Raw genomic sequence first — 52,799 nt, 5'->3', positions numbered from 1 at the left:
CGCCCTCACCGCCTACCGGGAAGCCTTCCTGGCCCTGGACCGGAACCTCCTGGAGGTGGCGAGGACCCTGGGGGTACCCAGGGGCAAGATCTGGCTGAAGGTGGTCCTGCCCCTCACCTGGCCCGGCCTCCTCTCCGGCACCCTCCTGGCCTTCGCCCACACCCTGGGGGAGTTCGGGGTGGTGCTCATGGTGGGGGGTTCCATTCCCGGGAAGACGCAGATGGTGAGCATCTACCTCTACGACTTGGTCCAGGCCCTCCGCTTTCGGGAGGCCGCCGAGGCTTCGGCGGTCCTCCTCCTTCTCAGCCTAGGGGTGCTGGTGGCGGTTCGCCTCTTGGAAGCAAGGGGACGTGCATGGAAGTCCACTACCGGATAAGGCGGCCGGTGGCCCTCGAGGCCCGCTTCCACATCCAGGGGTTCACCGTGCTCCTAGGGGAAAGCGGCGTGGGCAAGACCACGCTTCTCAAGGCCCTGGCGGGCCTGGTGCCCGCCGAGGGCAGGCCCTATGGAGGCCTTCCCCCCGAAAGACGGCCCGTGGGCTACCTGCCTCAGGACCTGGCCCTCTTCCCCCACATGACCGCTTGGGAAAACGTAGCCTTTCCCCTGGCGGGAGGAAACCGCAAGGCTAGGGCCCTGGCCTTCTTGGAACGGGTTGGCCTTGAGGAGCACGCCCACAAGCGCCCGAGCCAGCTTTCCGGCGGCCAGAAGCAGCGGGTAGCCCTCGCCCGGGCTTTGGCCAGGAACCCGGAGATTCTCCTTCTGGACGAACCCACCAGCGCCCTGGACCCCCTTACCAAGGACCAGGTTCTGGGGGAACTGGTGGACCTCATCCGCCGGGAAGGCATCCCCACCCTGGCGGTGAGCCACGACCCCACCCTGGCCCGGATGGCGGACTGGCTTGTGGTGATGGGTCCGGGAAGGATCCTGCAGGAGGGCCCACCCGAGGAGGTGTACTCCGCACCCAAGCAGCTCCTAGTGGCCAGGCTCCTGGGGTACGAAAACCTCCTCCCCGCCCGCGTTGCCCCTGGGGGGGTGGAGATCCAGGGGGTCCACCTCCGCCTTCCCTTACCCCCTTGGGCCCAGCCCGGGGAGATGGCCTGGGTGGGCATCCGGGCGGAGGAGGTGATCGTGGTGCGCCAGGACCGGCCTCCTCCCCCGGAAAACATCCTAGAGGGCGTGCTGGTAAGCCTTCACCCGGAAGGCCTCGCCTACCGGGGCGTGTTCCAGGGATCCATCCGATTGCAGATCCTGCTTCCCAGGCACGTCCAGGCCCGGCTGAACCTGCGCCCCGGGCAGAGGCTTCAGGTGGTCCTTAAACCCCATTACCTGCACCTGATGCCGGGCGAGGCGGACTAGGTCCTCCTCCCCCAGGCCAAACTTATTGACCACGCTCTTCAGAAAAAACCGGACCCGGTCCCGGGGAAGCCCGAGAGCCCGGGCCATAGGCCCCGCCTTCAGGGGAACCCCCCAACCCGCTGCCAGCAACACCGCCTGCTCCCCCGGGAGAAGCCTAAGGCCCACCCGCCCTTGGTACAGGGAAAGGGCCCGCGCCTCGAGGCCCAAGGCCAGGGTCTTGGGATCATCCCGACGGGTGAGGAAGACGGTGCCCTTCGGGTCATAGGCCCTAAGCCCCCAGGGAGTGGTCCAGACCAGAACTTCCCCCTTCTCCAGCCAATCCAACCCTGCCAGGGCTAGGCCCTGGCCCTCTTTCCAGTAAACCTTCCAACCCGCCCTGCTCAACGCCCTATGAACCTGGGCGTAAACGTTCAAGCTGTCCGTATACACCACCACTTCCAAGGCTTCCTCCTTCTGCCCAGAGACCTTTCGCCTTACCTAAGCGAAAACCCTCTGGGCAAAAGGAGGAGAGCGAGGAGAAAAAGCCCTTGCTGGGGGTTCAGGATAACCCGGCTCTGCCGCCACCCTGGCCCGCAATACCTGTAGCAGAGTGGGAGGGGACACCTCCTCTATAGGGGGCAGGCCAGGGGCCACCTGCAGGCCGCAGAAGAGGGAGTGGTCCACCTCCCTCTCCTCCCCAGGAGCCTGGCAGAGATCCGTCCGGAGGCCGGGGTTTTGCACCTGCATGAGGTACATCTGCAGGGCCACCCCGGTGGAGGCGGTGAGGGTGAGGAGGAGGTAGAGGAAGACCAGAAACCCCCGCACGGAACCCCTAAAGGGCATGGCTAAAGTATAGCCCCCCCTCTCGGGTAAAGTGAAGGGGTATGGCCGTGCGCGGCACCAAGGATCTCTTCGGCAAAGAGCTGAGGCTCCACCAGCACATCGTGGCCACCGCCCGCCGGGTGCTGGAGGCGGCGGGGGCCCTGGAACTCATCACCCCGGTGTTTGAGGAAACCCAGGTCTTCGAGAAGGGGGTGGGGATCTCCACTGACATCGTCAGGAAGGAGATGTTCACCTTTCAGGACCGGGGTGGGCGTTCCCTCACCCTGCGCCCCGAGGGCACCGCCGCCATGGTGCGGGCCTATCTGGAACACGGGATGAAGGTCTGGCCCCAGCCCGTGAGGCTCTGGATGGCCGGTCCCATGTTCCGGGCGGAGCGCCCCCAAAAGGGGCGCTACCGCCAGTTCCACCAGGTGAACTACGAGGCCCTGGGCTCGGAAAGCCCCATCCTGGACGCGGAAGCCGTGGCCTTGCTCCACGACTGCCTGCGGGAGCTCGGCCTGAGGCGCCTCACCGTCAAGCTCTCCTCCGTGGGGGACCCCGAGGACCGGGCCCGCTACAACGCCTATCTACGGGAGGTCCTCTCCCCCCACCGGGAGGCCCTTTCCCAGGATTCCCAGGAGCGCCTGGAGCTCAACCCCATGCGCATCCTGGACTCCAAGAGCGAGCAAGACCAGGCCCTCCTCAAGGAGCTCCGCATCCGGCCCATGCTGGACTTCCTGGGGGAGGAAGCCCGGGCCCACCTCAAGGCGGTGGAGCGCCATCTGGAAAGGCTCGCCGTGCCCTATGAGCTGGACCCAACCCTGGTGCGGGGCCTGGACTACTACGTGCGCACCGCCTTCGAGGTGCACCATGCGGAGATCGGGGCGCAGAGCGCCTTGGGGGGCGGGGGAAGGTACGACGGGCTTTCTGAGCTCCTGGGGGGGCCGAGGGTGCCCGGGGTGGGGTTCGCCTTCGGGGTGGAGCGGGTGGCCCTGGCCCTGGAGGCGGAGGGATTCGGCCTTCCCGAGGAGAAAGGACCCGACGTCTACCTGATCCCCCTCACGGAGGAAGCGGTGGCCGAAACCTTCTATCTGGCCGAGGTCTTAAGGCCCCGCATCCGGGCGGAGTACGCCCTCAGCCCCAAGAAGCCCGGCAAGGGGGTGGAGGAAGCCCTGAAGCGGAACGCGGCCTTCGCGGGCTTCCTGGGGGAGGATGAGCTAAAGACCGGTGAGGTCACCTTGAAGCGGCTCTCCACAGGGGAACAGGTACGCCTTCCCCAAGGGGAGGCCCTGGGCTTCCTCCTTTCCGCCCTGGCGTGAGAATCCGTTAAGATTTGGGGGATTATGCGCCGTTCCCACTTCGCCGGAAGCCTAAGGGAAGAACACGTGGGGAAGGAGGTGGTCCTCGAGGGGTGGATAAACCGCCGCCGGGACCTGGGGGGGCTCATCTTCCTGGACCTCCGCGACCGCGAGGGTTTGGTCCAGCTGGTGGCCCACCCGGAAAGCCCCGCCTACAGGGAAGCGGAACGCGTCCGCTCGGAGTGGGTGGTGCGGGCCAGGGGCACCGTGCGCCTGCGCCCTGAGCCCAACCCCCGCCTGGCCACTGGGAACGTGGAGGTGGAGCTCCACTCCTTGGAGGTCCTCTCCGAGGCCAAAACACCCCCCTTTCCCGTGGACGCCGGCTGGCGGGGAGAGGAGGAAAAGGAGGTTTCCGAAGACCTCAGGCTCAAGTACCGCTACCTGGACTTGCGCCGGAGGAAAATGCAGGAAAACCTGCGCCTCCGCCACCGGGTCATCAAGGCCATCTGGGACTTCCTGGACCGGGAGGGCTTCATCCAGGTGGAAACCCCCTTCCTGACCAAAAGCACCCCGGAAGGGGCCCGGGATTTCCTGGTACCCTACCGCCAGCAGCCTGGCCTTTTTTACGCCCTCCCCCAGTCGCCCCAGCTTTTCAAGCAGATGCTGATGGTGGCCGGGTTTGACCGCTACTTCCAGATCGCCCGCTGCTTCCGGGACGAGGACCTACGGGCCGACCGCCAGCCCGACTTCACCCAGATGGACCTGGAGATGAGCTTCGTGGAGGTGGAGGATATCCTAGAGCTTAATGAAAGGCTCATGGCCCACGTGTTCCGGGAAGCCCTGGGGGTGGAGCTTCCCCTCCCCTTCCCCCGCCTCACCTACCAGGAGGCCCTGGAGCGCTTTGGCTCGGACAAGCCCGATACCCGCTTTGGCCTGGAGCTAGTGGAGGTGGGGCACCTCTTCCGGGAAAGCGAGTTTCAGGTTTTCCGGGAGGCGGAAAGGGTAAAGTCCCTGGCGGTGCCCAAAGCCCTATCCCGCAAGGAGATCTCGGACTTGGAGGAGCTGGCCAAGCGCCACGGGGCCAAGGGCCTGGCCTTTGCCCGGGTGGAGGAGGGAGGTTTCGCAGGCGGGGTCGCCAGATTTCTGGAACCCGTGCGGCAAAGTCTCCTGGAGACCACGAAAGCCGCCCCGGAGGATACCCTTCTCTTCGTGGCCGGGCCGGCCAAGGTGGCGGCCACCGCCTTGGGGCAGGTGCGGCTTAAGCTGGCGGAGCTCTTAGACCTCCCTAGGGAGGGCTTCCGGTTCCTATGGGTGGTGGACTTCCCCCTTCTGGAGTGGGACGAGGAGCGGCAGGGCTGGACCTACATGCACCACCCTTTCACCAGCCCCCATCCCGAGGACCTACCCCTCTTGGACACCGATCCTGGGAAGGTGCGGGCTTTGGCCTACGACCTGGTGCTAAATGGCACCGAGGTGGGGGGCGGCTCCATTCGCATCCACGACCCTTCTCTTCAGGCCAAGATGTTCCAAGTGCTGGGCATCGGGGAGGAGGAGCAGAAGGAAAAGTTCGGGTTCTTCCTGGAGGCTCTCCAGTACGGGGCCCCGCCCCACGGGGGCATCGCCTGGGGCCTGGACCGCCTCCTGGCCCTCATGACGGCCAGCCCCTCCATCCGCGAGGTCATCGCCTTCCCCAAGAACAAGGAGGGCAAGGACCCCCTCACCGGGGCCCCAAGCCCGGTGTCCGAGGAACAGCTCCGGGAGCTCGGCCTCATGGTGGTCGCCCATGGCTAGGATTCCCTACGTGATCGTGGACGCCTTTGCCTCCACCCCGGGGGCTGGGAACCGGGTGGCCATCGTGCTGGATGCCCGGGGCATGGACCTGGAAGAAATGCGAGGCCTAGCCCGGCGCCTGGGCGAACCGGAAACCGCTTTCGTAACGGAAAAGCAAGGCACCCTGTTCGCCGTGCGCTTCTTCACCCCTTCGGGAGAGGTGGAGTTCTCCGGCCACGCCGCCATAGCCCTAGGCCTTACCCTGGTGCGCCTGGGCCTGGCTCCCGAGGGCACCAAGCGGCTTTTCCTGCACACCCCCACGGAGGCCCTGCCAGTGGAGATCCTGTACGAGGCCGGAGAACCCAAGAAGGCCCTGGTGAGGGGCCCCGCCCCGAGGTTCCGGGACCTACCCCCTTACCAGGTGCTCAAGGAGGTCCTCGAGGCCCTGGGCTCGAATGAGCGCTACCTGCACCGGGGCCTGCCTTACGGCATCGCCTACACCGGGCTTTGGAGCCTCTTCGTCCCCCTTGTCGCCCCCGGGGTGGTGGATGCCCTGGAGCCAGAGATGAAGACCCTGGCCGAACTTTCCCACCAGCTGGAGGTGGCCACCGTCCACGCCTACGCCCCCATGGGCCCGAGGAGCTTCTACGCCCGGGACTTTGCCCCCATCCTGGGGATACCCGAAGACCCGGTGACGGGCTCCGCCAACGCCGCCCTGGGGGCCCTTTTGGCCCGGGCAGGGGTGGTGCCCAGGCGGGAAGGCCAGGTGGCCCTCACCATCTACCAAGGCCACCGCCTGGGCAACCCAGGGGTGGTGGAGGTGGTGGTGGACTACAGCCCCACGGGCCAGCCCTACGGGGTGCAGATCGGGGGGGAGGCGGTCCAGGTATCCGCTGGGGAAGTTTGATGGTGCGGCTGGTCTTCGTGGACGTGGATGGCACCCTGGTGGGCAAGGAGGGGGTGCCCGAATGCGTGTGGCCAGCGGTGGAGGCCTTAAGGGCCAAGGGCATCCGCCTAAGCCTCATCACCGGCCGGCCGGGCCGGGGGCACGCCCTGGCCTACGCCCGCAGGCTCGCTCCGGCGGGCCTCCACGTGTTTGAGTCGGGGGCGGTGGTCCTCCGCCTCTCCCAAGACCCCCACGAGCCCCCGGCGGCACCGGTGCTGGTGGAGGCCCTGGCCCGGGAGGAGGTGGAGGAAGCGGTCCGCTTGGCCCGCAGGCTGGGGCTTCCCCTCGAGGGCTACACCGCCGAAGGGGGGTTCTACGTGGAAGGAGAAAGCCCCCTCTTCCTGGCCCACCAGGAGCTTTTGGGCCTATGGGCGGAAGGGGCCGACCTCCTCCACCTCCCAAGCCCCCTGGTGCGTCTCCAGGTGCTGGCCGGGCCCGAAGCGCCCCTGGGCGCTTTTCTGGACCGCCTGCCCCCGGGGCTTTCCCCCCACATGGCCGAAAGCCCCAAGATGCCTGGGGTGCGCTTTGTTTCCCTCACCAAGAAGGGGGTGAGCAAGCTCTCCGCGGCCCGCTTTGTGGCGGAGGCCTACGGCCTTGGCCTGGAGGCCTGCGCCATGGTGGGGGACGGGGAGAACGACCTGGAGCTCCTCCGGGCGGTGGGCCTGGGCGTGGCCATGGGGAACGCCCCGGAAAGCGTCCGGAAAGCGGCCCAGCGGGTGGTGGCCCCGGTGGAAGCCTGCGGCCTCGCCGAGGCCCTATTAGGCCTCCTGGGGTAGACTCCTTGAGGTATGCGGGTGTTCATTGACGAGATCCCCCGGCACGAGGGACAGGAGGTGGAGCTCCGCGGCTGGCTTTACCAAAAGCGCTCCAAGGGCAAGATCCACTTCCTGATCCTCCGGGATGGCACGGGCTTCCTTCAGGCCACGGTGTTCCATGGGGAGGTGCCGGAAGCGGTCTTCCAGCAGGCGGACCGCCTGCCCCAGGAGACTGCCCTCCGGGTGTGGGGCGTGGTGCGTAAGGACGAGCGGGCCCCCGGGGGGTACGAGCTCGCCGTGCGGGGCCTGGAGGTGGTGAGCCTCCCCCAAGGGGAGTACCCCATCGGCCCCAAGGAGCACGGCATCGACTTCCTCATGGACCACCGCCACCTTTGGCTCCGCCACCGCCGCCCCTTCGCGGTGATGCGCATCCGAGACGAAATCGAGCGGGGCATCCACGACTTCTTCGCCGAAAGGGGCTTCCTCCGCTTCGACGCCCCCATCCTCACCCCCAGCGCCGTGGAGGGCACCACCGACCTCTTTGAGGTGGACCTCTTTGACGGGGAGAAGGCCTACCTCTCCCAGTCGGGCCAGCTCTACGCCGAGGCCGGGGCCCTGGCCTACGGCAAAGTCTACACCTTCGGCCCCACCTTCCGCGCGGAAAGGAGCAAAACCCGCCGCCACCTCCTGGAGTTCTGGATGATAGAACCAGAGGTTGCCTTCATGACCCACGAGGAGAACATGGCTCTCCAGGAGGAGCTGGTGAGCTACCTGGTGGGCCGGGTGCTGGAGCGGCGGGCCAAGGAGCTGGAGATGTTGGAACGGGACCCCAAGGCCCTCGAGCCCGCCGCCCAAGGCCCCTACCCCCGGCTCACCTACCGGGAGGCCGTGGCCCTGGTGAACCGGCTGGCGGAAGAAGACCCCGAGGTGCCTCCCCTGCCCTACGGGGAGGACTTCGGCGCCCCCCACGAGGCGGCCATCAGCCGCCGGTTTGACCGCCCCGTCTTCATCGAGCGCTACCCCGCCCGGATCAAGGCCTTCTACATGGAGCCCGACCCCGAGGACCCCGAGCTGGTCCTCAACGACGACCTCCTGGCCCCCGAGGGCTACGGGGAGATCATCGGGGGAAGCCAGCGCATCCACGACCTGGACCTCCTCAAGCGCAAGATCCGCGAGTTCGGCCTCCCCGAGGAGGTCTACGGGTGGTACCTGGACCTCCGCCGCTATGGCAGCGTGCCCCACGCGGGCTTCGGCCTGGGGCTGGAGCGCACCGTGGCCTGGATCTGTGGGCTTAGCCACGTGCGGGAGGCCATACCCTTCCCGCGCATGTACACCAGAATGCGCCCCTAGGGATTAAAGGTCCGCAACCCCTCGGAGGTAGGAGAAGAGGCGCCACAGGAGGGCTTCCTTGGCGGCCTGCAGGGCCTCCTCCTTCAGGGCAAGCCAGCGAGGGTGGCGGAGGAGGCGCGCCCGCCAGGTGGGATCGTGCCGGTCCAGGCTTCCCCAAGGGTCGTCCCAGTCAAGCCATGAGGGTGTTTCCGGGTAGCCCAGGGCCTCCAGCACCCCGTCCCAGTCCCAGAAGCCCTGGGGAAACCGAGCGTCGAAGCCGGGAAGGAGCTCATCTAGGGCGAAGGTTGCCTCCCTCCAGCCCCCAGGGGCTTCCTCCCCTCCGGAGAGGAGGCGAACTCCCCTCGAGGACCAGGCCAGGCGCAGGCGGGCGGGGGGAGCCTCGAGGTCCACCCCCGCCAGGGCGGCCCTGAGGTGTTCAAGATACGGGCTACGCCCGTGACCCAAGAGCGCTTCCTCCCCTTCCCCATACCCAGCGGCCTCTCTCTCCCGGACCTCTTTCCCCACCGCCCGAAGGCCCCGTTCCAAGGAGGAGCGTAAGGGGAGAAAGCCCAGGAGGGCCAAGGCTCCTCCCCCCAGGGCCAGGCCCAGCACCCCCTCCAGGAGGCCGAGCCAAAGCAGAAAGACCCCGAGGGCCCAGGGCAGGGTGAGGAGGACCGCCCAGCGGAACCTGAGCCCCCACGAGGGGAGGCGAAGCGGGCTCCCCTCGAGAACCTCCCCGCCCAGGAAAAAGGCGAAAAGAGCGTGCAGGGCCGCTAGGGCTCCCCTCGTCCCGAGGCCCCCCCAAAGGAGGAGGAAGGAGAAGCCTAAAAGCAGGAGAAGGCTCAAGGTGGGCTTCCGCACGAGGAGAAGGAGCGGGGGGATTAGGGCCAGGAGAACCAGAGGTGGCCGCACGGGCTAAGCATACCTTAAAACCCCCCTCCCTTTGGACCCAGGCCCTCTTTCCCAAGTACAGGCAATCACCCGAGGCTGATCCCCCCGTTCCCCAGTCCCGTTTAAGAGATCCCTTCGTTTGCTACCTCAAAGCTCCACCCCCGCCATCTTCAGGAGGACCCGACTCCGGATGAGGTTGTGTGCCAAAAGGATGAGGTTCACCCTCGCCACCAAGCCCTAGTAGGACCGGGCCTCCATCCGGTGAAGCCCTAGGGAACGCACCATCACGCTGAAACGCGTCTCTATCCAGTTCCTCACCCTCCCCATCCATGCTCTCCAAGGGGTGCCTACCACCTTCCCTCCCCGGGTGCGGTAGGGCGGCGTGACCACCCCCTCCACCCAACGAAAGCCCCGGTCCCCTAGGACATGCTCCAAGCCCTCCAGAAGCTCCCTGGCCCAGGTCTCCCGGGCATTCCCGGGCAGAAGGGCCCAGCGGTGAAACAGCCCCCGGTCGTTGATGACCCCCACCAGGGCGTAGCCCGCAAAGCCCCCCAGAGGGCCGACCCCAACCCCGGAACCAGGCAGGGCGTAGCCCCGGATGCGGTGGCCGTGGGCCATGGGCAGGGGCTTCAAGTCCACCACGTGCAGGAGGCTGGGCCCCTGGGCCAGGCGGAGGGCCAGGTGGGCCAGGAGGGACTGGGCGTTTTGCAAGACGCGGAGGAAGCGGGAGAGGTGGGGTAGGGAGGGGAAGTAAGGGCGGAGGAGGGCTTGTACGAGGAGGTAGCCTTTGCTGAGGTCGAGGCCCAGGAAGGTCAGGAAGAGGGCGATGGTCAAGAGCTCGGGGAGGGTAGCTTTTTGGTGGCGCTGAGGTTTGGGGAGGCGGATGCCTTGGGCTTGGAGGGCCTTGAGGGCGTCGTCGACCCAGATGTAGGTAGCCACCAGGAGGGTTTCTGCGTCAAGATGGTAAAGGGGATGCTCGCGATCGGGTCGCATAGCATCCCCCTTTTCTCATACCCAAGGGGTGCAGATCAAGTAGCAAACGAAGGAATTACAGGTTGTTGACACGGCCCATGGATGTATGTATAGATGTGAGGAGGAGGTAAAGGCACCATGGCTAGGTTCTTTTGGGGTGCGGTACTGGTGGGCTTGATCATGTGGACCGGTTGTGCATGGCAGACCAGGGAAGAACCCCCCTCTCCAGATACCCTTTCGCTACTTTTCCAGCAGGCCAATATCCCTGTAGGGGCTGTAAGGGTTGTGAACCTACTTCCTACCAGCCAGCCGCTGGTTTTCACAAACGGTCTTGAGGCCCCTAGGGGGACTCTGCAGACTCTAAGCACAGCCTCCAACCTGGTGGGGAATCCCAACGGCTTCTACTCCGTCGTTAAAGCCTATCACGTTCCAAACAACGACCGGGACCCAATACGCCTCATGGGTGCGGCCCTGATCAAACCTGGCCAAACCGAGGTTGCCATCAGCGTTGAGAGCACAGCTCTCAGCATGGTCGCCTATTGGGACTGGGTGGACTGGATCACCCTTGGCCTCCCCTCTTTGGAGGCAATTGAGCCTCAGGTGCAACAGCACCCCCGCTACAGCGAGTTGGTGCGAAGGATCCGAGACGCGGTTGAGCGGGGCGAGAGCCCCTACGAGGATGATGGGATTGTCGCCCTCAGCGCCGAAATTGCGGGCGATCTTGTGGCTAACCTCATCGCCAGCCTCCCCAATACCATAGAGCCTCTTTCGCAATCGCCCACCGACACCCCGGATGTTCGCTTCGTGGGGGGAGCTCTTGAGGTAACCAACAATACGTCCATCACTTGGGCCGCGGGCTGGATGGGCTACGAGAGCGAGCAGATACTCTCTACGGGGAGAGAAGTGGTGATTCCCGAGGCGGACCTGTCCTTCCGCTGGCTCACGGGCCCTGCTACCAAAACCCTTAACCTGTCCGGCTCTCTAGATGGTCGGTACCTGGTGTGCCTCGTGCCTTCTGCGCTGGGTGGCTGGTCCAAAACAAACGGGGCCTTCCCCCTGCAAGACCTTCTGGTTGATCTAAACGGGATTGCTACCACAAGGGGTTGGATTGAGTTCGCGCTAACTTTATCTGGGTTTGTGGGACCAGGTGGAGACTTGGTCGATGCAGCTTTGGACGAAAGCGTGCTTTCAGCGATGGTTGCAATCGCTAACGCGGGGGTGAACGCTTACTTTAACGATGTGGAATACCAGATTGGGCGAGCAGAGTACGCGAGAAATTTACACAGGTTGAGAATAGTGATTTCTCAAGACCGGATCGCCCGGATAGAACGGGAAATTGCCGACCCCAATCTGAGGAGTAATCCGGGTGCCCAGTGGAAAGACCTGGCCCAAAAGTACAGAAGCGACATCGCGATCCTGGGTAGAAAGCGGGGCAAGAATTACTTCACCAAGAGTGGGGAAGTCGACCTCAGGTTCTCCAACCAGGTGGGCTTGTACGTCCTCAACCAAGAGAGGGCTCTCCTGCAGCAACAGCTTAATAGAGAACTGCGGGCGGCCCAGGAGGTAGAGCGGAGGTTGGGCCAGCTAAAGGGAGTCAAATCGTTCGGAAAGTTCCTGGTGGTGCCCACCATTGTAGACACCTTGGGGATGACCTACGATGTGGTGAAGTATAAGGACACCTACGCTTGCTACGATGTGCAGGTGGGCACCGCGGGAATACGCCCCACCTTGGGGCCCAACATGCAGGTTACCCCTCCCGAGATTTCCAACGGCAGAAAAGATGAGACCTACGTCTTCAACATCAAGGTTCTGCACCTCACGCAGCAGTCCGCCAACTTTTCCCTGTCTTGGAACTTTGGCGACGGAACCACGGGAAGCCGGAATGTGAGCGCTAGCCGAAGCCCGCACAATGAAAGTATTTCCCACGCCTATAGCAACCCGGGAGCCTACGGGCTGACTATCCAGCTCAGTGCTGGCACCACCCGGGCTAGCCAGGTGGTCCCCGTCTATATCGAGATGCCGGAGCAGAGCAACGATTACAACCTCAACATCTGCAACGTCTGGAAGGCAGCCAACAGCGGGGGTTACGGAATCACCCGGGACAACTGGGATATCAGCGTGATCCCCGACGGGGCTGTCTTTGACATCGCCTTTGACACGTACAGCATCCCTGACCGGATCTTCGTGGAATACCCCGTGGGCACCCAGGTTTTGGACACGGGTTGGCGAGGCAGTAGCCGATACGACGGTGATCCGAAATATCCTGGCGGCATCTCCGGGCCGGGCGCGGGGCAGTTTGACAACATCTTCCGCAAGCAACCAGGCCAGAATACATTCAGGGTAACGGTGGTTGGGCCCGACCCAGGTACAGCATGGAAATACAGCATCCGTTGCCGCACCGGTGTGTCTCCCCAGTCCGCGGGTCCCACTGAGGTATCCCCTGATCCCGAGGCTCAACGTCTTTTCCGAAACAATCCTGAAAGGTAGCCACGACGGCCACGTTCTTCGGGATACCCCCACCTGGGTTCCAACCCTGGTGGGGGTAATACCCTTTCACGCTAAACCCTTCGCCCCGGGCCACCAGTGGAAGAGGGTGTGCCTCCTGAGGAGCTCCCGGTCCCCCTGCAGCACCAACCACCGCCCCTCCACCGCCTGCAGCTCCGGGGAGTAGGGAGGCAAAAACACCGGCCGAACCCCCCCTCCCCAAGCCACCCCCGGAACTCCCGCAACACCCAGCTCATCACCCNCACCCAGCTCATCACCCCGGTGTCTATCCCATCCACCAGAAGGCTCAGGCTCTCCCCCGTCTCCGGCTCCACGAAGGTGCACAGGTAGAACCACCGGTACCGGTGCGCCACCACCGCCTTAGGCCTCTCCCCCCGCCGGGCCCACACCCGCCGGTACACCGGCTTCAGCCCCATCCGGTGCTCATCGTAGGCCAACACCCTCACCCTTCGCCCCGCTGCCCGGGCCGCCTCCACCTCTTGGCGGAGTTTTTTTGAACGCCTCCTGTGCCTCCCTCTCCGCCTTCCGGTGCACCGGGCGCGGTACCCGCAGGGCAAACCCCGCCTCGTGGAGTAGGCGGTAGATGGGGGTCAAGATACGAGCTCCGCTCGTGACGAGGGAAAGCCGCTTTCCCAAATGTTCCGCCACCCACCGCTGCAGCTTGGGCCCCGTCCACAAGCCCCCGTCCGGAGGGGGACCCTCCAGGGCCTCCAGCACCTTTAGGGTCTCCTCCGGGGTGAGCTTGGGCCGGGGTCCGGGGTTGTTGTGCCGCCCATCCCGCAGGGCTTCGGGGCCCAGGAGGTTGTACCGGCGCACGGTGGCGTGCACCCAGCGGGGGGTCTGCAGGGTGATGCGGGCGATCTCCCTGGCGGAGAGGCCCTTGGCCGCGTGGTAGACGGCTTGGAAGCGGGTCTTTTCCGCCGGGTCCTTGGCCTTTTTGTACCTCCGCTCCAGTTCCCTCAGGGTCAGGTGACGGGCTACCTGAGGCATGGAAGAAGGATACTACAGAAAAGGGTATCACCAGGGCCTCCACGGGGACGAAGTCCCCGTGGGGTGGTATTACAGGTGGCCTTGGCCCACCTCTGGCTGCTCCGCTTTCCCCAGGGGCCCCTGGAGTGGCTCTGGCGCCGCCTGGCCTACGGGGGCTAAAGCCCCGCCAGGTCCAGGAAGAGGCGGTGCAGACGGGTGTCAGGGGTGAGCTCGGGGTGGAAGGCGCTGGCGAGCACCTTCCCCTGGCGCACCAGGACGGGCAGGTCCCCTAGCTCCGCCAAGACCTCCACCCCCTCTCCCAACCGCCGGAAGGCGGGGGCGCGGATGAAGACCCCGCGGAAGGGTCCGAGGCCCTCGATCTCCACTTCCTCCTCAAAGCTCTCCACCTGGCGGCCGAAGGCGTTGCGCTCCACCGCCACATCCAGCACTCCCAACCGGGGCTGCTCCGGGTAGCCCAGGATCTCCTTGGCTAACCATATGGCCCCGGCGCAGGTGCCGAAGAGGGCCAGGGAATCCTCTTCCACCCGCCTGCGCACCTCGTCCTCGATTCCGTATTCCCGGGCCAGCTTGCCTATGGTGGTGGACTCCCCGCCAGGCACGATGAGGGCCTCCAGCCCCTCCAGGTGCTCCTTCTTTCGCACCTCCTTTGCCCCTATGCCCAGGCGCTTAAGCACCTCCTTGTGCTCGCGGAAATCCCCTTGCAGGGCTAGAACACCGACCACGCCCCTCATCCTGGACCTAGGCCCGGCCCCTGTCAAGGGAAGCCCGCACCAGGGTGAAGCCCAAAAGCCCGGCCAATAAGGAGGCGGCCATCACCCCCACCTTGGCCTGGTCCAGAAGGTCCCCTTCAAAGGCGAGGCCCGCAATAAAGAGGGCCATGGTAAAGCCGATGCCCGCAAGGAAACCTACCCCCAGGATACCCTTTAGGTCCACCCCTTCAGGCAAAACCCCAAGCCGGAGGCGCAGGGCGAGCCAGACCAAAAGGAGGATCCCCAGGGGTTTGCCCAGTAAAAGCCCCAGGGCCACCCCCAGGGCCACCACCCCAAACTCCAGGCCTGTCAAAGCCACCCCGGCATTGAAGAAGGCGAAGGTGGGAAGCACCCCATACGCCACCCAGGGATGTAGGGCGTGCTCCAGACGGTGCAGGGGGCTTTGGGCTTCCTCCACCTCCTCCTCGAGGCCCTCCAACTCCCCCTCCAAATCCTCTGGATCTTGGGCAGACGTAGCTCCTTGGAAGGGCCTAGCCCGCCGCAAAGGAATAGCCAAGGCTAGAAACACCCCAGCCAAGGTGGCGTGGAGGCCAGACTTGAGGACAAAGTACCACAGGGGCAATCCCAGGAGCATGTAGGGCCAGAGGTGCCAGACCCCCATGCGGTTTAGGAGCAGGCCTAACCCCAAGGTTAGGGCCGCCAAGCCCAGGGGTAGAGGTTCCAAGCCCCCTGTGTAAAAGATGGCGATCACCAACACGGCCCCCAGGTCGTCCACAATGGCCAAAGCGGTGAGAAAGAGCTTAAGTCCCAGGGGCACCCGGGGCACCAAGGCCAACACCCCAAGGGCAAAGGCGATATCGGTGGCCATGGGCACCCCCCAGCCCCGGGCCTCGGGCAAACCAGGGTTCACCCCCAGATAGAGGAGGGCAGGAACCGCCATACCCCCCAAAGCCCCAGCCAGTGCCAGGCCCGCCCGCCGGGGCTCCCTTAGCTCCCCTGAAAGAACCTCCCGCTTTAGCTCAAGCCCCACCAGAAGGAAGAAAAGAGCCATCAGGAGATCGTTGACCCAAAGGAGAAGGGGCTTTTCCAGGCCAAAAGCCCCCAGCCGAACACCCGCAGGCACCTCCCGCAGGGCAAAGTAGAGACTAGACCAGGGGGTATTGGCCAGGACAAAGGCCAAAAGGGCCGCTAGGAAAAGGAGCACACCCCCTTTGGCCTCACTCTGGAAAAACTGCTCCAGCAAACGCGGATAGACCTTTGGCATGGAGGCATTATAACCTACAAGCGGGTCCAGAGAAGGCGCAAGCTGTTCAGGGTCACCAAGATCAAGGCCCCGTTGTCCGCCAAAACCGCCGGCCAAAGCCCGGTCAAGCCCACCAAGGTGGTGAGAAGAAATAGCCCTTTGAGCCCCACCGCCAAGGCCACGTTCTGGCGGACCACGCCCAGGGCCAGACGGCTTAGCCGGAAGGCCTGGGGCAAGGCGGAAAGGCTTAGAAGCCCCACGTCTGCGCTCTGCAAGGCCATCCCCGTGCCCCCGGCCACGGCAAGCCCCACCCTGGCCCGGGCCAGGGCCGGGGCGTCGTTCACCCCGTCCCCCACCATGGCCACACCCCCCCTACCCTCCAACTCCCCCACCAGGCGAAGCTTATCCAAGGGAGAAAGACCTGCCCGGATCTCCCCGGGGGCCAAGCCCAGGGCTTGTGCCAAGGCCAAAGCAGAGGCCTCCCGGTCCCCCGTGAGCAATAGGAGCTTAAGGCCCAGTCGACGCAGTCCGGCCAAAGCTTCCCGGGCCTCGAGGCGGAGGGTATCCTGGAAGGCCAAGAGGGCCAGGGGAGCCCCCTCCTTAACCAAGAGGGAAAGGCTCAGGCCCTCCTCCGCCAGGGCCTTCACCTGGGCCTCTACTTCTGGGGGTAGGTCCCAGACCTCGGGCCGCACCAAACCCACCTCCTTCCCCTCCACCCGGGCGAAGGCCCCTAGGCCCGGCACCGCCCGATGCTCCTCTGAGGGCAAGGCCTTAGGGCCCAAAGCCTCCCGCACCGCCCGGGCCAAGGGGTGGGAGGAACCCTCCGCCACCCCCTTCGCCAAGGCCAAGGCCTCCTCCGCCGAAACCCCAAAGGGAACCACCCGCACCAGCCGGGGCCTTCCCAAAGTCAGGGTCCCCGTCTTGTCCAAAGCCACATAACGTACCCCAGCCAAACGCTCTAGGGCCGCCCCGCTCTTAAAGAGCACCCCTGCCCTAGCCCCCCGGGCCACCCCGGCGGCGATGGCGGCCGGCACCGATACCACCAGGGCACAAGGGCAAGCGATGAGGAGAAGGGCCAAAGCCTTGTACACATGTCCCAGGAAATCCCCTTGAAAAAGGGGAAGCACCAAGGCCACAAATCCAGCCAGGGCCAGGACCGCTGGGGTATAACGGCGGCTGAAGGCATCCACCACCCGCTCCACCTGGCTCTTCTTGAGAAGGGCCTCCTCCGCCAGGCGTTCCATCTCCGCCAGGAAGCCCTCCTTGGGGGGACGCTCCACCCGGAGGACCAGGCTGCCCTCCGCCACCAAGCTCCCCCCGTAGACCCTATCCCCCTGGGCCTTTGCCTGGGGCAAGGGCTCCCCGGTGAAGGCGGCCTCCTCCACCAGGGCCTCCCCGGAGAGGACCACCCCGTCCGCGGGCACCCGCTCCCCCGGGGGCACCCGCACCCGGTCCCCCACCCGGAGGGCCTCGAGGGGCACCTCCTCCACCCCGCCGTCCCCCAGCCGGTAGGCCCTCCGGGGGAGGAGCTCCCCCAGGACCCTAAGACCCCGGCGGGCCTGGGCCACGCTATAAGCCTCCAGCACCTCCCCCACGAGGAAGAGGAAGACCACCACCGCCGCCTCGGCCTCCGCCCCGATGAGCATGGCCCCTAGGGTGGCCACCGTGACCAAGGTTTGCATGCTGAAGGGATTTTGCCGGAACACAGCCACCGCACGACGAGCCAGGGGGAAAACCCCCACCAAGGCCGCCAGCCCATAGCCCCAAGAGGCTAATCCAGGAGGAAGAAGGAAAGAGGCTAAAAAGGCCAACAGGAGAAGCCCCCCGGAGGCCAAGGCCCAGCGCCAGGGTCCAAAAACACTCCTCCCCGCTTCCCCCTCAGGCCTCAGGCGATAGCCCAAGGCGGAAACCACCCTTTCCGCCTCCTTCTCCGCCCCAGGGACCTCGAGGTGCAGATACGCCTTACCGCTGGCAAAGCTGACCTGGGCCTGCACCACCCCAGGCACCCCGGAAAGGGCTTTCTCCACCTTTAAGGCGCAGTCAGCGCAGTCCAGACCCTCCACCCGGAACACACGGACCCTGGGAGCCTCCATGCCCCCAGGGTAGCATTACTTGAGTAGTTGTTCAAGTGTTCTCCAATGCGTGCTCTAGGGCTCCTTCCAGCAGCCTCTCCACGTGGTGGTCCGCCAGGTGGTAATAGACCTGCTTCCCCTCCCGACGAAAGGCCACCAGCCGGGCCTGACGCAAAAGCCTCAACTGGTGGCTCACCGCGGAAACGGAAACCCCCGCCAAAAGGGCCAGGTCGCAGACGCAAAGCTCCCCCGCCGCCTTTAAGGCCAAAAGAAGCCGCATCCGGGTGGGGTCGGCCAGGGCCTTGAGGAGGAGGACGGCCTCCTGGAGCACCCCCTCCTTGGGCAAGGCGGCCCGGGCCTTCTCCACCCGCTCGGGGTGAATCTCGTAGACCCCGCAGACCGCCTTGGCCATGCCCTCACCAGCCCCGCTTGGCCAGGCGCTCCTCTTCCTTCAGCTGGTCCAGGTTGATGCCCACCATGGGCTCGCCCAGGTCCTCGCTGACCTCGGCCAGCACCTCGGGGTCGTTGTAATGGGTCACCGCCCGCACGATGGCCCGGGCCCGCTTCCTGGGATCACCGGACTTGAAGATGCCGCTTCCCACGAAGACCCCATCCATGCCCAGGTGCATCATCAAGGCGGCGTCGGCCGGGGTGGCGATACCGCCAGCGGCGAAGTTCACCACGGGGAGGCGGCCGTGGTCGTGGACCCACCTCACCAGCTCCAAGGGGGCCCCAATCTCCTTGGCGTAGGCCACCAGCTCGTCCTCCCGGAGGGACTGGACGTAGCGGATCTGCTTCCACATGGTGCGGGCGTGGCGCACCGCCTCCACCACGTTGCCCGTGCCCGCCTCCCCCTTGGTGCGGATCATGGCCGCCCCCTCGGCGATGCGCCTTAAGGCCTCCCCCAGGTCCCGGGCCCCGTTCACGAAGGGCACCTTGAACTTCCACTTGTCGATGTGGTGCTCCTCATCCGCGGGGGTGAGGACCTCGGACTCGTCGATGAAGTCCACCCCGATGGCCTCGAGGATCATGGCCTCCACGAAGTGCCCGATGCGCACCTTGGCCATCACGGGAATGGACACCGCGGCCATGATCTCCTTGATCACCTTGGGGTCCGACATGCGGGCCACGCCCCCCTGGGCCCGGATGTCGGCGGGAACCCGCTCTAGGGCCATCACCGCCACCGCCCCCGCCTCCTCGGCAATCACCGCCTGCTCGGGGGTGGTCACGTCCATGATCACCCCGCCCTTGAACATCTCGGCAAAGCCGGTCTTGATCTGGAAGGTACCCTTCTCCATCCCGTCCTCCATCCTCCAGCTTACCGCCCGCCGGGTCAAGCCAAAAGAAGCCGGGGGCCCAAAGGCCCCCGGGGCACTAAAACTTACTCAAGGCAAATAGGCCAAGGGGTTGCGGGCCACCCCGTTCACCCGGACCTCGAAGTGCAGGTGGGGCCCCGTGGACCAGCCGGTGGAGCCCACGTAGCCAATCACCTCCCCAGCCTCCACCCACTGCCCGGGCCGCACGGCGATGCGGGACATGTGGGCGTAGAGGGTTTCCACCCCTCCGCCATGGTCCAGCACCACGTGGAAACCATAGCCCATGGAGCTCCAGCCCGCCACCTCCACCTGGCCCGCCTTGGCGGCCACGATGGGGGTGCCGTAGGGGGCGGCCAGATCGATCCCCGTGTGGAAACGCTGGAAAGCCCCCCGCTGGCCAAAGTAGGTGGTGATGCGGAAACCGGAAAGGGGCCAGCGCATGGCCCCTTCCTGGTAGCTCACCCGGCGCACCTGGGGCCGCTGGGTCTGAGCCTGTTGCACCTGCCGGGCACGTTGCTGGGCCAGGGCCTGCTGCTTCCTGCGTTCCTCCGCCAGGCGCCTTAGCTCCTCCTGGCGACGCCGCTCCGCCTCGAGGCGGGCTTGGCGCTCCGCCTCCTGTTTGGCCAGAAGGCGCTGGTACGTGGTTTTGGCCTGGATGCCGGGCAAGAGGACCAAGTCCCCTGGCTTCAAGTCCAAGGGATCCTTAACCCCATTGGCCCGGGCCACCGCCACTGGGGAGAGGCCGAAACGGGCCGCCAGGTCCACCAGGGTCTGCCCCTCGGGCAGGGATACCACCAAACCCTTAGCCTTTCTTGGAATGTAGAGGACGCTCCCCGCCACCAGCCGGTCCAGGCTCTCTAAGGAAGGGTTCGCAGAAACTAGGTCCAGAACGCTTATACCATAACGGCTCGCCACTCCCTGCAGGGTATCCCCCGGGCGCACCCGGTACACCTCCACCCCCGGGGGTACCCGGGGGGAACGGTCCTCCACGGCCGCCAAGGGGATAAGTAGCCTCTGCCCCACCTGCAAGCGGTCGCTTTGCAGGTTGCTGGACCACATGATGTGCCGGGGATCTACCCCATACCGGGCGGCAATTCCTGCCAAGGTATCCCCAGGCTTTACCTCATAGAGCACCCACCCTTTTTTGGCCACCCGGCCCACCTCCACCGTGTTCTCCGGGAGGGGAAGGGGGCTAAGAACAGGCAGCTTAGCGAAGGCCAAAGAGGAAACCAAGAGCCATAAACTTCCCCATATTCCCCGCAATGCTCACCTCCCAAACCCCGCCAAAACCTCGCGGGGATTATACCAGGACCAAGCGGGGAAAAGGCAAGGGGCACAAGGCCTTGGGGGGCGGAAAGCCCGCCCCCCAAGGGAAAACCCCGCCTAACGGGCGGCCAAGGACGCCAGAAACTCCTTGTTGTTCTTGGTGCGCCCCAGGCGGGCCAGGAGCATCTCCATGGCCTCCGCCGGGTCCATGTCCGCCAGGACCTTGCGCAGAAGCCACATCTTGTGCACCACCTCCTCGCCCAAGAGGAGCTCCTCCCGGCGGGTCCCGGACTTCAGGATGTCGATGGCCGGGAAGATGCGGCGCTCCTCGAGGCGGCGGGAGAGGTGAAGCTCCATGTTGCCCGTGCCCTTGAACTCCTCAAAGATCACGTCGTCCATGCGGCTTCCCGTTTCCACCAAGGCGGTGGCCAGGATGGTGAGGCTTCCCCCACCCCGGATGTTGCGGGCTGCCCCCAGGAAGCGCTTGGGGAAGTAGAGGGCCGCGGAGTCCAAACCGCCTGAAAGGGTGCGGCCCGTGGGCGGCGTCACCAGGTTGTTGGCCCGGGCCAGGCGGGTGATGGAGTCCAGGAGGATCATCACGTGCCCCCCATCCTCCACGATGCGCTTGGCCCTTTCGTGCACGAACTCCGCCACCCGGATGTGGTTCTGAGGTGGCTCGTCAAAGGTACTGGCGATGACCTCGGCCCCCTGCACGCTTTCCCGGAAGTCCGTGACCTCCTCGGGGCGCTCGTCGATGAGGAGCACGATCACCTTGATGTCGGGCTCGTTCTTCAGGACCGCATTGGCGATCTTCTTGAGGAGGGTGGTCTTACCCGCCTTGGGCGGGGCCACGATCAGCCCCCGCTGCCCCCGGCCGATGGGGGCCAGGAGGTCGATCACCCGGGTGGAAAGCTCATCGGGGGTGGTCTCCAGCCGGATCTGCCGGTCGGGGAACTGGGGGATGAGCTCGTCAAAGCGGGGCCGGTTCTTGGCCGCCTCGGGGTCCAGGTCGTTCACCGCCTCCACCTTGAGGAGGGTGCCGTAGCGCTCGTTATCCCGGGGCGGCCGCACCCGGCCCACGATGTAGTCCCCGCTTCTTAGGGCGTACTGCCGGATGAGCCCGGCGGACACGATGGCGACTCTGGAATCCAGATTGTACAGGTTCTCGGTGATGAACCCGTACCCATCCGGGCTGATCTCCAGGTAGCCCTTGACCAGCTGCAAGCCCTCCCCCTGGGTCTGCCGCTCCAGGAGGGCCATGATGAGCTGGTCCTTCTTCATGCGCTTGTAGTTCTCAATCCCCGCCTCCTGGGCCAGGAGGTGAAGCTCCGGAAGGATCTTCGCCGAAAGCTCCTGGTAGGTAAGGGGTGCTTCCTGTTGGGTATCCGCTTTTCTTCTCATGGCTTAACCTTCTCCCAGTCCTCCATGAAGCGCTTGAGGCCTATATCCGTAAGCGGGTGCCTGAGGAGCTGTTTGAACACACCGTAGGGCATGGTGGCGATGTCCGCCCCCAAAAGAGCCGCCTCCGTCACATGGCGGGGGTGGCGGATGGAGGCGGCGATAACCTTGACGGGCAGGTTCTGCACCTGGATAATCTCCACGATCTCTCGCAACAACTCCCCGCCGTCCCAGGAGATATCGTCCACCCTCCCCAAGAAGGGCGAAACGTAGCTCGCCCCTGCCCGGGCGGCCAAAAGGGCCTGGTTGGCAGAAAAGATCAGGGTCATGTTGACCTTAATGCCTTCGGCGGAAAGCCGCCTGCAAGCCTTCAAGCCCTCCTCGGTGGTGGGCAGCTTGACCACGATGTGGGGGTGGATGGCGGCAAGCCGCTGTCCTTCCGCCACCATGGCCCCTGCCTCCAAGGTGGTCACCTCTGCGGACACGGGCCCCTTCACCACCTCGCATATGGTCCGTAGGTGAGCGAACAAAACCTCCTCGGTCAGCTTTGCCCCTCGGCCCGCATACTCCTTAGCCACCAAGGTGGGGTTGGTGGTCACCCCGGAGAGCACCCCCCAGGCGGCAATCTCCCGTATCTCCTCCAAGTTGGCCGTATCCAAGTACAGCTCCATGGCTACTCCTTTTGTCGGGAAGCGGACCGGCTTAGCTCGATTCTAGCAGACCCAGCCCAGGCGTTGTCAAGGAAGAGGAGGGCTGCTAGCATGGGCTTAGCCGCCAAGGGGGGATTTTACCCCAGGGGGCGTGAGCTGTAAAGGCGAGGATGGGGAGAGTACCCCTTTCCAAGAGCCCAGAGCGAGCCGGGGAGGGTGGAAGCCCGGTGGTGAGGAAAGGTGGGAAGATCACCCCGGAGCCGCGGGAGGAAAAGGGAAAGCCCTGAGTAATGCCCGCCGGGTGCGCCCGTAATCGCGCGAAAATGAGGGCCTGGAGGCTATCTCCAGGAAGCGCGGTGGTACCGCGGAAGCCCTTGCGCTTTCGTCCGCGCCCCAAAGGCGCGGGCGTTCCTTTAGGGAGGAGCGTATGTTCAAGGAGGTCGGCGAACCCAACTTTCCCAGGCTGGAGGAAGAGGTCCTGGAGTTTTGGAAGCAGGAGAGGATCTTTGAGAAAAGCGTGGAAAACCGCAAAGGGCGGCCCCGTTACACCATATACGAAGGCCCCCCCACCGCCAACGGCATGCCCCACGTGGGCCACGCCCAGGCCCGGAGCTACAAGGACCTCTTCCCCCGCTACAAGACCATGCGGGGCTACTACGTGCCCCGCCGAGCCGGCTGGGACACCCACGGGCTTCCCGTGGAACTGGAGGTGGAGAAGAAGCTGGGGCTAAAGAGCAAGCGGGAGATCGAGGCCTACGGGATTGAGCGCTTCAACCAGGCCTGCCGGGAGTCGGTCTTCACCTATGAGAAGGAGTGGGAGGCCTTCACCGAGCGCATCGCCTACTGGGTGGACCTGAAAAACGCCTACGCCACCTTGCACCCCACCTACGTGGAAAGCATCTGGTGGAGCCTGAAGGAGCTCTTCAACCGGGGCCTCCTCTACCGGGACCACAAGGTGGTGCCCTACTGTCCCCGCTGCGGCACCCCGCTTTCCTCCCACGAGCTCTCCTTGGGCTACAAGGAGATCACCGATCCCTCGGTCTACGTGCGCCTGCCCCTGAAGGAGCCCCAGAGGTTGGGCCTGGAAAAGGCCAGCCTCCTCATCTGGACCACCACCCCCTGGACCCTGCCCGGAAACGTGGCGGCGGCGGTACACCCGGAGTTCACCTACGCCGCCTTCCAGGAGGAGGAAGAGGCCCTCATCCTGGAGGAAAGCCTGGGGAAAAAGCTCTTGGGCGAGGAAACCCCCATCCTCAAGACCTTCTCAGGCAAGGAGCTGGAGGGCCTCCCCTACGAGCCTCCTTATCCCCAAGGGGTGGAGCGGGGCTACTTCGTGGTCCTGGCGGAGTACGTGAGCCGGGAGGACGGCACGGGCATCGTTCACCAGGCTCCGGCCTTCGGGGCTGAGGACCTGGAGACGGGCCGCCGCTACGGCCTTCCCGTGCTGAAAACGGTGGACGAGGAGGGCAAACTCCTGGTGGAGCCCTTTAAGGGCCTCTTTTTCCGCGAGGCCAACCGGGCCATCCTGAAAGACCTCCGGGCTCGAGGCCTCCTTTTCAAGGAGGAGAGCTACCTCCACAGCTACCCCCACTGCTGGCGGTGCTCCACCCCCCTCATGTACTACGCCACCGAAACCTGGTTCATCAAAAACACCCTCTTCAAAGAGGAGCTGATCCGGAAGAACCAGGAGATCAACTGGGTCCCGCCCCACATCAAGGAGGGGCGCTACGGGGAGTGGCTAAGGAACCTGGTGGACTGGGCCCTAAGCCGCAACCGCTACTGGGGGACCCCCTTGCCCATCTGGGTCTGCGACGCTTGCGGGAAAGAAGAGGCCATCGGGAGCATCGCCGAGCTCCGGGAGCGGGCCACCCATCCCCTCCCCGAGCCCTTCGACCCCCACCGCCCCCATGTGGACCGGGTGGAGCTCCGCTGCGCCTGCGGAGGCACCATGCGGCGGGTGCCCTACGTGATCGACGTCTGGTACGACTCCGGGGCCATGCCCTTCGCCTCCTTGCACTACCCCTTTGAGAACCAGGAGGAGTTCAAGGAGGCCTTCCCCGCCGACTTCATCGCCGAGGGCATCGACCAGACCCGGGGCTGGTTCAACTCCCTGCACCAACTGGGGGTGATGCTCTTCGGCTCCATCGCCTTCAAGAACGTCATCTGCCACGGCCTCATCCTGGACGAAAAGGGCCAGAAGATGAGCAAGTCCAAGGGGAACGTGGTGGACCCCTGGGACATCATCCGGGAGTTTGGGGCCGACGCCCTCAGGTGGTACATCTACATCTCTGCGCCCCCGGAGGCGGACCGCCGCTTTGGGCCCAACCTGGTGCGGGAGACGGTGCGGGATTACTTCCTCACCCTTTGGAACGTGTACAGCTTCTTCGTCACCTACGCCAACCTGGACCGACCGGACCTGAGGAACCCGCCCCCTCCGGAGAAGCGCCCCGAGCTGGACCGCTGGCTTCTCGCCCGGATGCAGGACCTAATCCAGAAGGTGACGGAGGCCCTCGAGGCCTACGACCCCACCACCAGCGCCCGCGCTCTGCGGGACTTCGTGGTGGAGGACCTTTCCCAGTGGTACGTACGCCGTGGAAGGAGGCGGTACTGGAAGAACGAGGACGCCTTGGACCGGGAGGCCGCCTACGCTACCCTGTACGAGGCCCTGGTCCTCGTCGCCACCCTCTCCGCCCCCTTCACCCCCTTCCTGGCGGAGGTGCTCTGGCAGAACCTGGTGCGCTCCGTGCGCCCTGAGGCCCCCCTCTCCGTGCACCTCGCCGACTGGCCGGAGGTGGATCCCCGCCTGGTGGACGCGGAGCTGGTGGCCAAGATGCGCGCCGTGCTCAAGGTGGTAGACCTGGCCCGCTCGGCCAGGGCCAGAAGCGGGGTCAAGACCCGTACCCCCCTCCCCCTTCTCCTCCTCACCGCCCCCAGCGCCTTGGAGCGGGAGGGCTTAAGGCACTTCGCCCCCGAGATCGCCGAGGAGCTCAACGTCAAGGAGGTGCGGGTTTTGGAGCCGGGAGAGGAGGTCCTCTCCTACCGCGTCCTTCCCAACCTGAAGCTTTTGGGGAAGAAGTACGGCAAGCGGGTGCCTGCCCTCCGCGAGGCCCTGCAAAGGGAGGCCGAAAGGGTGGCCAGGTTGGTCCTGAAGGGGGAGCCCGTGGCGCTAACGGTGGAAGGGGAAACCCTGGTCCTCGCGCCCGAGGAAGTGCTTTTGGAAGCCCAGGCCCCCGAGGGGTACCAGGCCCTGGAGAAGGACGGGTACGTGGCCGCCTTGGAGGTCAGGGTCACGGAGGCGCTGAGGCTTGAGGGCCTGGCCCGGGACCTCATCCGCCACCTGCAGCAGACCCGCAAGGAGATGGGCCTGAAGGTCTCCGACCGCATCCGGGTGGGCTACGAGGCGGAAGGGCCATACCTGGAGGCCCTAAAGCGGCACGGCGGCTGGATCGCCGAGGAGGTCTTGGCCCTGGAGTTTGCCCCAGGCCTCTTCCCCGGCCACACCACCCTGCTGGAGGACGAGGAAGGCCGGGTGCGCTTTAGCGTGGCGAAGCTAGGATAAGGGCATGGCCGAACCCTCGGGAAAGGCCCTCAGCCTCGAGGCCTACCTCCAACTGGAGGAGCAAAGCCCCATCCGCTCGGAAAGCACCGAGGACCTGGACCGGGGGAAGAAGCTATGGCACTACCTCAGGCTCCCCTCCTTGCGGGCCTACCTCCTCCTGGACAGCCGCCGGGTGGGCCTCGAGGCCTACCTGCGGGAGGGAAACAAGTGGACCTACCTCCGCCTGGGACCGGGGGAAAGCCTCCCCCTCCCCTGCCCCTCCTTGGAGCTGGCGGTGGACGAGGTCTACCGGGGCGTAAACCTGGAGGAGGGCTAGGCGAGTGGTATAGTGGCCCCGTGTTGGACCCCAAGACCCTGCTGGACTCCCTGGGGCTAGACGCCCTCTACATCACCCGTCCAGAAAACGTCCGCTACCTCTCCGGCTTTCCCCACCCCGAGGACGCCCAGGTCCTCCTCCTGGAGGGGGAGGCCTTCCTCCTCACCGACCCCCGCTACCCCGAGGCGGAAAGGGAAAGCCGCATCCCCGCCAAGGTCCTGAGACGTGAGGAGAAGGAGGAGGTCTTCAAGGGCCTAAGGGGCCGGGTGGGCTTTGAGGCCGAGCACCTCCCCTACGCCGCCCTGGAACGCCTGCGGGAGCTTGCCCCCGCGGAGTGGGTGCCCACCAAGGGGGTGGTGGAGCGTCTGCGCCTGAAGAAGGCCCCGGAGGAGGTGGCCCAGATCCGGAAGGCCCAGGCCCTGGCCGAAGAGGCCCTGGCCCACGCCTTAGGGCTCCTGAAGCCCGGGGTGGCCGAGCGGGAAGTGGCCTTGGAGATCGAGTTCTTCCTGCGACGGCGGGGGGCCGAGGGGGTAGCCTTCCCCCCCATCGTGGCCTCGGGGGAACGGGGGGCCTTGCCCCACGCCGGAGCCTCGGAGAAGCCCCTAAAGGCGGGGGAGCTCGTCACCCTGGACCTGGGGGCCAGAGTGGCGGGCTACCACTCCGACATGACCCGCACCGTAGCCTTGGGAAAGGTGGATGGGGAACTCAAGCGGGCCTTTGCGGCCACCCTGGCCGCCTTAGAACGGGTCCTAGAAGTTTTGGGCCCTGGGAAGAGCACCAAGGAAATGGACGCCCTGGCCCGGGAGGAGCTTAAGCGCTTTGACCTGGACCGCTACTTCGTCCACTCCCTGGGGCACGGGGTGGGGCTTGCGGTGCACGAGGGGCCGGGGCTTTCCCCCTACACGGAGGAGACCCTGGAGCCCGGCATGGTGGTCACCGTGGAGCCTGGGGTCTACCTGCCCGGGGTGGGCGGGGTGCGGATTGAGGAACTGGTCCTCATCACGGAAACCGGCATGGAGCTCCTCTCCCGCTTCCCCCGGGGCTGGCAGGAGGTGTAGGTGCGCGCCCTCGTCTTGACCCTGTTCCTCGCCAGCGCCTTGGCGCAGACCTACACCGTGCAAAAGGGGGACACCCTCTTCCGCATCGCCAAGGCCCACGGCCTCAGCGTGGCCGAGCTTAAGCGCCTGAACGGGCTTCAAACCGATCTCATCCGCCCAGGACAGGTCCTGCGGGTAACCCCTGAAGAACCCCGCCAGGAGCCCCAGGAGAAGGGCAGGGTGTTCCAGGAGGGCCTAGCGGTGTGGTACGGCCCCGGCTTCCACGGCCGCCGCACCGCCAGCGGCGAGCCCTACGACATGCACGCCCTCACCGCCGCCCACCCCTCCCTCCCCTTCGGCACCCGGGTGCGGGTGACGAACCTCAAGAACGGCCAGAGCGTGGTGGTGCGCATCAACGACCGGGGGCCCTTTGGGGGCCGGTACATCATCGACCTCTCCTACGCCGCCGCCAAGGCCATCGGGGCCCTTAGCGCCACCCCCGTACGGCTGGAGGTGCTCCCATGAGGCGCTACGGCTTCCACCTCTCCATCGCCGGCAAGAAGGGGGTGGCGGGGGCGGTGGAGGAGGCCCAGGCCCTGGGCCTTTCCGCCTTCCAGATCTTCGCCAAAAGCCCGAGGAGCTGGAAAACCCGCGCCCTCTCCTCCACCGAGGTGGAGGCCTTCCGGGCGCTTCGGGAGATGGCGGGGGAGCTTCCCGGGGTGGTCCACGCCTCCTACCTGGTGAACCTGGGGGCGGAAGGGGAGCTTTGGGAAAAGAGCGTGATGAGCCTGGCGGACGACCTGGAAAAGGCCCGCCTCCTGGGTCTGGAGTACGTGGTGGTCCACCCCGGCTCCGGAAGCCCCGAGCGGGTGAAGGAAGGGCTCTTGAGGGCCCTGCGCCTGGCCGGGGTGCGGGATAGGCCCCAGCTTTTGGTGGAGAACACCGCCGGGGGCGGGGAGAAGGTGGGGGCGCGCTTTGAGGAGCTCTCCTGGCTCATCCAGGACACCCCCTTAGGGGTCTGCCTGGACACCTGCCACGCCTACGCCGCGGGCTACGACGTGAAGGAGGCCCCGGAAGCCGTCCTCACCGAGCTGGACCGCACCGTGGGCCTGGAGCGGGTACCCGTGGTCCACCTCAACGACTCCGTGGGCGGCCTGGGAAGCCGCATCGACCACCACGCCCACCTTCTCCAAGGCCAGATCGGGGAGGGCCTCAAGGGGGTGCTCCTGGACCCCCGGCTGGCGGGTAGGGTGTTCATCCTGGAAACCCCCAGGAGCCCGGAGGAAGACACCTGGAACCTGAAGGTTCTAAGGGAGTGGCTAGAGGAAACCCCCCCCTAAGAGGAGGCGCAACGCAGAAACCGCCAGGACCAAAAGCCCGAGCTTAAAGGCCCGATCTTCCCCAGAAAGGATCCCGAACCCCGCAGCCAGCAAGCTCAAGGGCAGAACCAACCAGTTGAGCCAGCCAAGGAGAGGCAGGAGGGCAGGGAGTAGCAAAAGGAAGGAGAGAACCGCCAGGACCAGGCTGAGGATGCGCACACCCCCAGTCTAGCCGAAGAAAAAGCCGAAAAAGACTCTCCTGGCCCAACGCAACACCTCCTGGATGGGCCCCCGGAGCACGGTGAGGATCAGGAGAAAGGAAAGCCAGGCGTACTGCTCCAGACGCCAAAGGAGGGGCTGCCAGGAAAGGGGCAGGAGGCTTTGCAGGATCTTGGAGCCGTCCAGGGGCGGGATGGGCAGGAGGTTGAAGACCGCCAGGACCAGGTTGATGGAGCTGGCGAAAAAGGCCGCCAGGGCCAGCAGGCCAAGCCCAGTCTGCCCCTCCCCCCTTAGGGTCATGACCACTCCCACGGGATCCAGGGCAAATAGCCCCCGAACCAGGAGGGCAAAGAGCACCGCCAGGACCAGGTTGATGGCGATCCCGGCGATGGAGACCATGAAGAGCCCCAGGCGGTAGTGGCGGAAGGCCGGGGGGTAGATGGGCACCGGTTTGGCCCAGCCGAAGCCCACGAAGAGGAGGAGGACCGTGCCCAAAGGGTCCAGGTGCTTCAAGGGGTTCAGGGTGAGGCGGCCCGCCCGCTTGGCGGTGGGGTCCCCGAAGAGGTAGGCGGCGTAGGCGTGGCCCAGCTCGTGAAGGACCAGGCTAAACACCAAAACGGCGAAGGTAAGGATAAAGGCTAGGGGATCCTGCTGCAAAAGGCCGATCATAACCCGATGACCCGGTATAGCGTGGCCAAGAAGCCCGCAAGCCCTTGGACCACCGCCCCGGTAACCCCGGTATAGGAGAGAACCAGAAAGATCAGGATGAAACCCAGGGGTCCGTAGGCCGCAAGCTGCTCCAGAAAGCGCCGGGCCTCATACCCGCCCACCGCGTAGAGGGCCTTGGCCCCATCCAAGGGAGGCACGGGGAAAAGGTAGATGGCGGCGTGAAGGAGCATGAGCCTTTGGGCCAGCAAAAGCCCTTCGCCGAAGGGATAGGGCAGGAAGCGGGCGAGAAGGCCATAGAGGAAGGCGGCCACAAAGAACCCCAAAGGCCCCATGAGGGCCACCATGGCCCCCTTCCTTCCCGGAAGGTTCGTGGGTACGGATCTCGGCCATCCGAAACCCAAAAGGAGCAAAAAGACCAGGCCTAAAGGTTCAAGGTGGGCCTTTAGGTCCAAGGAGAGGAAACCGTAGCGGCGGGGAGCCGTATCCCCATAACGGTCCGCCAGGTAGGCCTGGAAGAGGTTGTGGATCACTAAGCCGAACACGCTTAGGGCCAAGGCCACCAGGAAGACCGGGGGGTCATTGAGGTACGGAAAAAGACCCATCGCCTATCAGTCTACGGGCTAAGGCCAGTTCCTCCTCGAAGGTCCTTACCTCCCCCCGGGCCCGCGCCTCGGCCACCTGGCGCAGGATCTCCCCCACCCTGGGACCGGGCTTTAGGCCCAGCTGCAAGAGATCCCGTCCCATGAGGACCCGCCTCTTTTCCGTAAGCCAGGCCTCCTTCTCGGGAAAGAGGGCTAGGAAAACGCTCCGCAGGGGTTCTTTTCCCAAGACCTCCTTGTCCGCCTCCTCCCAGGAGCCTTTGAGAAGCAGGGCCAAGGCCTCCTGTAACCGCTTGGGAAGCCCCAGGGCCGAGGCCTTTTCCAGGGGGTTTTCCTGGAAGTAGAGGAGAAGGAGGAGGCGGGCTTCCACCCTCCCCCGCCCAGGGGGGAATCCCTCGTCTTCCAGAGGCCCCCACCTAAGCCGCACAAAGGGGTTCTTGGGTGGAAGCTTTAGCCCGTAGAGGGGACCCAAAGCGCCAAGCTCCTCCAAAAGGGAAAGGGCCTCGAGGAAGGTGTCCTCCTCCAGGGTCAAGAAGAGCTCGTCGCGCAGGCGGCTCTTGCTGGCGCCCTTGAGCACCTCGGGAAGAAGGGCTGGGGGCAAGGCCTTTAAGGCCTCCTCGGAAAAACGAAAGGCCAACCGGGCGGCCAGGCGCGCCCCCCGGACGATGCGGCTCGGGTCCTCTACGAAGGAAAGGGGATGAAGGGGGCGGAGGAGGCGGTTCCTTAGATCCTCGAGGCCCCCATAGGGATCTAAAAGCTCTAAAGTCGCCAGGGACAGGGCCATGGCGTTCACCGTGTAATCCCGCCTCTCCAGGTCCTTGGCGATGGGGGCCGGACGCACCTGGGGCAGGGCCCCGGGGTAGGGGTAGACCTCTTCGCGGCTTTCCGCCAGGTCCACGGTAAGGCCAAAGCTCACGTGCACCCGGGCGGTGCCGAAGGCGTAGTGCAGGCCGTAGCTTCCCCCAAACCGCTCCACTAGGAAATGGGCCACCTCCCCCACCCTGATCCCCGGTTCCAGAACCAGGTCCAGGTCGGGGCCCGACCGGTCCAAAAGGGCATCCCGCACCGCCCCCCCCACCAGGTAGATCCCTTGCGGGAAGGCCTCCCTAAGGGCCAATACCACCCGCCTGGCCCCTTCGGGCAAGGCTTCCAGGATCCGCTCCCCCAGAGGCTTCTCCAAAGCGGGCTTCTTGCGGTAGAGGTCGGTACGGGTAAAGATCCCAAGAAGCTTAACCCCCTCCCCCAACCTCTCCCCCACCAGGACCCTTCCCCCTCCCGCCTTCAAGTGGGGCTCCACCTGGGAAAGGGGGGTCTCCGGGGGAAGGACAAGGGCCCGGGCCAAAAAGCCCTCCACGGGATGCTCCGCCAGGCCGAGCCTTTCCGCCTTCCTGAGGTCCCTTCGCCGGGCCAGGCCCAAGACCCGCACCCTTCCCCCCTCCAGGGGCTCCACCACGGGCATGGCCCCGTACCCCCGCTCCTCCAGGATCCGCAGGGCTTCCCGCACGGTGGTGGGGCGCAAGGTTTCCACAGGCGCGGACATAACCTCGGCTAGGGTGGGCTCGGGTTCCAGGTACTGGGGTAGGCTTTCCAGAAGGCGCCGCACCGCATTGCGCACCCCCCGCACCCGGGCAAAGGCCGCCCGCGGGTGCCCTCCACCTCCCACCTGGGAAAGCCAGCGGCCCACATCCAACCGTTCCCGGCTCCGGGCGATGAGGAGGACCTCCCGGGCAAGCCGGAGGACCAGGAGAACGCCATCGGCCTCGTGCAGGTCCAAAAGGGTATGGGCAAGGGGGGCCAAGGCCGGCACATAGCCCTCCTCCTGAGCCCGGGCGAGGAGGAGCCGGAACCCCTGCCGTTCCACCACCTTGGCGGTGCGGATAAGGCTTTTGAGAATCTCACGGGCCTCCTCCCCCAGCTGAGGCCGCACCCACTCCCGCACCCGGGGGATCTCCGCTCCCTGCTGGGCGAGAAAGTGGGCGGCCTCGAGGTCCAAAGGCGTGGTGGAGGGAAAGCTGAAGCCCCCGGTGTCCTCCCAAAGCCCCGCGTAGGCCAAGGTGGCCTCCAAGGGGGTGAGCGTCAGGCCCCGTTCCCGCACCAGGGGCACCAGCAGGCTCACCGTGGCCCCCACCTGGGCCACCCTGCCCCCCACCGCAGGCACGTCCCCCGGGGCCCGGGGGTGGTGGTCATAGACCTGAAAGGGCACCCGGCCCACCAGGGCCTTGAAGGGGCCGATGCGCTCGGGGCGGGCGTTGTCCACCAGGACCACCTCGGTCACCTTTTCCACAGGAATCTCTGCAGCCGGGACAAGATCCAGACGATCCTCCAAAAGGGGGGCAATCTCTTTCAAGGGCCCCTCGAGGCCCCCAATCAAGGCCAGAACGCTTCCCGGAAAGAGCCTGCCTGCCAGGACCATGGAGCCCAGGGCGTCAAAGTCCAGGTTCTCGTGGGCCACCACCACCCGCACACCTTCAGCTTACTTGACGATAAAAACGGGCCTTGTTAAACTCAAGCTTGGCACTTGGAGAGGTGCCCGAGTGGCTGAAGGGACACGACTGGAAATCGTGTAGGCGGGCTTAAACCTGCCTCGCGGGTTCGAATCCCGCCCTCTCCGCCAAAGATCCCCTGCCCTTTAGGGCAGGGGATCGTCTGCTTGAACCACCTACCCTCTCCTCCTGGCCTCCTCCGCCAGGAAGGTGAGCCGGTGAGCCTGCATCGACTCGGAAAAAGGCTCCACGAGGCCTTTGTCGCGGGGATACAAGCCCAACACCAACCCGCCCTCGAGGGGCGGTAAAAACCAACCCCCGGCCATGCTGCCGGGGGGTAAAGCTTTGCCTCCTGGACTTGGTGGAGCGGAGGGGATTCGAACCCCTGACCTCCCGCTTGCAAGCACTAAAAGGTCGTGAGGCAAACTAAAGCAAGCGTGGCCGATTTCCCTTACTGGAGGGCCTTTTTTCGCCCAGCTTTGGAGGCGGATCGATCCCGTTTGTTGCGGTTCTGAAGGTGTAGCAAGGTGTCAAGGGGAAGGGCTGCTTCTTTGAGGTCTTCGTCCATAAGCTGCTGGTAGACCTGGAGGGTGAGCTTCACGTCTTTATGCCGCAAACGGGCGGCCACCACCTTGGGCGGGAGGCCAGCCCGGAGGGCCAGGGAGGTGTAGGTATGCCGCAGGCCGTGAAGGTTGAGGGGGCTCACCCCTGCTTTGGCCTGAAGTTCCTGGAAGGTGCGCATCACGTTGCGGTACTGGAGGGGCGTCCCCCGGCGGGAGGGGAAGATGAGGCCGTGTTCCTCCCAATCATCCCCAGCCTGGGCCTTCTCCTCTTCGAGGCGGGCCTGCCATTCGGCCAGGAGGGCCTGAGTATCGGCATCAAGGTAGAGATAGCCGTGGGAGTTCGCCGTCTTGGGAGGCCCCAGCGTCCCATCCCGGCGGAGGGTGTGGCGTACCCAGAGGCGTTCCCCTTCCCAGTCTTCCCAGCGGAGGGCCAGGGCCTCCCCGATCCGCAGGCCGGTGGCCAGCATGAGGGCAAAGAGGGGGAAGAGGCGGTGATCCCTGGAGGCCTCCAGGAAGCGGGCCACTTCCTCGGGGCTCCACGCTCTGGCGGGGCGTACGGGACCGCCTTCGGGAGGATCCACGGCGTCCATGGGGTTAGAGGGGATGAGATCGGCCCGCACCGCATCCCGTAGAGCCGCCCTTAGGAACTGGTAAATGTGGCGTCGGTGGGAAGGGGAAAGATGGGCCATGCCTTGGAAGAGGGCGCGAAGCTGCAGGGCGGTGAGGCGAGAAAGAGGGGTGTGGAGGATGGGGTCCAGGTGGCCCAAGTAGACCCGGTAGTTGCGCACGGTGGTGGGCCGGAGGCCCTTGCGGGTAGTGCGCTCCTCGATCCAGTGGAGAAGCCAGTCCCCCAGCTTCAGCTTGCCCGCGTCCGGGATGGTGCCTGTCCAGGCCTGGGGGAGAAGGCGGGCCAGCTTTTCCGCCACCTCCTGGCGGGTGCGTCCATAGACCCACCGTTTGACCTGACGGCCATCGGGGCGGCGGCCCAGGGTGACAAAGCCCGCCCAGCGCCCGTCCTTGCGGCGGAAGATGGAGCCCTCTCCCCTACCCCGGCGGTTCATGGCGTGATCTTTGGTTCAAAGAAGCCCCTAAGGCGGTTGTGGGCTTGTCGGCAGCGGTAAAGCTGGGCCGAAGAGGGATGCACGCAATAATACCGAGCATCTTCGCTAGCCCAGCGAAGCTCCTTGAAAAGCTGGCGTAGTTCCCTTTGCACCTTGGCTCGTTCTAGCAGACGATCGGCCTCTTCGTGGCTTGAGATGGAAGAAACTTTGAGGTGCTTCTTCAGGTAGGCCCTAACCCAATGAGCGGTAGCGTAAAAGCGCACCGTCACTTCCCAGTCCGAAGGCAAAGATGATCCATTGAGAAGGGCTTCGTTGTGAAGAGCTTGCTCCCGGTGCTGCAAGAAACCGGGCTCCGGGGGAGTCACGCGCTTAGACGACATCCTTTGGGGGTACGAAATAGACAAAGAAGGGGATGCCCAGCCGATCGCTCAGGGCAAGAACCTCCGCTCCGATTTCTAAGGTGAGGTCAATATTTTGATAAACGTCGAGCGGCACTTCTACGTAGATAGCGTAGTCCCCCCCTTCAAGGCTCTTCCGCCAACCCAAAACCTTGCCCCTGCCATAAAGCCGATCCCGAAGAAGGCGTTGGGTGAGCTTGATGCCTTCCTGGAGAGCAGCCTCCGGATTAGGGGCCAGGCTAATCATCTCTAAAGGGTACCTCACTTCTACGGGTACGTTGGTGAGGATCTTCGCCCTGGCCTCTTTAGGTTTGAGCAGAAGTTCACCCCGGAAGCTTTTGGTCAAAAGGCTTTGTCGCTCGGGTTCGAATCTGGCAAGCATTTTAGCCCTCATTGCCTTCCTCCCCCGCAAACCGCAAGAGGGTTTCCCCTAAAAGCCGGGCCTGCGTTTTGGTTAGGGCAAAGGAGCCCATCCCCACTTCAGAGATCAGCCCGGTTGCGATGTCTGTGGGGATCCCCGAGAAGAAGGTGATGACGGCCACTTGCCCCTCATAGACGTTCACGGCAAGGCTGGTAACGAAGATGGGGGCTATGCGGTACAGGTCTGCCTGGCGTTGAACCGGGGGCTGGGGTTGGTCAAGGTTGGGATCAGGCATGGAGGCCTCCTCACTGCTTCTGCGCATCCCATTGCAGGTAGGCGTTGACCATCTGGTCGGTAGAGGGGCACATGCTTGTTAGGGGTGAGATGGTTTGGCCGGTAAAAGCGGTGGTGTAGAGCCTACCCTCAAAGGCAAACGGAAGTGGGGAGCCGCTTTGGGAGTAGAAAACCAGGTTGCCGTTTACGCTGCCATCAGCCTTGATCTGGGCGGAGACGTCTCCGTAACCGGCACCCCCAACCCCAGCCTGGGAGAAGCGCACTGTGCCCTGGATGTTTTGACCGCTTTGAGAAAGGACGAAGGTCATCTCCAGGGTGTTCATGGGGTCATTGGGGCAGTCCAAGCGATTGACAGGCCTTATTTTGGCGGTTAAGTCCTTCCACGTGCCCGTAGCGTTTAAAGCGGGGGGCGAGCTACAAGCAGAAAGAACGATCGCTAAAACAAGAAGGGGGCTTAAGAAGCGCACCTCACTTCACCTCCCGGATGCTGATCTTGCGGTAAACCTCCCCCAGCACATTCACTTCGTCGGGTTCCAGGACGGGGCCTGCGGGGTTGTCGGAAACGAAGACCCAGCCCCTCTTGGTCTTCCTGGCCCGCTTGATGGTGATGCCGTCCCCCAGGATTTCCAGGGCGAAGACCTTACCGGGGCGGAGATCCCGGAGGTTTTGGTCCACGAGGACCAGGTCCCCGTCCCTGAGCCCATCATCGTCCCCGGTGTCCATGCTGTCCCCTTCTACGCGGATGAGGATGGAGCCCGGGCGGACAAACTCCTTGGGCACGGGCAGGACCCCGGCCTCAGGCCAAGGGCGGCCCGCGGTCCCCGAGGCTACCACAGGAAGCCAGACCACGTCTTCTCGCGGTTCCCCCGAGGGGCGGTAGACCAAGGGCACCTCGAGGCCCGTGGCCTGGGCGAACTCTTCGGGGGTCCAATCCAGTACAGACAATATCCGCTTGAGCGTGCTTGGTTCAGCATAAGCAAGGTAGCGGACCATGTGCTCAATGTTTGGGAAGAAGCGAGCACTAGCCCACCCTGGGCTCTTGCCCACCTTTTTTGAAAAAGAAGCTTGAGATAAGCCCCTTTGCTTGAGGCGCTCTTTGATGATCTCAGCCGGGTCTCGGATCGCAATCATGGCCGCCACAAAAGGTTTCTGCCCACGCCTAGAATACAAGCCCATTGACTACCGGGGGTATTGACGAAACCTTGAGCTAACGGCTACCATTGGTAGCGATGACCGAGTTGGGTAAGAAGGTGCGTGAACTTAGGGAAAGAGCGGGTTTGTCCCAACATGAACTAGCAAAAAGAGCGGGACTAACTCAGGGGATGATTTGGCAGATAGAAGAGGGGCGAAAGCGTCCGAGTATAGCTAGTCTTATGGCTATTGCCCGCGCACTAAACGTATGCCCATCTGAACTACTACCTGTAGTCAATAACTCGGAGGCCCCCAATGCCTAAGCCTGAAGCGCTCTTCGGTCTCTCGTCCGCGGTGCGGCTCTTTGTCGTCACGCTCCAGGAGGTGCACCGTGGTTGAGTTGCTAGCCGCCTACCTTTTGGCGGCCATTTTCCTTTACGCCTTGCTGGCCCATTACGTCCGGACCCGCTACGGGGAACCCGGCCCCTTCCTGGTGGTCCTCATGGCCCTGGGGGCTGGGCTCCTGGCCGTGGCCCTGGCGGTGGTGGTGGCGGTGGGAGGTGGAAGGTGAACCGGGAAGACCAGGCTTGGCCTCCAAAAGACACCTGGCTTTGGCGCTGGGGGCTGGACCTACTTGGAGGCCTCCTTTTGGGCCTCATCCTGGGCCTGGCCCTCATGTTCGCCCGCGTGCCGGAGGGGTGGTAGCCATGCGGCTTTTGCGGCTCAAGGAGGTGTCCGAGCGCTACGGCATCCCCATCCACATCCTGCGGGACGCCACGAAGGCGGTGCCTACCGATCCTCGGCATTTGCCCCACGTGGTCCTGAACCGCAAGGGCACGGTGGCCACCCGGGAGGAGTGGGTGGAGGAGTGGCTTGAGCGCATGCGCTCCGACGCAGAGGTGCGCCGGGTGCAGGTGGTGGAGTGGAGGGACAGCAAGGACTTGAAGCGGTTGGTGAAGGAAGGTCCGGAGAAGCGAGCGGGAGGTGCGAGGTGAAGGAACGCGTATGTGCGGTGTGCGGAAGGCTGGTTGAGCTCAACGTTTGGGACGAGTTGGTGCACGAGGGGGGTACGGCCACGGTGAAGGAGTGCTTGACCTGCGGCCGGGCCTGGGACGCTGAGAGGTACCAGAGCGAGTGCCCCTGGTGCGGCTCTCGCCGTGTGGTTATAGACCATCGAGTGCGGGTGGAAGAATGATGCCAACTGCTCGCTACGAAAAAGCTTTGCAACTGGCCCTGAGGCGCATGGGCGTGCAGGGTGTGGTCCACGTGGATGGGGTGAAGGCGGTTTCTACCCTTTTCGACCTATGCGAGGAAGGACGTTTTGGGGAGCAGGGCGTGGCGCAGGTGCGGGACGTCTACCGGCTGGTGAACACCATTGAGGACCTGGAGCGCCAAGCAGGCATCCAGCACGTGCGGGTGCGGTCTACGGCCAAAGGCAAGGAGAAAGAGGCCCTGGCCCGCTTGGAGGCCCTCGGGTACGAGGTTCGCATCTACCCCGATATCGGCCCCAGGGATGGGGAAGTGAGCTGGATCGCCGTGGCCTTTTACGAGGGCCACGGGGTGGCCTACGGCTTCGGGGACACCCGGGAGGATGCCCTGCGGGATTTGGTGGGGGAGGTGGGGGCATGAAGCGCCAAAAGCTCAAGGCGCTAAAGGAGATTGCCCGGTTGCGGTTCGCCAACCTGCAGGTGTACCAGGACCCTGACGGCCCTGGATGGATCGCCCACGGCATTCACCGGGAACACCGTACCATTTGGACGGCCCGGGGCCGCACGGAGCGGGAGGCCCTGGAGGCCCTTCTGGGCATTGGGCAGGAGGTGTCCTCATGATCCTCCCTCCCGACCTGCCGGATGACCTCCGGGCTCAGGTGGAGACCCTGGCCACCAAAAACCCCCGCTTCGCCGAGGCGGTCCTGGCCGCTTGGCGGGCCAAGCGGGAGCGGGAGGCCAAGGAGAGGGAGGCTAAGGAGGCCGCCCCCAATGCTTCCACGGAGGATAGCGGCCCTAAAACCGCCGATAAGGCCCTCCAAGAGGAGGAGGGGTACCCAAGTAGCCCCCCCTCCCCTGCCCCGGCCTCAGAGGGGCCTTCCAGGCCCACCCGGGCGGAAACCGACTGGAAGGAGGTGCGCCGCTTTGAGTGGCAGGACCTCCTGGCCAAGGCTGAGGCACAGTTAAACCGCTGGGGCCACTGGGAACGCTTGGGCCCCCTGGCCCCCATGGTCCGCCTCCTGGTGGCCCACGCCATCCGCCTCGGGGCCCGCCAGGACCCCAGCCGGGAGGCCCACGTCTTCCTAGCCCAATGGGAGCTGGCGGCCATGCTGGGGGTGTCCGAGCGCACGGTGGAGCGCTGGCTCCACGACCCCCGGTACGAGCGCTACCGCCAAGCGGCCCGCATGTGGATCGCTTGGGAAACCTGGTACACGGACGGGGAGGCCCTCGAGAAGGCCCACGCGGTCCGAGGGGGCACCCTCTGGCGGGTCCGGGTGCGGCCCGTCTTCCGCGATAGGGGCCTGAAGGTCCTGGCCCCCTATTTGCGGTTCCCCTGGAGGGACCTGAAGGGGGACAGGGCCAAGGGCAGAACCGCAAGGGTCCTGAGTGCCCCGGACTCAATGTCGGGATATAAAGAGGGTCTTCTTCTAGGACAGGGAATAACCCTCCAAGGGGTAGTAGGTGCGCCGTTAGCCACCCTGGTTCAAAAGCAAAACCCGTTACTTTCCTTATATCCCGACACTGCCCGGAACCTGCGGGCCCTCCTTCGGGCGGCCAGCATCCCCAAGGGCCGCGAGGGCAGGCGGCGGTGGGCGCAGGACGTGGCCACGGCCATTAGCGCCGCCCTGGGGGACGCCAAAAGCTGGCGCTTCTGGCTCCGGGTGGTCTGGGCGGCCCTGAAGGCGGTTCTCTTCGGCGGGGGTGAAGGGGCCCTCAGGGTCCTGGCCCGGGTGGTCTACATGGCCCAGGAGGCCAAGGAAGACGGCTTCGCCCGTAGCCCAGGAGCCTACGCCCAAGGCCTTCTCCGGCGGGAAGGGTACTGGGACCTGGTCAATCCCTTCCGGGCCTTCAAGGTGGGGGTGGTGGCATGAGGCTGGATCGGGTGAACCTGCGGGCGGTCTCGGACATCCTGCGGGCTATGGTGCAGGAGGCTCTAATGGAGCCGGGGAAAGTGGTGCGCATGGCCCTGCCCACGAGCCCGGCGGACGGGGTGCAGGTGTTCGTGCGGGCGGGGCAGGGGGGCATTTTCTTGGCCATCCGCCGTCCTGGGGGCAAGGAGGACCCCAGGGAGGTGGTGGCCCTGGCCCAGGCCATGGGCCTGGTGATCCAAGGGGAGCCCTACCACGCCAAGGGCAAGCAGATGCGCCCCGGCTTCCTAGGCCGGAGGAGCTACCTGGTGGCCCGGTGCAGGCTGGACCCCGCCGTATGGGAGGGAGGGAGCGAAGATGGGCAAGCGGCTTAAGCCCCCTGAAGAAAGACGGGTTATGCTTGGCCTCAGCCTACACCCCTCCGAAGCCGCCTTCATCCGCCGTGAGGCGGCCAGAAGGGGCTTGACCATCAGCGAGTACCTGAGGCAACTTGTGGCCCAGGACCGCACCCGAACGGAAGAGGAAATGCGCCGCATGTCGGAGGTACCATGACCCGAAACACCGCCCTTAGCCTGGTCATCCTGGCCGCCATTGGGCTTTACTTCCTGGCCCAGATGCGCCCCGAAGATGCGCCCCGGCCCTCCGCCACGGAGGTGCAGAGCGGCGGAGTGAGCCCGGGGACGCAAATCGCCGCTTCGGAAGAGCAAAGCGCACCCCAGGTCGTCCCGGACCTCTGCCGCGCACGAATCACGTGGCTGACGCGCGGGGGCGAAGAGGTGCGGTTTGCGTACGAGGGGGAGGCTGAAGCGCTACGTGCGCGGTGGCCCTCCGGGCAGTACCTAGCCCGTATAAACGACGTCTGCACCGGCACCGAGTGCCGCTTGGTGTTGCCGCGGCCCGCCCTTTCGGAGGTGCAAATCGCACTAGATGCCTGCCCGTGGGTAGAAGTGCCTTGACACCTAGAAGCGTGCTATGATGCGGGTGATGGTACTCAAAAAAGGCCGCCCCTCAAAGCGTCTGGTGGAGCTGGCTAGCCGCAAGCGCGATCCCATCCGCCCTGAAAGCATGTCCTTGGCCGAACTCCTCTACTCCCTGCTGGGCAACCAACGGGCGGCGGAAGCCATTGCGGAGGCCCTAAACGGAGACATCCGCAACATCCACAACTGGGACGTGAGGGACTTGGAGGCCCTTCCCGGCGTAGGCCAGGGCACGGTGGGCAAGTTGGTGGCCCTGGTGGAAATCATCCGCAGGCTCGTGCAGAAGCGGTAATCTCCGAAACGCATCTCCGGCACGCACCTCCCATACGCTTCTCCGCCCCGCACCTTCGGGGCGGGCTTTTTACGGCCCTTTCGCCCGTCCAGGATGGGGACATGGCCGAGTACCAACGGGTGCCCGTGGGCAAGGACACCCCCTTGAAGCCGGGGAAGCTTTACGAGCTGGTCCTGGCCCACAAGGGCGGGGATATCTCCCGCGTGACCCGTTCAGGCCTGGAGAACGCCCTCCAGCAGCGGTATGGCCCTGGAGTGCGGGTGCTGGACTGGGGCAAGCGGGGAGCTGACCTGGTCATCCGCCTGAAGGTAGAGGCCTCCACCCAAAACGCCTCCACACCCCCGGCCTACGGGGGAGGGGGATGCGGATCCACTTGGTGCCCCCAGCCGATGGTCTGGTATGGGGACACGGGGGAATACGTGTACCCCGCGGTACTTCCCCTGGTGCTCACCGCGGCGGCGGTGGCGGCGGTCCTCTACCTGGTGTGGCGGATCGTCTCCGAGCTGAAGGAGGCGGTGGAGCTGGTGCCCGCCCCTGCTAGGGGCATCGCCGTGGCGGGGGCGGGGATAGGCGCTGGCGCCATGGGCCTGGCCGCCTTGGGCGTGGTGGCCTTGGCCTTGGTGGGCGGCGGAAGGAGGAGGAGAAGGTATGCCTAAGCGGAAGAAGAGCAGGAAGAAGAAGGCTAAACGCTCTCGGAGGTAGGCCATGCTGAAGCTCCGCTTGCCGGAGGAGCTTTTGGGAGAAAAGGCCGTTTTGGAAGGCTCAGAAGCGTCCCCACCCCAGGCGGTGCGGGCCATCCCCTTGGAAAGCCCTTTGGACCCCGTCCTGGAGGAGGCCGTGGAGTCCCAGCCCGTGGTGGGAGGGGGGGTATCCGCGGGATCCAGGGAGGCCTTCGGGAACCCGCAGGAGGGGGATAAACCCGTCCAGGACGCAACCTCACCCCAGGCGGCCACACCCCCCGCCAAGAAAACCCCCCTAGGGTTCCTGGCGGCCCTGGGGGCCGGGATGGCGGTGCTCCTGGGGGTGGCCTTGGGCATGAAGGGAGGAGGGAGTGGAAGCGGTAGCGGAACCCACGCCGGAGCAGGGCATGCCTCAGGGGCCGGCAACCCCGGGGGCAGCCTCGGCCCCAGACTCTGGGAGTGAGCCGAACTTTCGGCCCTTGGACGACACGGAGGTTCCCGGGGAGCCCGGCTTCGAGGACCTCCCCCCGGCCCCGGTGGTGGAGCCCGTCATCCCCTTTACGGGGGAGGAGCTGGCCAACGGTACGGCCATGCTCCTCATGCTGGGGCTCAGGCTCCAGTCCCCCGAGGAGGTGGAGGCCTTCAAAGGTGCCTTTCAGGCCACGACCTTCCTTCCCCCGGCCCAGGTGCTGGACATGCTCAAGGTGGGGGAGGCCCTCGCTGCGTACGGGATTGGCCGGAACCGCTTCCCGGGCATGGGCCGGGCGGAAAACCTGCCCCCCTGGGTGCGGGTAGCCCTGGGCGGGGTGGTGCTGGCCGCGGCGGCTTACGGAGGTGTGCGTGCAGCTATGGAAGTTCGTGCTAGCCGCGCTGGGCCTGCTGGGCCTGGCGGGGCTGGGGAGGTGGATGGTGGGGGAGCCTGAGGTGCCCCGCTCGGGGCGGTACTACTGGCCCATGAACCCCAGGAAGCCACGCCCCGACGTGCGCTTCCTGGACCCCCAGTACTACCAGGGGGTGAGGCGTCCGGATGGGAGTTGGTTGGTGCCGCCAGGGTACTGGCATACGGGCATAGACCTGAACCACCCTGGTGGAGGTGATTCCGACTGCGGTCAGCCCGTGCACGCCATGACCGATGGGTACGTGGTCTTCGCGGGCCGCCTGCCCGTGTGGGGCGGGGTAGTGGTCCTGCGCCATCCGCATGCGGGGGTGTGGACCCGGTACGGCCACTTGCGAGACATAAGGGTGGGCCTCCGGCAGGTGGTGCAGGCGGGGGAGGTCATCGGCACCGTGGGCAAGATGACCACGGGGGGCTTCTGCCATCTGCACTTCGACGTCTTCCACCGCCAACCCCCGGCCAGCGAGGGCCTGTGGGGCTTCTTCCCCCGCGGGGGAGAGGAGGCCCGGCAGAAGGTCCTCACCTACTGCGTGGATCCGGAGGCCTTCTTGGCCAAGCAGGCCCAGGCGGGACGGCTCTTTGATCCGCCAGCGTGGAGGGCGTAATGGCTATGGTACGGCGCCAACAGATTTGCCGTGTCGTGTACCGAGACGCCAAAGGGCGCTTCGTTCGCCCCCCAGGGCGGCCCGCCAAGGTAAAGCTTCAGCCCGTACCGCAGGGTGTACGGGTCCACAAGGGCGGCGAGGTGGTGGCAATCACAGAAACACCCTTTGGCGTACGGGTGCGGTTTGTGCCCGATGCTAAAACTCGCCAGCTTATCCGTGAAGCCCGGGAAAAAGGGGATCACCAAACCCTGCGCCAGATCAGGGACTGGGAACGAGAGGTGAAGCGCCTGGCGGCGGAAGATTACCTGAGGGCAAAGCGGGCCAAGGAATGGTCTGCCCGGATGGAGGAAGCCAAGAGGAGCTACGATGCCGCCAAAGGAGGCAAAGCCGCGGCGGCCAATAGGCGGAAAATCGCGGAGCTGGCCTCACGCTTTCGAAAGGAGAGTACGGCTACCCTTATCGGGCGCTACCAGGTTAGGGGAGGGGATCCGTTGGAAAAAAGGGCGATTGCTAAGGTCTTGAAGGAGCGAGGCATTGAGGTTCCTGTGGAAAGGAGGCGAAAGCGGTGACTGAGTTTGCCAAAGCTAATGCTTTCCCCCTGGCGGTGTTGGCCGGGGGGCTCTACCTTGGCTTAGGCCGGGTGAAGAACCTGCGGGAAGGCAAGGGCTGCCCCAAGTGTGAAACCGCCCAGGCGGTGGTGGCCTTTGCCCTGGCGGCTTGGGCCGGGTGGGAGCTGTGGCGGGCGTATCAGGCTTAAATGGGCGGTAGGCAGACCTTCCGCATCCTCATCATCGGCAAGTCGGGGTCGGGGAAGAGTACTCTAGCTCGAGAGATCGTGCGGGCCATGGAGGGCCGCTTCCGCCGCCTGGTGATCGTCAACCGCAAAACCGAGTTCTGGGAGCTGGCCGAAGGGCGCTACCGCGTGGGGGAAGAGGGGGACCCCCAGGCCGCGCTAAAGCGCCACGCCCGGGTGCACTTTCACGTGACGGGCTACGATCCGCGGCCCTTTTTGGACGCCCTGGGCCAGGAGATTATGCGCCTGAAGGACGTCCTCCTGGTGGTGGATGAGGCCCACCAGTTCTTCCCCCGGGGGCAGGTGCCCAAGGGCCTCTTCGAGGTCCTGACGGGGGGACGGGAAGCCGGGCATAACGTCATCTTCGTAACCCAGATGATGCGGGGAGCGGTGGGGGGCATTGACCCCGGGGTACGCCGCCAGGCTTCCCACCTGGTAACCTTCCGGGTATCTGAGCCCAACGAGGTGCAGGCGGTGGCGGAGATGTTCCGCGAGCTAGGGGAGCAGGTGGCCAGTCTCAAGCGCCCGGAAGGAGGCCTCCCTCCCGAGTATGGGGTGAAGGATCTGGACCGGGACCGGGCCGGTCTGGTCCTGCGGGACCCGAGGGACCCCAGGCGGCGGGTGTATGTTCCCTTAGCGTCCTAGAGCCCTTTTCTCCGAGGCGGAGGTGCGCGGCGCACCTCCGCCTCGCACCTTTGTGCGCTCTGCATCTCCGCCCCGCGCCTCCCGCTGAGCGCACCGCCACGCGCTTTTCCACGCTATTCCATCCCGCCCACCATGGCCCTCGTAAGGAGGGCGAATGGCGGATACGGCGGCAATCGCGGCGCAGGATATGCGCAAGCTGGCCCAGACCTCCAACCCGTTGGAGGTCGTGCAGAACCCCATCGTGGTCTCGGTGAGCCTGGGGGTGCTGGGGGCCTACCTGATTAGGAAAAGCCTTTACACCTCCCGCAGGGACCTCTTCGGGTGGGCGGCCAAGGGGCCGGATGGGCGCATCCACTACTACCAGGTAGGCCCTGACGGCAAACCCGATACCACCAAAGAGGTCAGCAACGCCTACACCAACCGCATCCTGCTGAACCTCGGCGGGGTGATCCTGGGCTCTTTGCTCATCAACAACAAGCTGACCCAAGACCCGATGGTGGACTACATCGGCTTAGGCGTGGCGGCGGCGTCGTTCGCCAATGTTGTCATGGTGATTTTGAACATCGAATGAGGAGGTAAGGATGCAAGAGGCGTTCAACCGGATCAAGGCACTTCGGCCTGGGGCGCGGCCCGTGACCATCCTGCGGTCCGGCCCCGAGTTCCAGACCTACAGCGGCACGCAGCGGGTGAAGGTGGGCGAGTTCGTGGTGCCCGCGGGGGCGGCCTGGGTGGTGCCCAATCCCGTGCCCATTATCCTCAAGCTTTACGACACCGCAGGCAACCAGCTTCCCCACACCACGGATGTCTTCTTCGCCAAGCGCACCAAGGGCTTTGACTTCCCCGAGTTCCTCATCAAGGCCCAGTACGCTGGCTACTACGACCTCACCGAGGCCCAGCTGAGGGATGCGAAGTTCTACCAGAACATCCTGCAGACCGCATCCCCCCTGCGGGCCCCCACGCCCCCTAACGGTTTGGTCTTCCGGGAAGGGGACACGCTTGAGGTCTACGTGGAGGCTCCCCTGGGCGTGACCGTGAACCTCAACGACCCTAGGACCCGCATCGAGCTCCCGGTGGGCGTGGACAACTCCAACCCCACCCTGTGAGGAGGTGCCATGAGCTTCCTTGAGCGGATCCGTCAGGGCGTGGGCCAGGCCTTCGGGCGGGGCCTGGACGCCTTCCGCGGGGATATGCCCCGAGTGGAGGCCCAGGCCCCCGCAGTCCCTCCCCCGCCTCCCCCGGCGGCGGTGCAGGTGGGGGGCTGGGGCTTCGCCTGGATCGACAACGAGGATTTCGATGCCACAGGCCTGGCCTACCGGCCCAACGAGTACTTCCCTGTGGCCCAGATGCGCACCCCGGAAACCGCCCACTTCCGCATTCTGGCCCAGGAGCGGCGCCTGCGCATTTACATCAAGGGGTTGAAGGTCTTTGGGGGGCAGAACCTGGCTTCGCCCCAGAACCGCACCGTGACGGTGAGCGGGTTAGTGGAAACCCCGCAGGCCAAGCCCACCCTGCCCAGCGTCTACCACCCCGAAGTAGCCGTGTGGGCCAAGGTGGGCGGGGTATGGCAGCAGTGCCCTGTTGTGAGCGTTAACTACGCCACAGGGCAGATCACCTTTGTGGAGCCTGCTGGAGTCACGGGTGCGGAGGATATTGAGGTCTACTACGTCCACGGGGACGGCCAGTTCCGCCTTCGGGTGGCCCGGGACGCGGGCGGGGTGGACGACAGCGCCGCCACCGTCTTCAACCAGTCCTTCGCTACCATTCACGCCATTGACCAGAACAACCTGGAGACCATGATCGCCTGGCCCCAGCAGGTGGAGCTGGTGCCCGGAACCCGCTTGGTCCTGGAGGTCTTCACGCAGAACACGCCCATCGTCTGGAACGAGCGGGCCGGGCACTACATCCAGATTGCCGCCATGGGGCGGCGCATCGAGGTGCTGGACAAGGGGCGCTTGCAGCGTTTGGCGGAGCTGGAAGCCCGCGGTGGGCTGTGAGGAGGTGAGGGATGGGGGGGTTCAGCATCGCCAACACGTACCTCAATCCCGCCGGGGGCTACACTCCCTTTTCCGCAGGCTCAGCTCCCGGTCCCGATGACCCCCTGTGGCTTCAACTGCTCTATGGGGCCCGCCAGATAGGCTCGATCCTGGACCCGTACATTTTCACGGAACAGGAGCGGGCTCAAATGGAACTAGAACGCTTGCGCCTGGAGGCGGAACGGGAGAAGGCCCGCCAAGCCAGCATCCAGGTTCAGCCTGTTGCACCTACCTCTCCCTGGGTCTGGGCTTTGCTAGCAGCTGTTCTGGCGGTGCTCCTGCTGGCCGTGTTGCTGAAGGACTGATATGGACCCGGTACTCGGCTTCCTTGGCAGCGTTGTTGGCGGCGTGTTCTCCTTTTTGGGGGTCAGCCGCCAAGCAGAAGCTGCCGAGGAAATCGCGCGCTCGCGCGAGCGGTCCGTTAGAAACCTGGTGGATGCGGTCATCGTTCAGTGGCATGAACTCGGACGAATGGCGGAAGCCCAGCAGGGGGCGGCGCGCGATGCCGTGTACTGGCAGCAAGCTACCCAGCGAACGCGCATCTACTACAACTTCAAAGCGGTGCAGTCCGCCCAAGGTATTGCTCTTCTGGCAGCGGGGGCAGGTTTGGTGGCCGTGGGCATTTATCTGGGGGTGAAAGGGTGAAGGGTTTAGCGGCAGCTGCCGTTGCGGGGGGAGTCGGGCTGGGCATTGTGGGCGTAGGGTACATGGTGCGCTCGCGGCCCAAGGCGGAGGAGCGGCGAGTGGAAATGGGGGCATCCCCGGTAGTGCCAGCCGCGGGGGTGGTGCCTACCCATCCCGGGGTGCAGGATAACCGGGCCACGTACTGCCAACTGTTGACCGCATACCGCAGCGATTTGAAAAAGCAGGAAGACCTGCTTGCCAACGCTGAAGCGCAGATGCGGCGCATCGAGCGGGAGGCCGAATCCCTGTGCCGAATCTACGCGGCAAACCCAGTGTTCCAATACCACTGCAACGGCTTTCCAATCTGCCATTGGAACCACTGGTACACCGTTAGCGGGCAGGAAACCGACAGCGCCGCGTACTCCCTGTGCACGAGCTACGTCCGCTTAGGGGGGGAACTGGCTCCCCGGGAGCACGAGCTTCGCCCTGGGGATAACTGGGACGACACCTGGGACGACTTGCGCAGGATGAACGCCAACATCGCTCAGGCCCTGCGTCAGATCCAGGTTTTGCGGCAGCAGTATGTCCAAATGCAGAAGGAAGCTGACGGGGCCAGATCGCAAATAGCCCGCTTGCGCAAGCAGATTGCGGATCTGGAAGCTCAGGGGGTGTTCTGCTGATGGAGTGGAAGGACCTTCTGGACTCCGGCCTGGCCGTGGCGGCCTTTGCGGCATTCCTGCGGATGGTCTTCGTCGATGTGGCCGAAATGAAGGCCCGCCTGGCCCGGATGGAGGAAGGCCAGCGGGAACAGACCCACCTCCTCAACCGCCTGGCCAACGCCACGGAGGCCCTGGCCTACCGCCAGGGGGTCCGCTTGAGGAAGGAAAAGGAGGCCTGAATGGACGGCAAGACCTTGCTCTTGATGCTCGTTGGCGGTGGGGTGGCCGCATACTTGGCCTACTCCCTGGCCAAGGGGGGCGGCACGGCTAGCCCGGGTGGTGCGGGCTCGGGCGAAGCTGGTGATCAAGCCGCGCCGCCTGCGGTAGTGGACACCATGCCCAGCCCCTACGGCTGGGGGTTGGGCAGCCTGAGTGACGACGCGCTGTGTCGGGTGGCCCCCAGCCTTTGCTCCTGGTTTAACCCGGCGTTCGTGCCCCGCCCTGCACCTGGTCAGCTGGTTTGGTAGGAGGTGGGGATGAAGGCCTTCTGGGTAGCAGCGGCCATGGCGGGAGGAGCCCTGCTGGGAGTGTGGTGGGCTCGGAAGGGAAAGGAGGTCTCCCCTGCCCCATCCAACGCCCCTAGTTCCGGGGGCACGGTGCGCTGGGAGGACCGTTCTTCCGGCTACTCCGAAACCACCATGTGCCCCCAGGTGATCGCCACCTGCAAGGACGGATCCGTGGCCCCTACGCCCTGCGATTGCGCTAGCCGGGGCGGGGTAGCCAGCCTCGGGGGTGCGCTATGAGCTGGACGGACCTAGTTCCCCCCGCAAGCCTCTGGGGAGCGTGGGCGGTGCAAGCCCTGGTGGCCCTGGGTGCGGTGGCCCTGCTGGCTGGCCTTCTGGTGCGCCTGGTGGGGAGCATCCCCGTGGTGGGGCCTGTACTGGCGGGGCTTATCCGCATGCTGGCGTCCAACTACGAGCGTTGGCTTGCGGAAAGGGTTCCCCGGTTGGCGGAGCAGGCCGTGTTAGCGGTGGAGGAGCGCTACCGCAAAAGCGATCTCCCGCCCCAGGAGCGGGCCGCCCGCAAGCTGGAAGAGGCCATTAGCACCCTTCAAGAGCTGGCCCCCGGGCTTAGCCGAACTATTGCAGAGAAGCAGATCGAGGCCGCCCTAGCCCGTATCCGGGCCATGGGCATGGAGCAGAAGACAGGAGGTGGGAGATGAGCTTCCAGGATGGCGTGCAGCTGGGCGCTGGCTTCGTGGTGGGAGCCCTCCTGGTCTGGGTGGGTCTGGCCCTCATCCTGGCCCTCATCGGGGCCGCCATGGGCGTGAAAAAGGAGTAGCCGGTGGAAGGGCAGACCTTTTGGCAATCCTACAAGCAAGGTTTAGGGGTGGGGTTGGGGCTGCTCACCATCTACCTCTTGGCCCTGATCCTCATCGGGGCCTTTGTGGTGCGCCCCGCGCTTGAAAATCTGGGCGCGCCCAGCCAGAGTCCACCTAAAGGGGGTGGTGCATGCTCAACCTCTTGGGTTTGAAGCAGGAGGATTTGGCCAACCTTCCCGGACGCCTGCAAGAGGCCTTGGCCGCCCTGCGGGAGGATATGGCCTGCCTGAAGGACCAGCTAGGCGCGGTGCAGCGCACCCTGGAGTACGAGTTTGGCCGGCCCCGGCGGGACCTGCAGGGCCACGATCCGGCCCGCATGCCCCTCATCGCCCAGGTGCAGGTGGAAGGGGAAGCCCGCCGCATCGATGTGACGGGCCTTCTCGGCAAGCCCGCTACCCGGGGGCACATCGTCAACATCGGGGACGCCAAGGCCCGGCTCTGGTTTACCTTCGGCCCCCAGCGGGTGGGGCCCTACATCCTTCTGCCCGCGGCGGCGCTGGAGCTTTCCTTTGCGCTGGAGGTGCTGGAAGTCTCGGACGCTGGGGAAGGTCCTGCGGTGGTGCAGTTTCTCCTGCAATGACGGCCAAGGCCAGGACCTACAAGCGGGGAAAAACCTTCGCCCCGGAAGTGCGCCTAGCCCCGGGGCCCCGGGCCATGGGGGATACGGGGGATGGCAGCTACACCACCCTGTTTGGCTACGCATGGGCGGCGGTGCTGGACCGGGTGGAGCGCCGCTTCCGCCTCTTCCAGGCCCAGGTGCCCGGGGAGGGTCCGTGGGCCCTTAACGATCCCCGTGGGCCCGAAGTGGCCGTGTGGGTAGAAGTAGAGGTGCCCCCCCTCCCCCACCCCGTGCAGGAAGTCGCCCACATGGGCCTGGCCTTTGACCAGGCCGCGCGCCATGTGGTGGTCTACGAACGTCAAGGGGAAGTCTGGATCCGCCAATGGGACCCCGTTAGCCAGAACTACGTGATGCGGGGCCCCTTCCCAGGGGTAGACCCCGTGGTCCTGAACGATGCTGTGGTGGGCTACTTCCCTCCCGATTCGGACGTCCTGGTCTGGCACCTCAGCCCTGACCGCACCACCCTGCTCCAGCGGGTGCAAAGGCACCTTTACACTACCGCCCACGTAGTGCAGACCTTCGCTGAGCCTGTGGTCCTGGACCAGGCGGTCGCCTTGCCCTATCAGATAGAGCTCCTGGGGAGCCTGGTTAGCGCTCTAGACGCCACCGGCTACGCTCTAAGGTCTGAGCTGTACCCGGTGTACGTGCACGACACTATTGGGCAAGCTGCGTTGGTCCCGCCCTCCGAAGGTGCCTACACTCCCGTGGTTATCACACAAGACCTTGGCATGGACCTACTGGGCACGGCCACGCTGAGCGCTCCCGCAACAGGGGCATACATTCCCGTCGTCATCGTCCTTGACCTCGGTACGGAGGCCGTGGGCCAAACCCAACTTGCCGCTCCCACTACAGGGGCCTATGTGCCTGTGGTTCTAGTTTATGACCTTGGTATGGATGTCCTCGGGCAAGCGCAACTTTCCGCCCCAACTACCGGCGCTTACGCTCTTGTGGTTATTGTCGTGGACACTACCACTTGGCCGGGCTACACGAGCCCAGATGTCCTAGGGACGGCCACCCTGAGCGCTCCCACTACAGGGGCCTACGAACCCGCATGAGGAGGTATGAGATGAGCAAGCTCTGGAAGCCCGATAACGCTGGCAAGGTTATCCCGGTAGTGCGCGTGCGCCCACTTCTCCCGCCGCCACCGCAAGCAGGTGTGCGGCTCCAGCCTCAGCACATGCATTGGCAGCTTGGGCGTTATGTGGAGGATTTGAGCTTTGGCCCTGGAGGGCGTGGGCGGCGCAAGCGCTGGGTGGTGGACATGGAGGCGGAGCAGCACAACATCGTGCTTGACAATGCCTATGATACTTTGATTGCACAGCACGGCTTTATATTTCTGTCAAGGTATGCTGTCGTCGGCACGGGCTCTGTACCACCATCTCCCACGCAAACAGGCTTGGCGAATGAAATCGCCAGAACACAACTGGACCAGAATGGTTCAAGTAATACCCGCACAATAACAAGGCCGGCTGATGGGGTGTACGACATTAATGTGGCGCGTGAGTTCACAGAAACCCAAGTCGGGAACATGAACCTAACAGAGTGGGGGTTCAGCCCATCCGGCACTTCGGGCGAAAACCTAATGAGCCGTGAACTGTTTAGGGATGGGAATGGAACCCCTATTGTGATTACTCCAGATAGCGACCAGAGGTTGCGGCTCATCTATACCATAAGGATTACCATCTCCCCCCTTACCGCTCCGGCTTCAATAAACATAGATGGCATTGGCGTGAGAACAGGAACTTTCTATGTGAACGGCGGTGGCACTGGGTCTATTGGTACCACCAATATGACCGACCTGTTGTTAGTGGATGCGTTGGTTGCGGGTTCAACGACGGTGAAGTTTGTGTCAAGTGGTCAGTATGTCCATTTGTTTGCTGGCAACTTCCAAGTAAATGCTCTATACTCGGGTACGCCGACATATGTTGATAGTGACCCAAACCGTTATGTCGCCATTTCATACCAAAGCTATGTGCCAGGGTCGCGCCAGCGTCTAACTAATGCCCTGACATTCGGTACAACACAAGCGAATGAAACGATAAGAAGTATAGCTCTTGGGATAAGGAATCCTAATTACTGGCAGCGGTACTACATTGGCATAAACTTTGACAGCGGCCAGGAGTTCACTAAAACCAACCTCTACAAGCTCACCATCGGCGAATGGACACTCACCTGGGGGCCGTGATGGTGCCTGGCGGGTGGTCCACTAAACCTTTGGTCTTTCCCCCGGCTCAACCCGTGCCGGCCGTGGACGCGGGCATTTTCCCCCTGGCCCGCCATGATGGGCGCCATGTGCCGGGAGCGGAGGCTAGGGGTGGGATTGCACGTTACTGGGACCTGCAGGCCTTCGTCTGGTACCACGCAGGAGGCATGTTGACCCTGAACCGCGGCATGAAGCGGATTCGGCGCACGGCCAGGGGGGTGGAGGACGTTGCGCACCGGAGGGGCTAACTGGGGCGTGCTAGCGTTGGGGGCGGTGGCCGCCTGGCTTCTCGTTCGGCCTCGCCCCGCTTCCCAGCCTGCGCCCAACCCCTCCCTTACCCCAACCACGTGCCAGTACCAGCCCGGGAGTGGCTTGTCCAAGAGCTACCAGGAGCTCATCTACCGCATCCACGAGCGCATTCGTGAGGTGCGGCCCAACCTGGGGACATGCATTCCCTCCGCGGGAACCCCCTGCACCATGGTCCTGGCCTCGGTCCTGGCCACTTCCACCAACTACGGCATACCGCCAGACATCGCCACCGCGCTCGCCTGGCAGGAAAGCGGCTTCGGCCTGTACCTGGAAACCGACCGCATCCGTGCGGCCTTGGCCAAGGGGCGGTGCACCGCCGCGGCGGGGACCGAGATCGGCCCCCTGCAGGTGAAGCCCGCAGCGTTCTGCCAGGTGAACCAGGACCCGCAGAAACTCCTCGGTATGGACATGACCGGGCGCATCTGGTACGCGGTAGGGGCGGGCTTGGCGTATCTGGAGTGGCTTAGGGGGCAGTTCCCTGGAGCATCGTGGTACGAGCTCCTCCAGGCCTACAACGTAGGGCCTACCGCCTTCCGTCAGGGTAAGAGGAACCCGAACTATGCCTGTGCGATCATCAACCGCGCCAACCTCTACACGGAGCTGAAAGTATGAGGGTTAAAGAACTGCCCTGGGGCATTTTACTCATGCTCGCGACACTGGCTGTCGCTTTTGCCCTGGCCGGCTTATGGTGGTGGCTTCTCTTTTGGGTTGGGCTGGTGGTCTGGCTTGGA

General features: G+C 64.9%; 67 protein-coding genes, 1 tRNA gene, 1 pseudogene and 1 other annotated feature (2 of these 70 cut by a window edge). Of the genes and pseudogenes, 47 read left to right on the top strand and 22 right to left on the bottom strand.

What is annotated here, in order from left to right:
* Together modB and L1087_RS04340 are read left to right on the top strand one after the other, a co-directional pair.
* Positions 1-376, top strand: partial view of a molybdate ABC transporter permease subunit gene (gene modB, locus L1087_RS04345; RefSeq protein ID WP_038043516.1) — the 3' portion only. 299 nt of this gene lie to the left of the window's left edge; 376 of the gene's 675 nt are visible here — the last part of the coding sequence; its start codon lies beyond the left edge, outside the window; it ends in the stop codon at positions 374-376.
* Positions 355-1,356 (top strand): ABC transporter ATP-binding protein, encoded by a 1,002-nt coding sequence (locus L1087_RS04340; protein WP_234557794.1) that lies wholly within the window; start codon positions 355-357, stop codon positions 1,354-1,356. Before modB ends, L1087_RS04340 begins: the two co-directional genes overlap by 22 nt.
* A gap of 477 nt (positions 1,357-1,833) precedes the next feature.
* Here L1087_RS04340 and L1087_RS04335 read toward each other — a convergent pair whose 3' ends face one another.
* The gene (locus L1087_RS04335) at positions 1,834-2,178 is read right to left on the bottom strand and encodes a hypothetical protein (RefSeq protein ID WP_135260949.1); all 345 of its coding nucleotides are present in this window, start codon (positions 2,176-2,178) and stop codon (positions 1,834-1,836) included.
* Positions 2,179-2,219: 41 nt separating this feature from the next.
* Here L1087_RS04335 and hisS point away from each other — a divergent pair, with 41 nt between their 5' ends.
* Genes hisS through asnS form a run of 5 tightly spaced genes read left to right on the top strand, consistent with a single transcriptional unit; the run spans position 2,220 to position 8,276 of the window.
* A complete protein-coding gene (hisS, locus tag L1087_RS04330) occupies positions 2,220-3,476 on the top strand; it encodes a histidine--tRNA ligase (protein WP_234557793.1) in 1,257 nt (418 codons plus the stop codon).
* A 24-nt stretch (positions 3,477-3,500) separates the two neighbouring features.
* Positions 3,501-5,246, top strand: coding sequence for an aspartate--tRNA ligase (gene aspS / locus L1087_RS04325; RefSeq protein ID WP_234557792.1), 1,746 nt, complete (start codon positions 3,501-3,503; stop codon positions 5,244-5,246).
* On the top strand, positions 5,239-6,132 hold the full coding sequence (locus tag L1087_RS04320) for a PhzF family phenazine biosynthesis protein (RefSeq protein WP_234557791.1): 894 nt from the start codon (positions 5,239-5,241) through the stop codon (positions 6,130-6,132). Before aspS ends, L1087_RS04320 begins: the two co-directional genes overlap by 8 nt.
* On the top strand, positions 6,132-6,947 hold the full coding sequence (locus tag L1087_RS04315) for an HAD family hydrolase (RefSeq protein WP_234557790.1): 816 nt from the start codon (positions 6,132-6,134) through the stop codon (positions 6,945-6,947). Before L1087_RS04320 ends, L1087_RS04315 begins: the two co-directional genes overlap by 1 nt.
* A 12-nt stretch (positions 6,948-6,959) precedes the next feature.
* Entirely contained in the window at positions 6,960-8,276 is a 1,317-nt protein-coding gene (gene asnS, locus L1087_RS04310) for an asparagine--tRNA ligase (RefSeq protein ID WP_234557789.1), read from the top strand.
* Between the two features lie 3 nt (positions 8,277-8,279).
* On the opposite strand, the gene L1087_RS04305 is transcribed toward asnS, so the two are convergent.
* Both L1087_RS04305 and L1087_RS04300 read right to left on the bottom strand, forming a co-directional pair.
* Positions 8,280-9,167, bottom strand: coding sequence for a hypothetical protein (locus L1087_RS04305; protein ID WP_234557788.1), 888 nt, complete (start codon positions 9,165-9,167; stop codon positions 8,280-8,282).
* Positions 9,168-9,293: 126 nt separating this feature from the next.
* Positions 9,294-10,139 (bottom strand): annotated as a pseudogene (locus L1087_RS04300) (transposase).
* Positions 10,140-10,256: 117 nt separating this feature from the next.
* Here L1087_RS04300 and L1087_RS04295 point away from each other — a divergent pair.
* On the top strand, positions 10,257-12,605 hold the full coding sequence (locus tag L1087_RS04295) for a PKD domain-containing protein (RefSeq protein WP_234557785.1): 2,349 nt from the start codon (positions 10,257-10,259) through the stop codon (positions 12,603-12,605).
* Between the two features lie 66 nt (positions 12,606-12,671).
* Here the strand turns inward: L1087_RS04295 and L1087_RS04290 are convergent, their stop codons facing one another.
* Together L1087_RS04290 and L1087_RS04285 are read right to left on the bottom strand one after the other, a co-directional pair.
* On the bottom strand, positions 12,672-12,803 hold the full coding sequence (locus tag L1087_RS04290; RefSeq protein ID WP_234557784.1) for a transposase: 132 nt from the start codon (positions 12,801-12,803) through the stop codon (positions 12,672-12,674).
* A 243-nt stretch (positions 12,804-13,046) separates the two neighbouring features.
* The gene (locus L1087_RS04285) at positions 13,047-13,613 is read right to left on the bottom strand and encodes a winged helix-turn-helix domain-containing protein (RefSeq protein WP_267964675.1); all 567 of its coding nucleotides are present in this window, start codon (positions 13,611-13,613) and stop codon (positions 13,047-13,049) included.
* Here L1087_RS04285 and L1087_RS13175 point away from each other — a divergent pair.
* Positions 13,512-13,772 (top strand): DUF418 domain-containing protein, encoded by a 261-nt coding sequence (locus L1087_RS13175; protein WP_326490698.1) that lies wholly within the window; start codon positions 13,512-13,514, stop codon positions 13,770-13,772. The two genes, L1087_RS04285 and L1087_RS13175, sit on opposite strands and share 102 nt — an antisense overlap.
* On the opposite strand, the gene pdxT is transcribed toward L1087_RS13175, so the two are convergent.
* The 8 genes from pdxT to fsa form a co-directional block, all read right to left on the bottom strand.
* On the bottom strand, positions 13,769-14,344 hold the full coding sequence (pdxT, locus tag L1087_RS04280; RefSeq protein ID WP_234557783.1) for a pyridoxal 5'-phosphate synthase glutaminase subunit PdxT: 576 nt from the start codon (positions 14,342-14,344) through the stop codon (positions 13,769-13,771). The two genes, L1087_RS13175 and pdxT, sit on opposite strands and share 4 nt — an antisense overlap.
* A 7-nt stretch (positions 14,345-14,351) precedes the next feature.
* A complete protein-coding gene (gene nhaA, locus L1087_RS04275) occupies positions 14,352-15,587 on the bottom strand; it encodes a Na+/H+ antiporter NhaA (RefSeq protein ID WP_234557782.1) in 1,236 nt (411 codons plus the stop codon).
* A gap of 14 nt (positions 15,588-15,601) precedes the next feature.
* Complete coding sequence (locus tag L1087_RS04270; RefSeq protein ID WP_234557781.1) at positions 15,602-17,659, bottom strand: heavy metal translocating P-type ATPase; 2,058 nt, start codon at positions 17,657-17,659, stop codon at positions 15,602-15,604.
* 31 nt (positions 17,660-17,690) lie between these two features.
* Positions 17,691-18,050 (bottom strand): ArsR/SmtB family transcription factor, encoded by a 360-nt coding sequence (locus tag L1087_RS04265; RefSeq protein ID WP_135343433.1) that lies wholly within the window; start codon positions 18,048-18,050, stop codon positions 17,691-17,693.
* Positions 18,051-18,054: 4 nt separating this feature from the next.
* Positions 18,055-18,936: a pyridoxal 5'-phosphate synthase lyase subunit PdxS gene (pdxS, locus tag L1087_RS04260; protein ID WP_054391771.1), complete on the bottom strand. Its 882-nt coding sequence runs from the start codon at positions 18,934-18,936 to the stop codon at positions 18,055-18,057.
* A gap of 87 nt (positions 18,937-19,023) precedes the next feature.
* Positions 19,024-20,217 (bottom strand): LysM peptidoglycan-binding domain-containing M23 family metallopeptidase, encoded by a 1,194-nt coding sequence (locus tag L1087_RS04255; RefSeq protein WP_234557780.1) that lies wholly within the window; start codon positions 20,215-20,217, stop codon positions 19,024-19,026.
* 120 nt (positions 20,218-20,337) lie between these two features.
* Entirely contained in the window at positions 20,338-21,621 is a 1,284-nt protein-coding gene (gene rho / locus L1087_RS04250) for a transcription termination factor Rho (RefSeq protein WP_038042125.1), read from the bottom strand.
* Positions 21,618-22,289 (bottom strand): fructose-6-phosphate aldolase, encoded by a 672-nt coding sequence (gene fsa / locus L1087_RS04245; protein WP_234557779.1) that lies wholly within the window; start codon positions 22,287-22,289, stop codon positions 21,618-21,620. The genes rho and fsa overlap by 4 nt, the downstream gene beginning before the upstream one ends.
* A gap of 137 nt (positions 22,290-22,426) precedes the next feature.
* Positions 22,427-22,661 (top strand) — a binding site (T-box leader).
* A 34-nt stretch (positions 22,662-22,695) separates the two neighbouring features.
* On the opposite strand from fsa, the gene ileS reads away from it, so the two are divergent.
* Genes ileS through nfo form a run of 5 tightly spaced genes read left to right on the top strand, consistent with a single transcriptional unit; the run spans position 22,696 to position 28,520 of the window.
* On the top strand, positions 22,696-25,827 hold the full coding sequence (ileS, locus tag L1087_RS04240) for an isoleucine--tRNA ligase (RefSeq protein WP_234557776.1): 3,132 nt from the start codon (positions 22,696-22,698) through the stop codon (positions 25,825-25,827).
* Positions 25,828-25,831: 4 nt separating this feature from the next.
* Positions 25,832-26,143: a Uma2 family endonuclease gene (locus tag L1087_RS04235; RefSeq protein WP_135343428.1), complete on the top strand. Its 312-nt coding sequence runs from the start codon at positions 25,832-25,834 to the stop codon at positions 26,141-26,143.
* 23 nt (positions 26,144-26,166) lie between these two features.
* On the top strand, positions 26,167-27,201 hold the full coding sequence (locus L1087_RS04230; protein WP_234557836.1) for a M24 family metallopeptidase: 1,035 nt from the start codon (positions 26,167-26,169) through the stop codon (positions 27,199-27,201).
* Entirely contained in the window at positions 27,202-27,705 is a 504-nt protein-coding gene (locus tag L1087_RS04225; protein WP_135260822.1) for a septal ring lytic transglycosylase RlpA family protein, read from the top strand.
* Positions 27,702-28,520 carry an endonuclease IV gene (gene nfo, locus L1087_RS04220; protein ID WP_234557775.1) on the top strand — a complete coding sequence of 273 codons (819 nt, stop codon included), beginning with the start codon at positions 27,702-27,704 and terminating at the stop codon, positions 28,518-28,520. Before L1087_RS04225 ends, nfo begins: the two co-directional genes overlap by 4 nt.
* Here nfo and L1087_RS04215 read toward each other — a convergent pair.
* Genes L1087_RS04215 through L1087_RS04200 form a run of 4 tightly spaced genes read right to left on the bottom strand, consistent with a single transcriptional unit; the run spans position 28,500 to position 32,450 of the window.
* Positions 28,500-28,718: a hypothetical protein gene (locus tag L1087_RS04215; RefSeq protein ID WP_038046014.1), complete on the bottom strand. Its 219-nt coding sequence runs from the start codon at positions 28,716-28,718 to the stop codon at positions 28,500-28,502. The two genes, nfo and L1087_RS04215, sit on opposite strands and share 21 nt — an antisense overlap.
* 9 nt (positions 28,719-28,727) lie before the next feature.
* A complete protein-coding gene (locus L1087_RS04210; protein ID WP_234557774.1) occupies positions 28,728-29,387 on the bottom strand; it encodes a site-2 protease family protein in 660 nt (219 codons plus the stop codon).
* Entirely contained in the window at positions 29,384-29,989 is a 606-nt protein-coding gene (locus L1087_RS04205; protein WP_135260815.1) for a zinc metalloprotease, read from the bottom strand. The genes L1087_RS04210 and L1087_RS04205 overlap by 4 nt, the downstream gene beginning before the upstream one ends.
* Positions 29,964-32,450 carry a CBS domain-containing protein gene (locus L1087_RS04200; protein ID WP_234557773.1) on the bottom strand — a complete coding sequence of 829 codons (2,487 nt, stop codon included), beginning with the start codon at positions 32,448-32,450 and terminating at the stop codon, positions 29,964-29,966. The genes L1087_RS04205 and L1087_RS04200 overlap by 26 nt, the downstream gene beginning before the upstream one ends.
* Before the next feature lie 56 nt (positions 32,451-32,506).
* Here L1087_RS04200 and L1087_RS04195 point away from each other — a divergent pair.
* Positions 32,507-32,600: transfer RNA gene (locus L1087_RS04195), tRNA-Ser, on the top strand.
* 320 nt (positions 32,601-32,920) lie between these two features.
* Here L1087_RS04195 and L1087_RS04190 read toward each other — a convergent pair.
* The 5 genes from L1087_RS04190 to L1087_RS04170 form a co-directional block, all read right to left on the bottom strand.
* A complete protein-coding gene (locus L1087_RS04190) occupies positions 32,921-34,093 on the bottom strand; it encodes a tyrosine-type recombinase/integrase (RefSeq protein WP_234557772.1) in 1,173 nt (390 codons plus the stop codon).
* A gap of 369 nt (positions 34,094-34,462) precedes the next feature.
* Entirely contained in the window at positions 34,463-34,885 is a 423-nt protein-coding gene (locus L1087_RS04185; protein ID WP_234557771.1) for a hypothetical protein, read from the bottom strand.
* On the bottom strand, positions 34,875-35,147 hold the full coding sequence (locus L1087_RS04180; RefSeq protein ID WP_234557770.1) for a hypothetical protein: 273 nt from the start codon (positions 35,145-35,147) through the stop codon (positions 34,875-34,877). Before L1087_RS04180 ends, L1087_RS04185 begins: the two co-directional genes overlap by 11 nt.
* Before the next feature lie 10 nt (positions 35,148-35,157).
* Positions 35,158-35,469, bottom strand: a complete 312-nt coding sequence (locus L1087_RS04175; RefSeq protein WP_234557769.1) for a hypothetical protein — start codon at positions 35,467-35,469, stop codon at positions 35,158-35,160.
* A 145-nt stretch (positions 35,470-35,614) separates the two neighbouring features.
* Entirely contained in the window at positions 35,615-36,091 is a 477-nt protein-coding gene (locus tag L1087_RS04170; RefSeq protein WP_234557767.1) for a S24 family peptidase, read from the bottom strand.
* Positions 36,092-36,375: 284 nt separating this feature from the next.
* Between L1087_RS04170 and L1087_RS13390 the strand changes: the two genes are divergently transcribed.
* The 32 genes from L1087_RS13390 to L1087_RS04020 form a co-directional block, all read left to right on the top strand.
* Positions 36,376-36,600 (top strand): helix-turn-helix domain-containing protein, encoded by a 225-nt coding sequence (locus tag L1087_RS13390; RefSeq protein WP_386083269.1) that lies wholly within the window; start codon positions 36,376-36,378, stop codon positions 36,598-36,600.
* A 68-nt stretch (positions 36,601-36,668) separates the two neighbouring features.
* Positions 36,669-36,848, top strand: a complete 180-nt coding sequence (locus L1087_RS04165; RefSeq protein ID WP_234557765.1) for a hypothetical protein — start codon at positions 36,669-36,671, stop codon at positions 36,846-36,848.
* A complete protein-coding gene (locus tag L1087_RS04160; protein WP_234557763.1) occupies positions 36,845-36,982 on the top strand; it encodes a hypothetical protein in 138 nt (45 codons plus the stop codon). Before L1087_RS04165 ends, L1087_RS04160 begins: the two co-directional genes overlap by 4 nt.
* 2 nt (positions 36,983-36,984) lie before the next feature.
* Positions 36,985-37,272 carry a hypothetical protein gene (locus L1087_RS04155; RefSeq protein ID WP_234557761.1) on the top strand — a complete coding sequence of 96 codons (288 nt, stop codon included), beginning with the start codon at positions 36,985-36,987 and terminating at the stop codon, positions 37,270-37,272.
* 196 nt (positions 37,273-37,468) lie between these two features.
* Positions 37,469-37,906 (top strand): hypothetical protein, encoded by a 438-nt coding sequence (locus L1087_RS04150; protein ID WP_234557759.1) that lies wholly within the window; start codon positions 37,469-37,471, stop codon positions 37,904-37,906.
* Entirely contained in the window at positions 37,903-38,106 is a 204-nt protein-coding gene (locus L1087_RS04145; protein WP_234557758.1) for a hypothetical protein, read from the top strand. The genes L1087_RS04150 and L1087_RS04145 overlap by 4 nt, the downstream gene beginning before the upstream one ends.
* Entirely contained in the window at positions 38,103-39,356 is a 1,254-nt protein-coding gene (locus L1087_RS13170) for a hypothetical protein (protein WP_267964673.1), read from the top strand. Before L1087_RS04145 ends, L1087_RS13170 begins: the two co-directional genes overlap by 4 nt.
* On the top strand, positions 39,353-39,727 hold the full coding sequence (locus tag L1087_RS04135) for a hypothetical protein (RefSeq protein WP_267964672.1): 375 nt from the start codon (positions 39,353-39,355) through the stop codon (positions 39,725-39,727). The genes L1087_RS13170 and L1087_RS04135 overlap by 4 nt, the downstream gene beginning before the upstream one ends.
* A 22-nt stretch (positions 39,728-39,749) precedes the next feature.
* The gene (locus L1087_RS04130; protein WP_234557757.1) at positions 39,750-39,905 is read left to right on the top strand and encodes a plasmid mobilization protein; all 156 of its coding nucleotides are present in this window, start codon (positions 39,750-39,752) and stop codon (positions 39,903-39,905) included.
* A 432-nt stretch (positions 39,906-40,337) separates the two neighbouring features.
* Positions 40,338-40,622 carry a JAB domain-containing protein gene (locus tag L1087_RS04125; protein WP_234557756.1) on the top strand — a complete coding sequence of 95 codons (285 nt, stop codon included), beginning with the start codon at positions 40,338-40,340 and terminating at the stop codon, positions 40,620-40,622.
* A 101-nt stretch (positions 40,623-40,723) separates the two neighbouring features.
* Positions 40,724-41,278 carry a hypothetical protein gene (locus L1087_RS04120; protein WP_234557755.1) on the top strand — a complete coding sequence of 185 codons (555 nt, stop codon included), beginning with the start codon at positions 40,724-40,726 and terminating at the stop codon, positions 41,276-41,278.
* 49 nt (positions 41,279-41,327) lie between these two features.
* Positions 41,328-41,765, top strand: coding sequence for a hypothetical protein (locus tag L1087_RS04115; RefSeq protein ID WP_234557754.1), 438 nt, complete (start codon positions 41,328-41,330; stop codon positions 41,763-41,765).
* Positions 41,766-41,781: 16 nt separating this feature from the next.
* The gene (locus L1087_RS04110) at positions 41,782-42,225 is read left to right on the top strand and encodes a hypothetical protein (RefSeq protein WP_234557753.1); all 444 of its coding nucleotides are present in this window, start codon (positions 41,782-41,784) and stop codon (positions 42,223-42,225) included.
* A complete protein-coding gene (locus L1087_RS04105; RefSeq protein ID WP_234557752.1) occupies positions 42,161-42,802 on the top strand; it encodes a M23 family metallopeptidase in 642 nt (213 codons plus the stop codon). The genes L1087_RS04110 and L1087_RS04105 overlap by 65 nt, the downstream gene beginning before the upstream one ends.
* 140 nt (positions 42,803-42,942) lie before the next feature.
* The gene (locus tag L1087_RS04100) at positions 42,943-43,371 is read left to right on the top strand and encodes a hypothetical protein (protein ID WP_234557751.1); all 429 of its coding nucleotides are present in this window, start codon (positions 42,943-42,945) and stop codon (positions 43,369-43,371) included.
* Positions 43,368-43,559 carry a hypothetical protein gene (locus L1087_RS04095; protein WP_234557749.1) on the top strand — a complete coding sequence of 64 codons (192 nt, stop codon included), beginning with the start codon at positions 43,368-43,370 and terminating at the stop codon, positions 43,557-43,559. The genes L1087_RS04100 and L1087_RS04095 overlap by 4 nt, the downstream gene beginning before the upstream one ends.
* Complete coding sequence (locus L1087_RS04090; protein WP_234557747.1) at positions 43,560-44,240, top strand: AAA family ATPase; 681 nt, start codon at positions 43,560-43,562, stop codon at positions 44,238-44,240.
* Positions 44,241-44,427: 187 nt separating this feature from the next.
* Complete coding sequence (locus L1087_RS04085) at positions 44,428-44,811, top strand: hypothetical protein (RefSeq protein ID WP_234557745.1); 384 nt, start codon at positions 44,428-44,430, stop codon at positions 44,809-44,811.
* A 10-nt stretch (positions 44,812-44,821) separates the two neighbouring features.
* On the top strand, positions 44,822-45,343 hold the full coding sequence (locus L1087_RS04080; protein WP_234557744.1) for a hypothetical protein: 522 nt from the start codon (positions 44,822-44,824) through the stop codon (positions 45,341-45,343).
* A 9-nt stretch (positions 45,344-45,352) separates the two neighbouring features.
* The gene (locus tag L1087_RS04075) at positions 45,353-46,234 is read left to right on the top strand and encodes a hypothetical protein (RefSeq protein WP_234557743.1); all 882 of its coding nucleotides are present in this window, start codon (positions 45,353-45,355) and stop codon (positions 46,232-46,234) included.
* A 188-nt stretch (positions 46,235-46,422) separates the two neighbouring features.
* Complete coding sequence (locus L1087_RS04070) at positions 46,423-46,578, top strand: hypothetical protein (protein ID WP_234557742.1); 156 nt, start codon at positions 46,423-46,425, stop codon at positions 46,576-46,578.
* 1 nt (position 46,579) lies between these two features.
* Positions 46,580-46,918, top strand: a complete 339-nt coding sequence (locus tag L1087_RS04065) for a hypothetical protein (RefSeq protein WP_234557741.1) — start codon at positions 46,580-46,582, stop codon at positions 46,916-46,918.
* Positions 46,915-47,577, top strand: a complete 663-nt coding sequence (locus L1087_RS04060; protein ID WP_234557740.1) for a hypothetical protein — start codon at positions 46,915-46,917, stop codon at positions 47,575-47,577. Before L1087_RS04065 ends, L1087_RS04060 begins: the two co-directional genes overlap by 4 nt.
* Positions 47,577-47,795: a hypothetical protein gene (locus L1087_RS04055; protein WP_234557739.1), complete on the top strand. Its 219-nt coding sequence runs from the start codon at positions 47,577-47,579 to the stop codon at positions 47,793-47,795. The genes L1087_RS04060 and L1087_RS04055 overlap by 1 nt, the downstream gene beginning before the upstream one ends.
* 560 nt (positions 47,796-48,355) lie before the next feature.
* A complete protein-coding gene (locus tag L1087_RS04050; protein WP_234557738.1) occupies positions 48,356-48,778 on the top strand; it encodes a hypothetical protein in 423 nt (140 codons plus the stop codon).
* Positions 48,775-48,897 carry a hypothetical protein gene (locus tag L1087_RS13165; protein WP_267964671.1) on the top strand — a complete coding sequence of 41 codons (123 nt, stop codon included), beginning with the start codon at positions 48,775-48,777 and terminating at the stop codon, positions 48,895-48,897. Before L1087_RS04050 ends, L1087_RS13165 begins: the two co-directional genes overlap by 4 nt.
* Before the next feature lie 170 nt (positions 48,898-49,067).
* Entirely contained in the window at positions 49,068-49,517 is a 450-nt protein-coding gene (locus L1087_RS04045) for a hypothetical protein (protein WP_234557736.1), read from the top strand.
* Positions 49,514-50,611: a hypothetical protein gene (locus tag L1087_RS04040; RefSeq protein WP_234557735.1), complete on the top strand. Its 1,098-nt coding sequence runs from the start codon at positions 49,514-49,516 to the stop codon at positions 50,609-50,611. The genes L1087_RS04045 and L1087_RS04040 overlap by 4 nt, the downstream gene beginning before the upstream one ends.
* 11 nt (positions 50,612-50,622) lie before the next feature.
* On the top strand, positions 50,623-51,741 hold the full coding sequence (locus tag L1087_RS04035; protein WP_234557734.1) for a hypothetical protein: 1,119 nt from the start codon (positions 50,623-50,625) through the stop codon (positions 51,739-51,741).
* Positions 51,742-51,803: 62 nt separating this feature from the next.
* On the top strand, positions 51,804-52,007 hold the full coding sequence (locus tag L1087_RS04030; RefSeq protein WP_234557733.1) for a hypothetical protein: 204 nt from the start codon (positions 51,804-51,806) through the stop codon (positions 52,005-52,007).
* Between the two features lie 124 nt (positions 52,008-52,131).
* Entirely contained in the window at positions 52,132-52,680 is a 549-nt protein-coding gene (locus tag L1087_RS04025) for a transglycosylase SLT domain-containing protein (RefSeq protein WP_234557732.1), read from the top strand.
* Positions 52,677-52,799: the beginning of a hypothetical protein gene (locus L1087_RS04020; protein ID WP_234557731.1), read on the top strand. Its footprint extends 156 nt past the window's final position; 123 of the gene's 279 nt are visible here — the first part of the coding sequence; its start codon is at positions 52,677-52,679; its stop codon lies off the right edge, out of view. The genes L1087_RS04025 and L1087_RS04020 overlap by 4 nt, the downstream gene beginning before the upstream one ends.

The sequence above is a fragment of the Thermus tengchongensis genome (genome assembly GCF_021462405.1).
Lineage (GTDB): Bacteria > Deinococcota > Deinococci > Deinococcales > Thermaceae > Thermus > Thermus tengchongensis.
This window is presented reverse-complemented; position numbering and strand designations above follow the sequence as displayed.

Coding starts and splice junctions, on each gene's coding strand:
- aspS (WP_234557792.1), top strand. CDS start 3,501: ATGCGCCGTTCCCACTTCGCCGGAAGCCTAAGGGAAGAACACGTGGGG.
- L1087_RS04205 (WP_135260815.1), bottom strand. CDS start 29,989: ATGGGTCTTTTTCCGTACCTCAATGACCCCCCGGTCTTCCTGGTGGCC.
- L1087_RS04295 (WP_234557785.1), top strand. CDS start 10,257: ATGGCTAGGTTCTTTTGGGGTGCGGTACTGGTGGGCTTGATCATGTGG.
- hisS (WP_234557793.1), top strand. CDS start 2,220: ATGGCCGTGCGCGGCACCAAGGATCTCTTCGGCAAAGAGCTGAGGCTC.
- L1087_RS04045 (WP_234557736.1), top strand. CDS start 49,068: ATGCTCAACCTCTTGGGTTTGAAGCAGGAGGATTTGGCCAACCTTCCC.
- pdxT (WP_234557783.1), bottom strand. CDS start 14,344: ATGAGGGGCGTGGTCGGTGTTCTAGCCCTGCAAGGGGATTTCCGCGAG.
- pdxS (WP_054391771.1), bottom strand. CDS start 18,936: ATGGAGAAGGGTACCTTCCAGATCAAGACCGGCTTTGCCGAGATGTTC.
- L1087_RS04320 (WP_234557791.1), top strand. CDS start 5,239: ATGGCTAGGATTCCCTACGTGATCGTGGACGCCTTTGCCTCCACCCCG.
- L1087_RS04085 (WP_234557745.1), top strand. CDS start 44,428: ATGCGCAAGCTGGCCCAGACCTCCAACCCGTTGGAGGTCGTGCAGAAC.
- nfo (WP_234557775.1), top strand. CDS start 27,702: ATGAGGCGCTACGGCTTCCACCTCTCCATCGCCGGCAAGAAGGGGGTG.
- L1087_RS04145 (WP_234557758.1), top strand. CDS start 37,903: ATGAAGCGCCAAAAGCTCAAGGCGCTAAAGGAGATTGCCCGGTTGCGG.
- L1087_RS04135 (WP_267964672.1), top strand. CDS start 39,353: ATGAGGCTGGATCGGGTGAACCTGCGGGCGGTCTCGGACATCCTGCGG.
- L1087_RS04155 (WP_234557761.1), top strand. CDS start 36,985: ATGCGGCTTTTGCGGCTCAAGGAGGTGTCCGAGCGCTACGGCATCCCC.
- asnS (WP_234557789.1), top strand. CDS start 6,960: ATGCGGGTGTTCATTGACGAGATCCCCCGGCACGAGGGACAGGAGGTG.
- L1087_RS04315 (WP_234557790.1), top strand. CDS start 6,132: ATGGTGCGGCTGGTCTTCGTGGACGTGGATGGCACCCTGGTGGGCAAG.
- L1087_RS04040 (WP_234557735.1), top strand. CDS start 49,514: ATGACGGCCAAGGCCAGGACCTACAAGCGGGGAAAAACCTTCGCCCCG.
- L1087_RS04035 (WP_234557734.1), top strand. CDS start 50,623: ATGAGCAAGCTCTGGAAGCCCGATAACGCTGGCAAGGTTATCCCGGTA.
- L1087_RS04285 (WP_267964675.1), bottom strand. CDS start 13,613: ATGCCTCAGGTAGCCCGTCACCTGACCCTGAGGGAACTGGAGCGGAGG.
- ileS (WP_234557776.1), top strand. CDS start 22,696: ATGTTCAAGGAGGTCGGCGAACCCAACTTTCCCAGGCTGGAGGAAGAG.
- L1087_RS04265 (WP_135343433.1), bottom strand. CDS start 18,050: ATGGCCAAGGCGGTCTGCGGGGTCTACGAGATTCACCCCGAGCGGGTG.
- L1087_RS04080 (WP_234557744.1), top strand. CDS start 44,822: ATGCAAGAGGCGTTCAACCGGATCAAGGCACTTCGGCCTGGGGCGCGG.
- L1087_RS04150 (WP_234557759.1), top strand. CDS start 37,469: ATGATGCCAACTGCTCGCTACGAAAAAGCTTTGCAACTGGCCCTGAGG.
- L1087_RS04090 (WP_234557747.1), top strand. CDS start 43,560: ATGGGCGGTAGGCAGACCTTCCGCATCCTCATCATCGGCAAGTCGGGG.
- L1087_RS04070 (WP_234557742.1), top strand. CDS start 46,423: ATGGAACTAGAACGCTTGCGCCTGGAGGCGGAACGGGAGAAGGCCCGC.
- L1087_RS04055 (WP_234557739.1), top strand. CDS start 47,577: ATGGAGTGGAAGGACCTTCTGGACTCCGGCCTGGCCGTGGCGGCCTTT.
- L1087_RS04185 (WP_234557771.1), bottom strand. CDS start 34,885: ATGAGGGCTAAAATGCTTGCCAGATTCGAACCCGAGCGACAAAGCCTT.
- L1087_RS13165 (WP_267964671.1), top strand. CDS start 48,775: ATGAGCTTCCAGGATGGCGTGCAGCTGGGCGCTGGCTTCGTGGTGGGA.
- L1087_RS04180 (WP_234557770.1), bottom strand. CDS start 35,147: ATGCCTGATCCCAACCTTGACCAACCCCAGCCCCCGGTTCAACGCCAG.
- L1087_RS13390 (WP_386083269.1), top strand. CDS start 36,376: ATGACCGAGTTGGGTAAGAAGGTGCGTGAACTTAGGGAAAGAGCGGGT.
- L1087_RS13170 (WP_267964673.1), top strand. CDS start 38,103: ATGATCCTCCCTCCCGACCTGCCGGATGACCTCCGGGCTCAGGTGGAG.
- L1087_RS04175 (WP_234557769.1), bottom strand. CDS start 35,469: ATGAACACCCTGGAGATGACCTTCGTCCTTTCTCAAAGCGGTCAAAAC.
- L1087_RS04130 (WP_234557757.1), top strand. CDS start 39,750: ATGCTTGGCCTCAGCCTACACCCCTCCGAAGCCGCCTTCATCCGCCGT.
- L1087_RS04120 (WP_234557755.1), top strand. CDS start 40,724: ATGGCCGAGTACCAACGGGTGCCCGTGGGCAAGGACACCCCCTTGAAG.
- L1087_RS04340 (WP_234557794.1), top strand. CDS start 355: ATGGAAGTCCACTACCGGATAAGGCGGCCGGTGGCCCTCGAGGCCCGC.
- L1087_RS04235 (WP_135343428.1), top strand. CDS start 25,832: ATGGCCGAACCCTCGGGAAAGGCCCTCAGCCTCGAGGCCTACCTCCAA.
- L1087_RS04125 (WP_234557756.1), top strand. CDS start 40,338: ATGGTACTCAAAAAAGGCCGCCCCTCAAAGCGTCTGGTGGAGCTGGCT.
- L1087_RS04050 (WP_234557738.1), top strand. CDS start 48,356: ATGAGCTGGACGGACCTAGTTCCCCCCGCAAGCCTCTGGGGAGCGTGG.
- L1087_RS04115 (WP_234557754.1), top strand. CDS start 41,328: ATGCTGAAGCTCCGCTTGCCGGAGGAGCTTTTGGGAGAAAAGGCCGTT.
- L1087_RS04210 (WP_234557774.1), bottom strand. CDS start 29,387: ATGATCGGCCTTTTGCAGCAGGATCCCCTAGCCTTTATCCTTACCTTC.
- L1087_RS04075 (WP_234557743.1), top strand. CDS start 45,353: ATGAGCTTCCTTGAGCGGATCCGTCAGGGCGTGGGCCAGGCCTTCGGG.
- L1087_RS04335 (WP_135260949.1), bottom strand. CDS start 2,178: ATGCCCTTTAGGGGTTCCGTGCGGGGGTTTCTGGTCTTCCTCTACCTC.
- L1087_RS04065 (WP_234557741.1), top strand. CDS start 46,580: ATGGACCCGGTACTCGGCTTCCTTGGCAGCGTTGTTGGCGGCGTGTTC.
- fsa (WP_234557779.1), bottom strand. CDS start 22,289: ATGGAGCTGTACTTGGATACGGCCAACTTGGAGGAGATACGGGAGATT.
- L1087_RS04190 (WP_234557772.1), bottom strand. CDS start 34,093: ATGAACCGCCGGGGTAGGGGAGAGGGCTCCATCTTCCGCCGCAAGGAC.
- rho (WP_038042125.1), bottom strand. CDS start 21,621: ATGAGAAGAAAAGCGGATACCCAACAGGAAGCACCCCTTACCTACCAG.
- nhaA (WP_234557782.1), bottom strand. CDS start 15,587: ATGCCAAAGGTCTATCCGCGTTTGCTGGAGCAGTTTTTCCAGAGTGAG.
- L1087_RS04270 (WP_234557781.1), bottom strand. CDS start 17,659: ATGGAGGCTCCCAGGGTCCGTGTGTTCCGGGTGGAGGGTCTGGACTGC.